The sequence below is a fragment of the Streptomyces sp. NPDC100445 genome (assembly GCF_044759735.1).
Classification (GTDB): domain Bacteria; phylum Actinomycetota; class Actinomycetes; order Streptomycetales; family Streptomycetaceae; genus Streptomyces.
The window spans coordinates 242,812-299,652 of record NZ_JBIVZV010000010.1; the positions used below are offsets into that span (position 1 = coordinate 242,812).

Annotated in this window: 47 protein-coding genes, 5 tRNA genes and 1 other RNA gene (2 of these 53 cut by a window edge); 24 read left to right on the top strand and 29 right to left on the bottom strand. The window is 74.1% G+C overall.

Going from position 1 to position 56,841, the window contains the following annotated elements; all coding sequences use genetic code 11:
• A protein-coding gene (locus tag ACIQVT_RS23950) for a bifunctional DNA primase/polymerase (RefSeq protein ID WP_403757454.1) crosses the window boundary here: on the bottom strand, positions 1-759 show its 5' portion. 114 nt of this gene lie to the left of the window's left edge; the window shows 759 of its 873 coding nt (coding positions 1-759); the start codon lies at positions 757-759; the stop codon falls past the left edge of the window.
• A gap of 231 nt (positions 760-990) precedes the next feature.
• Here ACIQVT_RS23950 and ACIQVT_RS23955 point away from each other — a divergent pair, with 231 nt between their 5' ends.
• Both ACIQVT_RS23955 and ACIQVT_RS23960 read left to right on the top strand, forming a co-directional pair.
• A complete protein-coding gene (locus ACIQVT_RS23955; protein ID WP_403757457.1) occupies positions 991-1,584 on the top strand; it encodes a SigE family RNA polymerase sigma factor in 594 nt (197 codons plus the stop codon).
• Between the two features lie 179 nt (positions 1,585-1,763).
• The gene (locus ACIQVT_RS23960) at positions 1,764-3,419 is read left to right on the top strand and encodes a long-chain fatty acid--CoA ligase (RefSeq protein ID WP_403757460.1); all 1,656 of its coding nucleotides are present in this window, start codon (positions 1,764-1,766) and stop codon (positions 3,417-3,419) included.
• A 217-nt stretch (positions 3,420-3,636) separates the two neighbouring features.
• Here the strand turns inward: ACIQVT_RS23960 and ACIQVT_RS23965 are convergent, their stop codons facing one another.
• The gene (locus ACIQVT_RS23965; protein WP_403757463.1) at positions 3,637-4,866 is read right to left on the bottom strand and encodes an MFS transporter; all 1,230 of its coding nucleotides are present in this window, start codon (positions 4,864-4,866) and stop codon (positions 3,637-3,639) included.
• Between the two features lie 163 nt (positions 4,867-5,029).
• Here ACIQVT_RS23965 and ACIQVT_RS23970 point away from each other — a divergent pair, with 163 nt between their 5' ends.
• Positions 5,030-5,614: a TetR family transcriptional regulator gene (locus tag ACIQVT_RS23970; protein ID WP_403757466.1), complete on the top strand. Its 585-nt coding sequence runs from the start codon at positions 5,030-5,032 to the stop codon at positions 5,612-5,614.
• A gap of 79 nt (positions 5,615-5,693) precedes the next feature.
• On the opposite strand, the gene ACIQVT_RS23975 is transcribed toward ACIQVT_RS23970, so the two are convergent.
• Positions 5,694-10,451, bottom strand: a complete 4,758-nt coding sequence (locus ACIQVT_RS23975; RefSeq protein ID WP_403757470.1) for a PAS domain-containing protein — start codon at positions 10,449-10,451, stop codon at positions 5,694-5,696.
• 245 nt (positions 10,452-10,696) lie between these two features.
• Positions 10,697-11,164: an SSI family serine proteinase inhibitor gene (locus ACIQVT_RS23980; RefSeq protein ID WP_403757473.1), complete on the bottom strand. Its 468-nt coding sequence runs from the start codon at positions 11,162-11,164 to the stop codon at positions 10,697-10,699.
• A gap of 200 nt (positions 11,165-11,364) precedes the next feature.
• Between ACIQVT_RS23980 and ACIQVT_RS23985 the strand changes: the two genes are divergently transcribed.
• The 8 genes from ACIQVT_RS23985 to ACIQVT_RS24020 all read left to right on the top strand — a co-directional run bounded on the left by ACIQVT_RS23985 (position 11,365) and on the right by ACIQVT_RS24020 (position 20,157).
• Positions 11,365-11,455 (top strand) — tRNA-Ser (locus tag ACIQVT_RS23985).
• A 204-nt stretch (positions 11,456-11,659) separates the two neighbouring features.
• Positions 11,660-11,732: transfer RNA gene (locus ACIQVT_RS23990), tRNA-Arg, on the top strand.
• Between the two features lie 148 nt (positions 11,733-11,880).
• Positions 11,881-12,783: a DUF2797 domain-containing protein gene (locus tag ACIQVT_RS23995; RefSeq protein WP_403757476.1), complete on the top strand. Its 903-nt coding sequence runs from the start codon at positions 11,881-11,883 to the stop codon at positions 12,781-12,783.
• 163 nt (positions 12,784-12,946) lie between these two features.
• Positions 12,947-13,687, top strand: a complete 741-nt coding sequence (locus ACIQVT_RS24000) for a response regulator transcription factor (RefSeq protein WP_403757478.1) — start codon at positions 12,947-12,949, stop codon at positions 13,685-13,687.
• Positions 13,684-15,306, top strand: a complete 1,623-nt coding sequence (locus ACIQVT_RS24005) for an ATP-binding protein (protein ID WP_403757481.1) — start codon at positions 13,684-13,686, stop codon at positions 15,304-15,306. Before ACIQVT_RS24000 ends, ACIQVT_RS24005 begins: the two co-directional genes overlap by 4 nt.
• A gap of 13 nt (positions 15,307-15,319) precedes the next feature.
• On the top strand, positions 15,320-16,849 hold the full coding sequence (locus ACIQVT_RS24010) for a glycosyltransferase (RefSeq protein WP_403757484.1): 1,530 nt from the start codon (positions 15,320-15,322) through the stop codon (positions 16,847-16,849).
• Entirely contained in the window at positions 16,846-19,047 is a 2,202-nt protein-coding gene (locus ACIQVT_RS24015) for an ArnT family glycosyltransferase (RefSeq protein ID WP_403757487.1), read from the top strand. The genes ACIQVT_RS24010 and ACIQVT_RS24015 overlap by 4 nt, the downstream gene beginning before the upstream one ends.
• A 324-nt stretch (positions 19,048-19,371) precedes the next feature.
• A complete protein-coding gene (locus ACIQVT_RS24020) occupies positions 19,372-20,157 on the top strand; it encodes a TetR/AcrR family transcriptional regulator (protein WP_403757490.1) in 786 nt (261 codons plus the stop codon).
• Here the strand turns inward: ACIQVT_RS24020 and ACIQVT_RS24025 are convergent, their stop codons facing one another.
• From ACIQVT_RS24025 to ACIQVT_RS24040, 4 genes are all read right to left on the bottom strand, one after another.
• The gene (locus ACIQVT_RS24025) at positions 20,158-20,628 is read right to left on the bottom strand and encodes a PPOX class F420-dependent oxidoreductase (protein ID WP_403757494.1); all 471 of its coding nucleotides are present in this window, start codon (positions 20,626-20,628) and stop codon (positions 20,158-20,160) included.
• A gap of 108 nt (positions 20,629-20,736) precedes the next feature.
• Complete coding sequence (locus ACIQVT_RS24030; RefSeq protein WP_403757498.1) at positions 20,737-21,558, bottom strand: YceI family protein; 822 nt, start codon at positions 21,556-21,558, stop codon at positions 20,737-20,739.
• 103 nt (positions 21,559-21,661) lie between these two features.
• A complete protein-coding gene (locus tag ACIQVT_RS24035) occupies positions 21,662-24,211 on the bottom strand; it encodes an MFS transporter (protein WP_403757500.1) in 2,550 nt (849 codons plus the stop codon).
• A gap of 13 nt (positions 24,212-24,224) precedes the next feature.
• Positions 24,225-24,716 (bottom strand): MarR family winged helix-turn-helix transcriptional regulator, encoded by a 492-nt coding sequence (locus tag ACIQVT_RS24040; RefSeq protein WP_403757503.1) that lies wholly within the window; start codon positions 24,714-24,716, stop codon positions 24,225-24,227.
• 225 nt (positions 24,717-24,941) lie between these two features.
• Here ACIQVT_RS24040 and ACIQVT_RS24045 point away from each other — a divergent pair, with 225 nt between their 5' ends.
• Positions 24,942-25,136 carry a hypothetical protein gene (locus ACIQVT_RS24045; RefSeq protein WP_403757507.1) on the top strand — a complete coding sequence of 65 codons (195 nt, stop codon included), beginning with the start codon at positions 24,942-24,944 and terminating at the stop codon, positions 25,134-25,136.
• A 160-nt stretch (positions 25,137-25,296) separates the two neighbouring features.
• On the opposite strand, the gene ACIQVT_RS24050 is transcribed toward ACIQVT_RS24045, so the two are convergent.
• From ACIQVT_RS24050 to ACIQVT_RS24085, 8 genes are all read right to left on the bottom strand, one after another.
• Positions 25,297-26,238 carry an RNA polymerase sigma factor SigF gene (locus ACIQVT_RS24050; protein ID WP_403757510.1) on the bottom strand — a complete coding sequence of 314 codons (942 nt, stop codon included), beginning with the start codon at positions 26,236-26,238 and terminating at the stop codon, positions 25,297-25,299.
• A gap of 359 nt (positions 26,239-26,597) precedes the next feature.
• Positions 26,598-27,458: an RNA polymerase sigma factor SigF gene (locus ACIQVT_RS24055; protein ID WP_403757514.1), complete on the bottom strand. Its 861-nt coding sequence runs from the start codon at positions 27,456-27,458 to the stop codon at positions 26,598-26,600.
• Positions 27,459-27,607: 149 nt separating this feature from the next.
• Positions 27,608-27,901, bottom strand: a complete 294-nt coding sequence (locus ACIQVT_RS24060; RefSeq protein WP_403757517.1) for a Dabb family protein — start codon at positions 27,899-27,901, stop codon at positions 27,608-27,610.
• Positions 27,902-27,911: 10 nt separating this feature from the next.
• Entirely contained in the window at positions 27,912-28,091 is a 180-nt protein-coding gene (locus tag ACIQVT_RS24065; protein ID WP_403757520.1) for a hypothetical protein, read from the bottom strand.
• Positions 28,092-28,247: 156 nt separating this feature from the next.
• Positions 28,248-28,332: transfer RNA gene (locus ACIQVT_RS24070), tRNA-Ser, on the bottom strand.
• Positions 28,333-28,376: 44 nt separating this feature from the next.
• Positions 28,377-28,808, bottom strand: coding sequence for a tRNA adenosine(34) deaminase TadA (gene tadA, locus ACIQVT_RS24075; RefSeq protein ID WP_403757523.1), 432 nt, complete (start codon positions 28,806-28,808; stop codon positions 28,377-28,379).
• A 59-nt stretch (positions 28,809-28,867) separates the two neighbouring features.
• Positions 28,868-29,404, bottom strand: coding sequence for a hypothetical protein (locus ACIQVT_RS24080; RefSeq protein ID WP_403757753.1), 537 nt, complete (start codon positions 29,402-29,404; stop codon positions 28,868-28,870).
• 336 nt (positions 29,405-29,740) lie between these two features.
• A complete protein-coding gene (locus tag ACIQVT_RS24085) occupies positions 29,741-29,986 on the bottom strand; it encodes a hypothetical protein (protein ID WP_403757526.1) in 246 nt (81 codons plus the stop codon).
• Between the two features lie 93 nt (positions 29,987-30,079).
• Between ACIQVT_RS24085 and upp the strand changes: the two genes are divergently transcribed.
• Complete coding sequence (upp, locus tag ACIQVT_RS24090) at positions 30,080-30,715, top strand: uracil phosphoribosyltransferase (protein WP_356819271.1); 636 nt, start codon at positions 30,080-30,082, stop codon at positions 30,713-30,715.
• Positions 30,716-30,785: 70 nt separating this feature from the next.
• Here upp and ACIQVT_RS24095 read toward each other — a convergent pair whose 3' ends face one another.
• Positions 30,786-31,466 carry a LytR C-terminal domain-containing protein gene (locus ACIQVT_RS24095; RefSeq protein WP_403757532.1) on the bottom strand — a complete coding sequence of 227 codons (681 nt, stop codon included), beginning with the start codon at positions 31,464-31,466 and terminating at the stop codon, positions 30,786-30,788.
• A 98-nt stretch (positions 31,467-31,564) separates the two neighbouring features.
• A complete protein-coding gene (locus ACIQVT_RS24100) occupies positions 31,565-31,861 on the bottom strand; it encodes a type II toxin-antitoxin system VapB family antitoxin (RefSeq protein ID WP_004943146.1) in 297 nt (98 codons plus the stop codon).
• Between the two features lie 113 nt (positions 31,862-31,974).
• Here ACIQVT_RS24100 and ACIQVT_RS24105 point away from each other — a divergent pair, with 113 nt between their 5' ends.
• On the top strand, positions 31,975-33,594 hold the full coding sequence (locus tag ACIQVT_RS24105; RefSeq protein WP_403757536.1) for a helicase HerA-like domain-containing protein: 1,620 nt from the start codon (positions 31,975-31,977) through the stop codon (positions 33,592-33,594).
• Between the two features lie 43 nt (positions 33,595-33,637).
• Here the strand turns inward: ACIQVT_RS24105 and ACIQVT_RS24110 are convergent, their stop codons facing one another.
• Together ACIQVT_RS24110 and ACIQVT_RS24115 are read right to left on the bottom strand one after the other, a co-directional pair.
• The gene (locus ACIQVT_RS24110) at positions 33,638-34,210 is read right to left on the bottom strand and encodes an HhH-GPD-type base excision DNA repair protein (RefSeq protein ID WP_403757539.1); all 573 of its coding nucleotides are present in this window, start codon (positions 34,208-34,210) and stop codon (positions 33,638-33,640) included.
• Positions 34,211-34,234: 24 nt separating this feature from the next.
• Positions 34,235-34,957: a siderophore-interacting protein gene (locus ACIQVT_RS24115; RefSeq protein ID WP_403757542.1), complete on the bottom strand. Its 723-nt coding sequence runs from the start codon at positions 34,955-34,957 to the stop codon at positions 34,235-34,237.
• A 69-nt stretch (positions 34,958-35,026) separates the two neighbouring features.
• Between ACIQVT_RS24115 and ACIQVT_RS24120 the strand changes: the two genes are divergently transcribed.
• The 3 genes from ACIQVT_RS24120 to ACIQVT_RS24130 all read left to right on the top strand — a co-directional run bounded on the left by ACIQVT_RS24120 (position 35,027) and on the right by ACIQVT_RS24130 (position 39,698).
• A complete protein-coding gene (locus ACIQVT_RS24120; protein ID WP_403757545.1) occupies positions 35,027-37,147 on the top strand; it encodes a penicillin acylase family protein in 2,121 nt (706 codons plus the stop codon).
• On the top strand, positions 37,140-37,727 hold the full coding sequence (locus ACIQVT_RS24125; protein ID WP_403757548.1) for a GNAT family N-acetyltransferase: 588 nt from the start codon (positions 37,140-37,142) through the stop codon (positions 37,725-37,727). The genes ACIQVT_RS24120 and ACIQVT_RS24125 overlap by 8 nt, the downstream gene beginning before the upstream one ends.
• A gap of 126 nt (positions 37,728-37,853) precedes the next feature.
• Positions 37,854-39,698: a copper resistance protein CopC gene (locus ACIQVT_RS24130; protein WP_403757551.1), complete on the top strand. Its 1,845-nt coding sequence runs from the start codon at positions 37,854-37,856 to the stop codon at positions 39,696-39,698.
• A gap of 797 nt (positions 39,699-40,495) precedes the next feature.
• Here the strand turns inward: ACIQVT_RS24130 and ACIQVT_RS24135 are convergent.
• The 3 genes from ACIQVT_RS24135 to ACIQVT_RS24145 all read right to left on the bottom strand — a co-directional run bounded on the left by ACIQVT_RS24135 (position 40,496) and on the right by ACIQVT_RS24145 (position 43,827).
• Complete coding sequence (locus ACIQVT_RS24135; RefSeq protein ID WP_403757555.1) at positions 40,496-40,717, bottom strand: hypothetical protein; 222 nt, start codon at positions 40,715-40,717, stop codon at positions 40,496-40,498.
• Positions 40,718-40,923: 206 nt separating this feature from the next.
• Positions 40,924-41,211, bottom strand: coding sequence for a hypothetical protein (locus ACIQVT_RS24140; RefSeq protein ID WP_403757557.1), 288 nt, complete (start codon positions 41,209-41,211; stop codon positions 40,924-40,926).
• Between the two features lie 27 nt (positions 41,212-41,238).
• A complete protein-coding gene (locus tag ACIQVT_RS24145; RefSeq protein WP_403757560.1) occupies positions 41,239-43,827 on the bottom strand; it encodes an ATP-binding protein in 2,589 nt (862 codons plus the stop codon).
• Positions 43,828-44,111: 284 nt separating this feature from the next.
• On the opposite strand from ACIQVT_RS24145, the gene ACIQVT_RS24150 reads away from it, so the two are divergent.
• Positions 44,112-44,744 (top strand): hypothetical protein, encoded by a 633-nt coding sequence (locus tag ACIQVT_RS24150; protein ID WP_403757564.1) that lies wholly within the window; start codon positions 44,112-44,114, stop codon positions 44,742-44,744.
• 72 nt (positions 44,745-44,816) lie between these two features.
• Here ACIQVT_RS24150 and ACIQVT_RS24155 read toward each other — a convergent pair whose 3' ends face one another.
• On the bottom strand, positions 44,817-45,257 hold the full coding sequence (locus ACIQVT_RS24155; protein ID WP_403757567.1) for a hypothetical protein: 441 nt from the start codon (positions 45,255-45,257) through the stop codon (positions 44,817-44,819).
• Between the two features lie 423 nt (positions 45,258-45,680).
• A tRNA-Ser gene (locus ACIQVT_RS24160) sits at positions 45,681-45,768 on the bottom strand.
• A 96-nt stretch (positions 45,769-45,864) separates the two neighbouring features.
• Between ACIQVT_RS24160 and ffs the strand changes: the two genes are divergently transcribed.
• From ffs to ACIQVT_RS24190, 6 genes are all read left to right on the top strand, one after another.
• Positions 45,865-45,963, top strand: an RNA gene (gene ffs / locus ACIQVT_RS24165) — signal recognition particle sRNA small type.
• A 53-nt stretch (positions 45,964-46,016) separates the two neighbouring features.
• A complete protein-coding gene (locus ACIQVT_RS24170) occupies positions 46,017-48,359 on the top strand; it encodes a DNA polymerase III subunit gamma and tau (protein WP_403757571.1) in 2,343 nt (780 codons plus the stop codon).
• Positions 48,360-48,471: 112 nt separating this feature from the next.
• Positions 48,472-49,752: a phosphoribosylamine--glycine ligase gene (purD, locus tag ACIQVT_RS24175; RefSeq protein ID WP_403757574.1), complete on the top strand. Its 1,281-nt coding sequence runs from the start codon at positions 48,472-48,474 to the stop codon at positions 49,750-49,752.
• A gap of 305 nt (positions 49,753-50,057) precedes the next feature.
• Positions 50,058-51,812, top strand: a complete 1,755-nt coding sequence (locus tag ACIQVT_RS24180; RefSeq protein ID WP_403757577.1) for a hypothetical protein — start codon at positions 50,058-50,060, stop codon at positions 51,810-51,812.
• Positions 51,813-52,050: 238 nt separating this feature from the next.
• Positions 52,051-53,550 (top strand): N,N-dimethylformamidase beta subunit family domain-containing protein, encoded by a 1,500-nt coding sequence (locus ACIQVT_RS24185; protein WP_403757582.1) that lies wholly within the window; start codon positions 52,051-52,053, stop codon positions 53,548-53,550.
• 70 nt (positions 53,551-53,620) lie between these two features.
• Positions 53,621-54,517 carry a phosphoribosylaminoimidazolesuccinocarboxamide synthase gene (locus ACIQVT_RS24190; RefSeq protein WP_403757585.1) on the top strand — a complete coding sequence of 299 codons (897 nt, stop codon included), beginning with the start codon at positions 53,621-53,623 and terminating at the stop codon, positions 54,515-54,517.
• A gap of 101 nt (positions 54,518-54,618) precedes the next feature.
• Here ACIQVT_RS24190 and ACIQVT_RS24195 read toward each other — a convergent pair.
• The 4 genes from ACIQVT_RS24195 to ACIQVT_RS24210 form a co-directional block, all read right to left on the bottom strand.
• Positions 54,619-54,691: transfer RNA gene (locus ACIQVT_RS24195), tRNA-Gly, on the bottom strand.
• A gap of 23 nt (positions 54,692-54,714) precedes the next feature.
• A complete protein-coding gene (locus tag ACIQVT_RS24200) occupies positions 54,715-55,329 on the bottom strand; it encodes a response regulator transcription factor (RefSeq protein WP_403757588.1) in 615 nt (204 codons plus the stop codon).
• Positions 55,326-56,579, bottom strand: coding sequence for a sensor histidine kinase (locus ACIQVT_RS24205; RefSeq protein ID WP_403757592.1), 1,254 nt, complete (start codon positions 56,577-56,579; stop codon positions 55,326-55,328). The genes ACIQVT_RS24200 and ACIQVT_RS24205 overlap by 4 nt, the downstream gene beginning before the upstream one ends.
• A 16-nt stretch (positions 56,580-56,595) precedes the next feature.
• Positions 56,596-56,841, bottom strand: the final stretch of a protein-coding gene (locus ACIQVT_RS24210; RefSeq protein ID WP_403757598.1) for an ABC transporter permease. The gene runs 579 nt beyond the window's last position; the window shows 246 of its 825 coding nt (coding positions 580-825); its start codon lies off the right edge, out of view; its stop codon occupies positions 56,596-56,598.

Sequence of the window (56,841 nt, forward strand, 5' to 3'; positions counted from 1 at the left end):
GATGCCGTTCTCGTAGGCGCGGCAGGCCGCCCAGAACAGGCGGGTGTTGCGCTGGCCCTCATGGGCGTCGAGGACGAACTGGACCAGGCCGCGCCCGTGGTCGCCGGGGGCGGGAGGCGCCGGGTGGCTGGGGCGCGGTGGCGGCAGGAGGAGGCGCAGGAGGGAGGGCGGGCACGGGGCGGGTGCCAGGCCGCCGGTGCCGGGGGCCGTGGCGTAGACACCGTGGTCGGTGCGGGAGCCGGGGCCCACGAGGTAGCCGCCGGCGCCGCGGATGTCGATGCCGGGGGCGAGGCGGCCGGCCGAGTTGGGGACGGTGACGTCCGGCGGGCCGGTCAGCCACAGGTGGCGGCCCCCGCTGGGGGTGAGGACGACGACCGTCTCCGGGATCGTGAACAGGTGGCGCAGGGCCAGTTCGCGCAGGGCGGCCGAGGAGTCCGTGGTGGACTTGGTGTCCAGGTCGACGCCGATCAGGTGGTACGGGGACAGCCCGCAGGCGATGCCGTAGCCGGTGGCCCACGGGGCGGCGGCGAAGAGGGCGCGGATACGGGCGGGGTCGGACGTGGCGTCGTACACGCCGTGGCCGGGCCGGCCGCACTGGCCGTGGCAGCGGGGGCCGGCCGGGGCCGGGTCGCCGTGGTGGGGGGAGCGCAGGGCCGGGAGTTTCGTGCGGGAGAGGGGGATGACGGCCAGGCCGCGCTCGGCGGCGGACAGGGCGTGTGCGAGGGCCAGCGTCGTGGCCTGCCGATCGGTGGTGGCCATGGGTCCATGCTCGTACCTATGTTCGAAAAAGGGAAGGCGGCGTCCGGGCCCGGCGGTGCCGGACCTCTCCCCGGGGCGAACGCGGTCGTCGGGGGCGTACCCCGAGGCGGGTCGCATCCGTACTCCACCTGGAGGAGGTGGGGGCAGCCCCACTCCTACAACCTGAGGGGGACTCCGCTTCGGGACCTGCGGGCGATCCGCCGGGCCGGTACCCGCTCCTAGCGTGGAGTCATGACCACGCCCGTCTGCACCAGCGCCTCGGCCGCCGCCGCACCAGCGCGGCAGACCCTCTGTGAGCCCCGGCTCCGCCCGGGCGGGGGGAACACCGCCTACCCGTCGTTCGCCTCGTACGTACGGGCCCGGCAGTCCGCCCTGCTGCGTGCCGCGCGCTCGCTGACCGCCGACCCGTGCGACGCCGAGGACCTGCTCCAGACCGCGCTGGCCAAGACGTACGTGGCCTGGGAGCGGATCGAGGACCAGCGGGCGCTCGACGGCTATGTGCGCCGGGCCCTGCTCAACACCCGCACCTCGCAGTGGCGCAAGCGCCGGGTGGACGAGTTCGCCTGCGACGAGTTGCCCGAGCCGCGCCACGCGCCCGGCGGCGAGGACCCGGCCGAACGGCAGGTGCTGCACGACGCCATGTGGCGCGCGGTGACGAAGCTGCCGGCGCGGCAGCGGGCGATGGTCGTCCTGCGCTACTACGAGGACCTCAGTGAGGCCCAGACCGCCGAGGTGCTCGGGGTGTCGGTGGGCACCGTGAAGTCGGCGGTGTCGCGCGCGCTCGGCAAGCTGCGCGAGGACCCGGAGCTGACGCTCGCCCGCTGACCCACGCCTGGTCCCGCCCCACGCGCCCGGCCCCGCCCCACGCGCCCCTCACTCCTCGCGCCGACCCCTCGCGCGCGGCCCCAATTTTCGTCCCGCTAGTGACATACCGCGCGGTATGTGCGCAGAATCAGCGCAACCTCTACCACCGCGTAGGCAATGTCGCCCAGGAGGACGCCGCCGTGCTGAGCACCATGCAGGACGTACCGCTGCTGATCTCGAGGATCCTGACCCACGGAGCGGCGGTCCACGGCTCGTCACGGGTGACCACCTGGACCGGGGAGCCCGAGCCGCACCGGCGCACCTTCGCCGAGATCGGCGCCCGCGCCGCCCAGCTGGCGCACGCCCTGCGCGACGAGCTGGGGGTGACCGGCGACGACCGGGTCGCCACGCTCATGTGGAACAACGCCGAACACGTCGAGGCGTACTTCGCGATCCCCTCCATGGGCGCCGTGTTGCACACCCTGAACCTGCGGCTGCCCGCCGAACAGCTGGTCTGGATCGTGCACCACGCCGCCGACAAGGTCGTCATCGTCAACGGCTCGCTCATCCCGCTGCTCGCGCCGCTGCTGCCCAAGCTGCCGACGCTGGAGCACATCGTCGTCTCCGGCCCCGGCGACCGTGCCCCGCTGGCCGGCACCGGCGCGCGGGTGCACGAGTACGAGGAGCTGATCGCCGGCCGGCCCGTCCACTACGACTGGCCGGAACTGGACGAACGCCGGGCCGCCGCCATGTGCTACACCTCCGGCACGACCGGCGACCCCAAGGGCGTCGTCTACAGCCACCGCTCGATCTACCTGCACTCCATGCAGGTGAACATGACCCAGTCGATGGGCCTGTCCGACCAGGACACCTCCCTGGTCGTGGTCCCCCAGTTCCACGTCAACGCCTGGGGTCTGCCGCACGCCACCTTCATGACCGGCGTCAACATGCTGATGCCCGACCGCTTCCTCCAGCCCGCCCCGCTCGCCGAGATGATCGAGACCGAGCAGCCGACGCACGCCGCGGCCGTACCCACCATCTGGCAGGGCCTGCTCGCCGAACTCACCGCCCGTCCCCGCGACGTCTCCTCCCTCACCCAGGTCACCATCGGCGGCTCCGCCTGTCCGCCGTCCCTCATGGAGTCCTTCGACAAGCTGGGCATGCGGGTCTGCCACGCCTGGGGCATGACGGAGACCTCCCCGCTCGGCACGGTGGCCCGCCCGCCGGCCCACGCGGTCGGCACCGAGGAGGAGCTGGCCTACCGCCTCACCCAGGGCCGCTTCCCGGCCGGCGTCGAGGCCCGCCTCACCGGCCCCGACGGCGGACGCCTGCCCTGGGACGGCGAGTCCGCGGGCGAGCTGGAGGTACGCGGCCCCTGGATCGCGGGCGCCTACTACAACGGCCCCGACGCCGAACCCCTGCGCCCCGCAGACAAGTTCAGCGAGGACGGCTGGCTGAAGACGGGCGACGTCGGCACGATCTCGCCCGACGGCTTCCTCACCCTCACCGACCGCGCCAAGGACGTCATCAAGTCCGGCGGCGAGTGGATCTCCTCCGTCGAGTTGGAGAACGCCCTGATGTCCCACCCGGACGTCGCCGAGGCCGCCGTGGTCGCCGTACCCGACGAGAAGTGGGGCGAGCGCCCGCTGGCCACGGTCGTCCTTCGCGAGGGCGCCACCGCCGACTTCGCCGCCCTGCGCGCCTTCCTCGCCGAGGAGGGCCACATCGCCAGGTGGCAGCTGCCGGAACGCTGGACGGTGATCGAGTCGGTGCCGAAGACGAGCGTGGGCAAGTTCGACAAGAAGGTGCTGCGCAGGCGGTACGCGGACGGCGGCCTGGACATCACCCGCTTCTGACCCGAGGGTCCCCGGCGCCGGTCCGGCCTCGTCCTCGGCGCCCGGTCCGGCCGTCCCCGGTGGCCGCACCGGGCGCTCGCCGGTAGTCGTACGTCGTACGTCGTAAGGTCCGACGGGACCCCGCGTTCCCGGGCCGGCCGTGCGGGTGACCTGCCGTCCGGGCGGGCGTCCGCGCCGCCGGGGCCTCCGCCGCCGGGGCGCCCGGCCCGGCCGTTGCCTACCGGCCCGACCGCTCCCGCCGTCCCGGCCGGCTCGCCGTGGCGGTCCAGCCCAGGACCAGCCACACCCCCGCCACCGCGCACACCCCGCCCCAGCCCCAGTGGCCGAAGGCGGGGCCCGCGGCGGCCGAGGCGAGGGCGCCGCCGGCGAAACCGGAGACGACGTAGGCGGTGTTGGCGGTGGCCGGGGTGGAGTTGGTGGTCAGGGCCAGGGTCTGGTTGGCGACGTGGGAGGCGACCAGGGCGGCGTGGACGGCGATCGCGGCGGCGCACAGCGCGGCCAGCAGGTGACCGCCCAGCCAGAACAGCGGCACGGCGACCGCGGCCAGCAGGTACGCGGTGCCCACGACCCGGGCCGCGCCGAACCGGTCCACCAGGCCACCCGCCAGCGGCGCCACCGCGCTGGAGGTCAGTCCGAAGAGGCCGAAGAGCCCGGCGGTCGCGGTGGACAGGCCGTAGGCGGGGCCGGTGAGCAGCAGCGCGAGGGTGGTCCACAGGGCGCTCCAGGCACCGAACATCCCGGCCTGGCGCAGGCACGCCCGCCACAGGTCGGGTGAGCGGCGCAGCAGCCCCGGCAGCTCGGCGATGCCGGAGAACAGGGCGCCCTGCCGGGTCCGCCGCTCCGCCGGCAGGGCGAGGGCGGTGGCCAGCCCCAGGGCGAGGGTCAGCACCGCGGACCCGGCGAACACCCACCGCCAGCCGAAGGCCTGCCCGGCGAGCCCGCCGAGGACGCGGGCCGCGACGATGCCGGTGAACAGCCCGGCGATGACGGCCGCGACGTGCCGGGCGCGCCGGTCGGCGGGCGCCCGTTCGGCGACCAGCGGGACCAGCAGCTGCGGGACGACGGTCGCGGCGGCGGCGGCGAACACGGCGGCGGCGAGCGCCGCGGTGCCCGGGGCGACGGCGGCGACGACGAGGGCCGCCGTGGTGGCGACGGAGAGACCGGCGACGAGCGGACGCCGGTTGACGCGGTCGCCGAGCGGGGCGAAGAAGAGCAGCCCGGCGGCGTAACCGAACTGGGCGACGGAGGCGATCCAGGTCACGGCGGAGGGCACCGTGCCGAAGTCGTGGGCGATGAGCGGGAGCAGCGGGGCCGCGAGATAGATGTTGGCGGCGGTGACGGCGGTGCAGACGGCTATGAGGAGCAGGAAGAGCGAGCCGGAGGCGGGCCGCGCGCCTGCGGGGACCTGGACCTCGTGTGCCTGCTGGGTGCTGGTGGCTGACGGCATGGGCGGAGCTACTCCTCGGGAACCGGCTCGCGCGACGGACTGGGCGCTCACACAACTAACTGGTTGGTTGGAAGTGTCCAACAGCGTGCCCGGCCCCCGCATTCCCCGTCAACCGGGTAACCGGATGGTTGGTTGCCTCTTCGCCGCGCTCTACCCTGTCCGCATGGGAGCAGTCAGGGACCCCGAGGCCACCAGGGCCCGCATCTTCGAGGCGGCGCTCGGCGAGTTCGCCCGGCACGGCATCGCGGGCGCCCGCATGGACCGCATCGCCGAGCGGGCCAAGGCCAACAAGCAGCTGATCTACGCCTACTTCGGCAACAAGGCGGAGCTGTTCACCCAGGTCCTGGCCCGATCGATGCTCGACCTGGCCGTCGCCGTCCCGGTGGACCCCGACGACATCGAGGGCTGGGTCGACCGGGTGATCGACTACCACGCCGCGCACCCCGAGGTGCTCCGCCTGCTCTTCTGGGAGGGCATGGAGTACGGCGCCGACACCGAACTGCCCGACGAGAACGGGCGCCAGGAGCACTACCGGGCCAAGATCGACGCACTCCGCGAGGGCCAGGAGCGCGGCGTCATCACCGACGCCATTCCGGCCCGCGACCTGCTCTTCCTCCTCATCGGCCTGGCCAACTGGGCCGCCGTCGTCCCCCAGATGCGCCGCATCGTGGTGGGCACCGAGGACGCCGACCGGGACCGCCTGCGCGCCTCGGTCAGGGAAGCGGCCCGACGACTGGTCGCCCGCTGACCCCCGCCGCACCGGGCACGCCCGTCCCCGCCCGGCGGTGGCACCCCGGGACGACCGCCGGCCACGGCGTCCCGCGCGGCTAGTTGGTCCCGATCCGCGCCAGCAGGTCGACGATCCCGCTCTGCACCTCGGTGCTGGTGGACCGCTCGGCGAGGAACAGCACGGTCTCGCCCGACGCCAGCCGGGGCAGGTCGGCCTGGTCGACGGCGGCGGTGTAGACGACCAGCGGGGTGCGGTTGAGCTGCCCGTTCACCCGCAGCCAGTCGATGATCCCGGTGTGTCCGGCGCGCCGCCGGTGCACCTGCATCAGATCCATCACCACGAGGTTCGGCCGGAACTGCCCCGCCAGCGTCACCGCGTCGTCGTCACTGGCGGCCCGCGCCACCTGCATCCCGCGCCGCTCCAGCGTCGAGGTCAGCGCCAGCGCGATCTCCGCGTGCTCCTCGATGAGCAGGACCCGCGGCGGATGCTGCTCACTGTCCCGGGGGGCCAGCGCCTTCAGCAGGACGGCCGGGTCGGCGCCGTACGCCGCCTCGCGCGTCGCCTGCCCGAGCCCCGCCGTCACCAGCACCGGCACCTCGGCGGCCACGGCGGCCTGCCGCAGCGACTGGAGCGCCGTACGGGTGATGGGACCGGTGAGGGGATCCACGAACAGCGCGGCGGGGAAGGCCGCGATCTGCGCGTCGACCTCCTCGCGCGAGTGCACGATGACCGGCCGGTACCCGCGGTCGCTGAGCGCCTGCTGGGTCGTCACGTCCGGCGCGGGCCACACCAGCAGCCGGCGCGGGTTGTCCAGCGGCTCCGGGGGCAGCTCGTCGTCCAGCGGCTGCGGACGCGGGGTGTCCGCCACCTCGACGGCGCCACCGGGCCCGTCCAGCGGCTCCGGTCCCTCGGCGGCGTCGGGCCCCGGCGCCCCTATGGCGTACGAGCGTCCGATCCCCTCGGTGCCCGGCGCCGGCCGGGACGGGGGCAGGGGTGCCTGTCCGGCCTGCGACGGCTGGGCGGGCGCCGGTGCGGTCGGCTGGTGCGGCCGGGCGCCCTGTTCCGGCTGCGGTTCCGGACGCGTGGCCGGGTCGGGGGGTGTCCCGAGCCGGCGCCGCCGGCCGGAGCCGCCCGGCGCGTGCGGGGGCGGCGTCGCCGTCGGCTGCTGCGCCTGCGCGGCCTGCCGCGCGAACGGCACGCCCTGGCCGAGGGTACGGACGCTGAACGCCCGCCCCTGCGTCGAGTCGGGGTCGATCGGCGCGCCACCCGCTGCCTCCGCGGGCAACGGCTGAGCGGCCCGCTGCGGCTGTCCGCCGGGCAGCGGCGTGCCGGGCGCGGGCGTGGGTGTCCCCGCGCCGCCGGTGCCGCCGGCACCCGGCCACTGCCGAGGGGCTCCGGGCGGCGCGGGCGCGGTCTGCTCCGCCGCTGCCCGCCCGGCCCCGGTCTCCGTGGGCAGCGGGAGGGCGCCCGGCGGCGGCCCGGCCGGGCCGCCGGCGGCCGGTGCGTGCGCCGCCGTGCCCCGCGCGGGTACGGACTGGCCGGGCGTGCCCTGGGCCGGTACGCCCGCGGCCTGGTGCCGGCCCTGGGCGGCGGGCGCGGGCGTGCCGTGGGCGGCCTGGGGCGGTGCCGCGTGCGGACCGGGTGCGGGCTGGCCGTGCGCCGTTCCCTGGGCGGGGACGACGGGCTGCGTCGCCGTGGCCGGGCGGCCCGGAGCGGCGGGGCCCGGCCTGCCGCCGGGGGCCGGCTGCGTGGCACCCGGGGCCGGGGCCTGCGGCTGGCCCGCGGGCGCGACGGGACCGGCCTGCGCCGGGATGCCCGCACCGGACGTGCCGTGTGCCGGGACACCGTGTCCCGGGGCCGCCTGACCGGCGGCCGGCGGTACGGGGGCGCCGTGCGGTGCCTGACCGGGGGCGACCGGCGCCGCCGCGTGCGCGGACTGCCCGGGCTGGACGGACTGCCCCGGCTGTACGGGGGGTGCGTGGCCGGGGACGGCCGCCGGTGCGGTGCCCGGCGCCACCGGCCCGGCGGTCCCGGCCGGCTGGGCCACGGCCCGGCGGCGTCGGCCGGTCGGGGCGGTGGTGGGGTGCGGCTGCGGCGGGGTGTGGTCCTCGGCCCGGTCGAGCGGTACGGCGTCGTGCCGGCTGTCGTCGTCCGGGTTGCCCGGGGCACCCGGGACCCCCCTGACCGACACCGGCTGCCGCGCGGGCATCCGCACCTGTCCGGGCAGTGCCCCGGCCCCGGCGGCCTGCGGCGCACCGGCGTCGGTACCCGGAACCACCGGGGCCGCGGGGGCCTGCGGGGCGTCCGTGACCGGCTCCCCGGGAGCAGCGGCGCCGGCGGCCACCGGCGCCTGCGCACCCGCACCCACCGGGTCCGCGGCACCCGTCACGTCCTCGGGGTCGGTCGTGTCGGCGGCGTCCGGGGCCCGGTCGGCCTCGGCCGGCGGCAGGGCGAAGACCGCGCGCGGGGCACCCGCCGCCGCCTCCTGGGCCGCCGCCCGCTCCGCCGCCGCGGCCAGCGCGCGCCGGCGCCGTCCGGTCGGCTGCCCCTCGTCGTCCTGGTCCGCCCGCGCGTCCGCGCCGTCCGCCGGAACGGCGTGCGGCGCGCCGCCCGGCGCGGGGAGGGCCGGTGGCAGCGCGGCCTGCGGGGCCCCGGGGTCGCGGCGGGCGCGGCGGCCCGTGGGCACGGGCACGCCCTGCGGCGGCACGGTGCCACCGAGTCCGGTACCGGAGGCGGCCGCCCCCGCGGCGTGCTCGGCCGCGGTCATCACGGCACCCTCGGCCACGCCGTCGCCGTCACCGGGACCCGTGTCTTCGCCGGTGGCGAGGTCGGCGGGCCGGCCACGGCGCCGTCCGGTGCCGCCGGACGCGGCCTCCGGCACCTCGGCCGGTGCCTCCGCCGGCAGCGCGGCGGGCAGCGCGAACGCCTCTCCGGCGGGGCCTGCGGCCCGCCGCCGGCGCCGTCCGGTCGGCACGGCGCCGTCCGCGTCACCGGCGTCGGCCGCCCCGGCCACGTCACTCTCCAGGAAGGCGTCCGTGGAGCCCCGGCGAGCCCGCCGCCGCCCCCCGCCGCCGTCCTGCTCACCCATTGCGGCATCGGCGGCCTCGTCGCCGGTGCCCGGCATCGGCCCCGGCAGGGCCGCCTGCCCCTCGAACGCCGCCTGTTGCGCGAGCCCGGCACCCGCGACCGCGCCCGCCCCGCCGCCGAGCGGCACCTCCAGCACGTACGCGCTACCGCTCATGCCCGGCACCTCGTGCGTCTGGAGGACACCGCCGTGGGCGCGCACGATCCCGCGCACGATCGGCTCGTGCACCGGGTCTCCGCCGGCGTACGGCCCGCGCACCTCGATGCGCGCGACCTCTCCGCGCTGCGCCGCCGCCACGACGACCGTGTTGTCCAGGTAGCCGCCCGCCGAGACGGGCGTGTTGCCGGTGGCGTCGACTCCGGCGACATCCGCCACGAGATGGGCGAGGGCGGTGGCGAGCCGCCGCGGGTCGACCTCCGCCTCGATGGGCGGCGCGTGTACGGCGAACTGCACCCGCCCCGGCCCGATCAGCTCGACGGCGCCGTCCACTCCGGCGGCGACCACGGCGTCCAGCAGCACCTTCGTGCGGGTGATGTCCTCGGCGCCCGTGTCCAGCCGCTGGTAGCCGAGGACGTTGTCGATCAGCGTCGTGATGCGTGAGTAGCCGGCCGAGAGGTGGTGGAGCACCTGGTTGGCCTCGGGCCACAGCTGTCCGGCGTCGTCGGCGGCCAGCGCGGCCAGCTCCCGGCGCAGCTCGTCGAGCGGCCCGCGCAGCGACTGCCCGAGCAGCGTCAGCAGCTGCTCGTGCCGGCCGGCCAGGGCCTCGTACCGGTCCTTCTCCCGCTCGGCGAGCGCGGCGTACCGTTCCTCGCCGGCCGCCATCTCCTCGGCGTGCTGCTCGCGCAGCTCCTCCACCTCGGCGACGTGCTGCTGGCGCAGGGCCGTCAGGTCGGAGGCGTGCTCCTCGGAGAGCCGCTCCACCTCCTGTGCGTGCGCCTTCTCCAGCGCGGCCTTCTCCTCCGACAGGGAGTCGAACGGCCGACGGTCGGTGAAGGTCATCACGGCGCCGACGAGCTGGTCCCCGTCCCGCACCGGGGCGGTGGTCAGATCGGCCGGCACCTTCCGGTCGCCCTTGGCCCACAGCACCTGCCCGCGCACCCGGTGCTTGCGCCCGGAGCGCAGGGTGTCGGCGAGCGGCGACTCCTCGTACGGGAACGGCGTGCCGTCGGCGCGCGAGTGCAGCACCAGGGCGTGCAGCTCCTCGCCGCCCAGCTCACCGGCCCGGTATCCCAGTATCTGGGCGGCGGCCGGGTTGACGAGCACGATCCGCCCGTCGGTGTCGGTGCCGACGACACCTTCCGACGCGGCCCGCAGGATCATCTCCGTCTGCCGCTGCGAGCGCGCCAGCTCGGCCTCGGTGTCCACGGTCCCGGACAGGTCCCGGACCACGAGCATGAGCAGCTCGTCACCGGTGTAGCCGTAACCGTCGTACGCCTGCTGCCCGTTCTCCAGGTTCGCGCTGGTGACCTCGACCGGGAACTCGGTCCCGTCGGTCCGCCGCGCGACCATCCGCGTCGGCTTCGTACGCCCGCGGGGGTCCATGTGGTCGGGCCGCCGCATGGAGCCGGGGATGAGCCGGGAGTCGAACTGCGGCAGCAGGTCGAGCAGGCCGCGCCCGACGAGCGCGGTCCCCGGCGCCTCGAAGGCCTCCAACGCGATGGTGTTGGCGTTGACGACGGTTCCGTTGGCGTTGACCAGGACCAACGCGTCCGGCAGCGCGTCGAGTATGGCTGCGAGGCGAGCAGCGCCTCGGGATGGCCTGCTGCTCACGAGACGCCTTCCTCCCTGTTACCGCACCTTGCCGACCGCCCGGGCCATCTTGCCAACCTGCCCGCGACGTGTCACGCGAGGGAGTCTAAGCGCACGGATCGCGCTCGCGGCGCCGGATGAGAGGGACGTCCCACGAGGAAGTGACACGAACGTGTGACCACGTGCCCCGGCTCCCCCGTCCCTCCCCCGGACCTTTACGGAACCATCGCGTCCGCCCCGGTCCGCCCCGGCCCCCGGGCCGGCGGCTACGCACGGGCACGTGGCAGCAGGGGCACCATCCGGTCCCAGCGCCCGATCTGGCACCCGTCACGGCGGCTGTACGAGGCGTCGACCGGGCGTCCGGCCCAGACACCGGTGACGTGGGCCGTGGCCGGACCGCCGTAGAGCGGGGTGCAGAGGGCGTCCGGGTCCACCGGCGCGAAGGGGTCGCGTCCCCACCGGGTGTTCGCGTCGAGCGTCCGGCAGGCCCCGGCCACGTCCGGGTGACGGCCGGCGTCCGGGTGACAGGACAGCTGGTACGTCCCGTCGCGCCCGGCCCCGGCGTGCCGGACCACGACGGTCAGGTGATCGCCCCGGTCCTCGGGCCGGACGGGCGGCGGCGCGGCACCGGCCGCGCAGGCGGGTACGGCGGCGAGGAGCGGGACGAGGGAGGCGGCGCCGGCGAGGGACGCCGACAGCAGGCGCCGCGCGGCGCCCGACAGAAGAGAGGTCATGCCCCGTCCAACGCCCGACCGCCCAGGACGTTGCGCAAGGGCACCCCTGACCTCTCCCTGATCCTCCGCCCGCCCCACCGGGGAAGCCCTTTGCCCTGCGGCCCGGCGGCCTAGTACCGTGGGGGGCGATTGGTGACAGGGCGCTCGCCTGTGTCATCATCTGCACGCACCGATCGCGCGCTCGCGTGAGCGGTTGTGCTGGAGGCGTCGCCTAGTCCGGTCTATGGCGCCGCACTGCTAATGCGGTTTGGGTCTTAAAGCCCATCGAGGGTTCAAATCCCTCCGCCTCCGCACTCACCCGAAGCCCCGGTCCCCAGGACCGGGGCTTCGGCGTTCCCCGGCCTTGATCGTCCCCCACGCTCGGGAGCAGCGTTTCCGCAGGTCGCAAGGGGTATGCGAATCGGATTTCACATGACGGCGGCAGTCATGTAATGTTCTTCCTGTCGCCGCGAGCGGGCCGAAAGGGCCGGGAGCGAAGACAAAACAAAAGAACAAGCACTCGTAGCTTAACGGATAGAGCATCTGACTACGGATCAGAAGGTTGCAGGTTCGAATCCTGCCGAGTGCACTTGTACGAAGGCCCCGGAGAGATCCGGGGCCTTCGGCGTTTCCGGGTGCCGGAGGGTCTCTGGGAGCAGAAGGGTCCCCGGGAGCCGGTGCGGCAGGGCGTGGGCGTTCGCCGGGGCCTGTCAGTGGCTGCCCCTACCCTGGCGGTGATGGCACGGGTGTGGGAATGCGCGGGGCTTCGGTGGGTGGCCGGTGGGCCGGTGCTGGAGTGGGGCGGCGGGCGGCGCAGTGCGTTGCCGTGGGGGAAGCGCGTCGCGTTCGCGGTGCCCGGGGACGGCGTGCGGACCTGTGTGGGGGCGCGGGGGCACGCCTGCCCGCGGGGGGTCGCCGTGCCGGGGCGGAGCACGGGGGCCCGGTGCGAGGAGTGCGCGCGGCTGGACCGGGCGCACTCCGTGGCCGCCGACACGCTCGCGGACGACCCCCGGCCGTACCGGGTGTACCTGGCCTGGTTCGGTCCGGGTCTGGTGAAGGTCGGCATCACCGCCTCCGAACGCGGGCCGGCCCGGCTGCTGGAACAGGGCGCCGTCTGCTTCAGCTGGCTCGGCACCGGTCCGCTGATGGCCGCCCGGCGCACCGAGGAGCTGTTGCGGGCCGCGCTGGGGGTGCCGGACCGGATCGCGTACGCCCAGAAGCGTGCCGTCCGGTCGGCGCTGCCGGGGACACGGGCGGCGCGTGCCGCCGAGGTCCGGGAACTGCACGCCCGTGCCGTCGCGCTCGCCGGGTGGCCGGAGACGCTGCGGCGGGAGCCCTGCGAAGTCGCCGACCATGTGCGGACGTTCGGGCTGGAGGGGGTACCGGAGGCGTGCGGCGAGGTCGGGGAGCTGGTGCCCGGCGGCGCCGTGGACGGTGAACTGGTCGCCGCCGCCGGGCCCGATCTGCATCTGGCGGTCGCCGGCCTCGGGGTGGTCGTACTGGACACCCGGCTGATGACCGGGTGGGCGCTGGGTCCGGTGGCCGTGCCGCCCGCGTCCGGCACCCGCACCGTGCCGGTACGGCCCTTCCGGCAGCCGCGGGACCTGGAGCGGGAGCAGGAGCAGGACGGGTTGTTCTGACGCGGGGGCCGTCCTGGTGGCGCCGGTTCGCGGGATCGCCCGGTGCGGCCACCGTCGGCCCATCCCGTGCCCAGGCGTCGCCTGAGAGGTTCCTGTGCGCTTCTCAGAGAAAACACAGACTCCGGAAAGCGTCTTCTCAGAGGGCCCCGACAGGGTGTCCGGCATGACCACGACCTCGCCCCAGGGGCGCACCGAACTGCTGAGGCCGGACGGGAGCCCCGTCCGCGTGCTGGTGGTGGACGACGAGCTGTCGATCACCGAACTGCTGAGCATGGCCCTGCGTTACGAGGGCTGGCAGATCAGGAGCGCGGGCGACGGGCAGGGCGCGGTGCAGACGGCCCGCGACTTCCGGCCCGACGCCGTCGTGCTGGACATGATGCTGCCGGACATGGACGGCCTGGCCGTGCTCGGCCGGCTGCGCCGTGAACTGCCGGACGTGCCCGTGCTGTTCCTCACCGCGAAGGACGCGGTGGAGGACCGTATCGCCGGACTGACCGCCGGCGGCGACGACTACGTGACCAAGCCGTTCAGCCTGGAGGAGGTCGTCGCGCGGCTGCGCGGGCTGATCCGCCGGGCCGGGGCGGCCGACCGGCGGTCCGACTCCGTGCTCGTGGTGGGGGACCTGACCCTGGACGAGGACAGCCACGAGGTGTCGCGGGGCGGGGACGACATCCACCTCACCGCCACCGAGTTCGAGTTGCTGCGGTTCCTCATGCGCAATCCCCGGCGGGTGCTCAGCAAGGCGCAGATCCTGGACCGCGTGTGGTCGTACGACTTCGGCGGCCAGGCCAACGTCGTCGAGCTGTACATCTCCTACCTGCGCCGCAAGATCGACGCCGGCCGGGAGCCGATGATCCACACCCGGCGCGGGGCCGGCTACCTGATCAAGCCCGCCGTGTCATGAGCGGGCGGCGGCGGCCGCGTCCGCGGAAACGGCGGCCGGGTCAGCCGCGCACCCTGCGGACGCGGCTCGTCGTCGCGTCCGTCGCGCTGATCGCCGTGGTGTGCGCGGTGATCGGCACCGTGACCACGCTGGCCCTGCGGTCGCACCTGTACACGCAGCTGGACGACCAGCTGCACGAGGTCGGGGCCCGGGCGTCCGCCGACTTCCCGCCGCCCGGCGCCGCCAAGGCCGTACCCCTCCCCGACGGCCGGCGGAGCGGACGGATCGGTCAGGCCACCGATCTCTCGCAGTTCGTGTCACGGGGCCCGCAGCCGCAGTACACGGTCGCGGCCGAGGTCAAGGACGGCAGGGCCACCACGGGCAAGGTGGGCGCCAAGTCCAGCGCCACCTACGCGATGAGCCCCAAGACGCTCGGCCGGGCCCAGCTCGATGCCCTCGGCACCGTCGCCCGGGACGAGCGGCCGCACACCGTGGACCTCCCCGGCCTGGGCTCCTACCGGGTGCGGTACGCCCACGGCCCCGCCGGTGACTACTACGTCGGCATCCCCACCGAGGAGGTCGACGGCACCATCGACGCCCTCGTCCTCATCGAGGTCAGCGTCACGGTGGCCGGCCTGGTCGCCGCCGCCATCGCCGGTCACGTGCTCGTCGGTGTCGCCACCCGCCCGCTGCGCCGGGTCGCCGCCACCGCCACCCGGGTCTCCGAACTCCCGCTGCACACCGGCGAGGTGAACCTCAGCGAGCGGGTCGCGGAGGCGGAGTGCGACCCGCACACCGAGGTCGGCCGGGTCGGTGCCGCCCTCAACCGGATGCTGGACCACGTCCACGGGGCGCTGCACGCCCGCCAGCGGAGCGAGACGCGGGTACGGCAGTTCGTGGCCGACGCCAGCCACGAGCTGCGCACCCCCCTCGCCTCCATCCGCGGGTACGCCGAACTGACCCGGCGCGGGCGCGAGCAGATCGGCCCCGACACCCGGCACGCCCTGGCCCGGATCGAGTCGGAGGCGGGCCGGATGACCCTCCTCGTCGAGGACCTGCTGCTGCTCGCCCGGCTCGACGCCGGCCGGCCGCTCCAGTTCGAGCGGACCGACCTGGTGCCGCTGGTCGTCGACACCGTCAGCGACTCCCGCGCCGCCGGCATGGACCACAACTGGCGGCTCGACCTGCCCGACGAGCCGGCGCTGGTGTCGGCGGACGCGGCGCGGGTGCAGCAGGTGCTGGTCAACCTGCTGGGCAACGCCCGCAAGCACACCCCGCCCGGTACGACCGTCACCGCGCGCGTGCGGCGGCGGGGGGCGTGGGTGTGCGTGGACGTGGAGGACGACGGGCCGGGCATCCCGCCGGAGCTCCAGCCGCACGTGTTCGAGCGGTTCGCGCGGGGCGACTCCGCGCGGTCCCGCGCCACCGGGTCCACGGGGCTGGGGCTCGCCATCGTGCAGGCCGTCGCGACCGCGCACGACGGTGCGGTGACCGTGTACAGCGAGCCGGGGCGCACGGTGTTCACGGTGCACCTGCCCGCGTCCGCCCCCGCCGGCCCGCAGCCCTGCGCGCAGAGTGGCCCGCGAGCGTTCTCACAGGCCCACCACAGTGCCACCACATGGGCGCGACAGGGCAGTTGAGAAGAGTCGGTGCATGCGAACCGACTCTTCTCCCGGCACCCTGCCGGCGCGGGAGCACCTCCCGGCCACGGCCGCCGGCACGCCTGTCCTGGACGTAGTGGTCCCCGTCTTCAACGAGGAGAGGGATCTCCGGCCGTGCGTCCGCAGACTGCACGAGCACCTCACGCGCACCTTCCCCTACGCGTTCCGCATCACCATCGCGGACAACGCGTCCACGGACCGCACCCCGCTGGTGGCGGCGGGGCTGGCGGCGGAGATCCCCGAGGTCGGCACCGTCCGCCTGGAGCAGAAGGGGCGGGGGCGGGCGCTGCGGACCGTGTGGTCCGCGTCCCCGGCGCCGGTCCTCGCCTACATGGACGTCGACCTGTCCACCGATCTCAACGCCCTGCTGCCGCTGGTGGCGCCGCTGATCTCGGGCCACTCCGACCTGGCGATCGGTTCGCGGCTCGCCCGTGACTCGCGGGTGGTGCGCGGTCCCAAGCGGGAGTTCATCAGCCGGGCCTACAACCTGATCCTGCGCGGCTCGCTCCAGGCCCGCTTCTCGGACGCGCAGTGCGGCTTCAAGGCCATCCGGGGTGACGTGGCGCGGGTGCTGCTGCCGCTGGTGGAGGACACCGGCTGGTTCTTCGACACCGAGCTGCTGGTGCTGGCCGAGCGGGCCGGTCTGCGGATCCACGAGGTGCCGGTGGACTGGGTCGACGACCCGGACTCCACCGTGCACCTGGTGCGGACGGCCACCGACGACCTCAGGGGGGTGTGGCGGGTCGGCCGGGCCCTGGCCACCGGTTCGCTGCCGCTGGACCGGCTGTCCCGGCCCTTCGGCGACGACCCGCGCGACCGCCGGCTGCCCGACGTGCCCAAGGGGCTGGCCCGTCAGCTCGTCGGGTTCTGCGTGGTCGGCGGCCTGTCGACGCTGTTCTACCTGGCGCTGTACGGCGTCTTCCGGCAGTTCTCCGGCCCGCAGGCCGCCAACGCGCTCGCCCTGCTGGTGTCCGCCGTGGCCAACACCGCCGCCAACCGCCGGCTCACCTTCGGGGTGCGCGGCCGGGGCGGCGCCGTACGCCACCAGGCGCAGGGCCTGGTCGTCTTCGGTATCGGTCTCGCCCTGACCAGCGGCTCCCTGGCCGCCTTGGGCGTGGCGACCGGCAGCCCGGCCCGTTCCACGGAGCTGGCGGTGCTCATCGCCGCCAACCTCGCGGCCACCGTGCTGCGGTTCCTGCTCTTCCGCGCCTGGGTCTTCCCGGACCGCGAGAGGCCCGGCGGCGCACCGGCGGTGCCGGCGGACCGCGCCCCGGCCTCCCCGCCGGTCCAGGGCGCGACGGCCCCGTACGCGCCGCTCCCGCAGCGTCCGGCCCCGGGCCGGGGCGAGCAGCCGGACCAGCCGCAGCCCTCCCACCCACAGCCCCAGCCCCACCCGCAGCACCAGCTGTACCGCACCGCCCAGGTCCGCGCCGGTGACGCCGCGGACGGCACCCGCGGGGACGGCGCCGTGCCGTCCCGGCCGGTGCGGCCTCACGACAACGACCCGAGGGACGCCCGATGACCACCCACTACGACCCGCCCACCGCGCCGCGGGGCGCCCCGGGCGCCGGCACACCGTCCCCGGCCGCCCCACCGTCGGCCCCGCGGGCCGGTGAACCGCGGCAGCCGTTCGTCCGCCGGCTGTGGCGCGGCCGGCCCGAGGACCCGCGCTGGGCCCGTCCGGCCCTCCTCGGCCTGCTGGCAGCCACCCTCCTGCTCTACCTGTACGACCTCAGCGCCTCCGGTTACGCCAACTCCTTCTACTCGGCGGCCGTCCAGGCGGGCAGCACGTCGTGGAAGGCGTTCTTCTTCGGCTCGCTGGACGCGGGCAACGCCATCACCGTCGACAAGCCGCCGGCGTCGCTGTGGCCGATGGAGCTGTCGGTGCGGCTGTTCGGCCTCGGCTCCTGGGCGATCCTGGCGCCCGAGGCGCTGATGGGCGTGGCGTCCGTCGCCGTCGTGTACGCCGCCGTGCGCCGCCGGTTCAGCCCCGCGGCCGGTCTGCTCGCGGGCGCGGTGCTCGCGCTGACCCCCGTCGCCGCGCTGATGTTCCGGTTCGACAACCCGGACGCGCTGCTGGCCCTGCTGATGTCGGTGGCCTGCGCCCTCGTCGTGCGGGCGCTGGAGGACGGGCGTACGAAGTGGCTGGTGTGGGCCGGTGTCGCGATCGGGTTCGCGTTCCTCACCAAGACCCTCCAGGCGTTCCTGATCCTGCCGGCGCTGGCGGCCGTGTACGCGGTGTGCGCGCCGGTGCGGCTCCGGCGGCGGTTCGCGCAGTTGGCCGCGGCGACGCTCGCACTGGTCGTGTCCGGCGGCTGGTGGGTGGCCGTGGTCGAGCTGTGGCCGGCCTCCTCCCGTCCGTACATCGGCGGTTCGCAGAACAACAGCTTCCTGGAGCTGACCTTCGGCTACAACGGGCTCGGCCGCCTCGACGGCGAGGAGACCGGCAGCGTGGGCGGCCGGGGCGGGGGCGGCGGCAGCGGCATGTGGGGCGAGACGGGCTGGGACCGGATGTTCGGCTCCGAGGTCGGCGGCCAGATCTCCTGGCTGCTGCCCGCCGCGCTGATCCTGCTCGTCGCCGGGCTGGTGGCCACCCGCAGGCTCGGACGGACGTCCGTCACCCGCGCCTCGTTCCTGGTCTGGGGTGGTTCGCTGCTGATGACCGCCGTGGTGTTCAGCTACATGGCGGGCATCTTCCACCAGTACTACACGGTGGCCCTCGCCCCCTACCTCGCCGCGGTCGTCGGCATGGGTGCCGGGTTGCTGTGGGAGCGGCGGCGGGAGCTGTGGGCGTCGATCACGCTCGCCGCGTCCGTGGTCGCGGCGGCGGCCTGGGGGTACGTCCTGCTGAACCGGACCTCCGGCTACCTGCCCTGGCTGAAGTGGCTGGTCCTGGTCGGCGGGCTCACCGCGGCGCTCGGCCTGGTCTTCGCGGGCCGCGTCCCGCGGCGGCTCGCGCTCGGGGCGGCGGCGACGGGGCTGGTGGCCGCGCTGGCCGGGCCGACCGCGTACACGCTGAGCACGGTCGGGCAGGGTCACACCGGTTCGATCGTCACGGCGGGCCCGGCGGGCGCGAGCGTGATGGGCGGCCGGGGCGGCGGCCCCGGCGGTGACGGCATGCGCGGCGGCTTCGGCGGTGGGGCACCCGGCGCGCGGGGGCAGCGCGCCCCAGGGGCCAACGGGTTTCCGGGCGGCGGTGGCTTCGGCGGAGGCATGCCGGGCCCGAACCGGGGCAACGGCACCGCCCCGACGGGGCCGGGGCAGCAGGGTCGGACCGGCGGGGCGAACGGCAACGGCTTCCCCGGGGCCGGCCTGCCGGGCGAGGGCGGACCGGGTGGCGGCGCCGGCGGCCTGCTGAACGGCACGAACGTGTCGTCCGCGGCCAGGAAGCTGCTGGAGTCGGACGCCTCGGCGTACACCTGGGTCGCCGCCTCCGTCGGTTCCCAGAACGCGGCCGGCTACCAGCTCGCCACGGGCGACCCGGTGATGGCGATCGGCGGTTTCAACGGCACCGACCCGTCCCCGACACTGGCGCAGTTCAAGACGTACGTGGAGCAGGGGAGGATCCACTACTTCATCGCCGGTGGCGGCATGGGCGGCGGTGCCGACGGGGGCAGTGGCAGCGCCTCCCGGATCAGCTCGTGGGTGCAGAGCACGTTCAAGAAGGTCACGGTCGGTTCGGCGACCTTCTACGACCTCACGCGGAAGGCCGGCGGCTGACGGCTGACGGCCCACCCGTCGCCGTACACCGCACAGCGCGACTGTGCGGTGTACGGCGTTTCCGTTCGCCCGGGTCACCCGCAGCGCCGGGCCGTCCTCGGCGCCGTCCGCCCTGCCGCGGTGGGCGGAACGGGTGTCCGCCCGACGACACCGGGGCACGGGGGACAGGGGGCGCCGGGGCCGGTCCCGGGCGCCCCCGGGAGCGGCGTCCTCCGTTCGGATCGGCCCGGATCGGGGGCGGTGCCGGGACTCGTGAGCCCGGCATGTTCCGGACGGGAGGGCCTAGCATCTGGAGCGGCATCCGAGGCGGAGGAAGGTGCGCCGGTGGCGAAGGCAGCAGGTAGGTCGGCGCGGCACAGCGTGTGGCTGGCGGACAGGGCCCGCCGCGGCGGGCGCGGCGGGCAGCCCTCGGGGCTGGACCGGGAGCGGATCACCGAGGCTTCGGTGCGGCTGCTGGACGCGGAGGGCCTCGCGGGGTTCTCGATGCGGCGGCTGGCCGCCGAGCTGAACGTCACCGCGATGTCCCTGTACTGGTACGTCGACACCAAGGACGACCTGCTCGAACTCGCCCTGGACGCCACCTACGCCGAGCTGCGGCTGCCCGAGTCGGAGAAACCTGAGAACACCGAGAACCCTGAGAACCCGGCCGAGGACTGGCGGGAACAGCTGCGGGAGCTGGCCACCGCCTACCGGACCCTGCTGGTCCGACACCCCTGGGTGTCCCCGCTGGCCGGGCGTTTCCTCGACATCGGGCCCCACTCGGTGGCCTTCTCCCGGGCGATCCAGCGGGTCGTCCGGGGGACGGGGCTGCCCGATCACGGGGTGACCGGCGCGATCTCGGCCGTCTTCCGGTTCGTCTACGGCTTCGGCACCGTCGAGGGCCACTTCCTCGCCCGCAGCGCGGACACCGGGCTGACCCCTGACGAGTACGTCGAGCAGGCCATGACCGTGGTGGCCGAGGCGCCGGGGACCGCCGAGGTGGTGCGGGAGTCCAGGGCGCTCATGGCGGCCCGGGGCGGGGACACGGTGGGCGAGATGATGGAGCGCGACTTCGCCTTCGCCCTGGACCTGCTCGTCGCCGGCATCGAGGCGATGGTCGCCCGGGGCTGACTACTCCGAGGGGGCCAGCCGGGCCGGGAAGCCGCCGGTCGCCACGGGACCCCAGCGTTCGGGCGTCACCCGGATGACGGACTTGCCCTGCCGGACCATCGCCTGCCGGTACTCGTCCCAGTCGGGGTGTTCACCGGCGATGTTGCGGTAGTACTCGACCAGGGGCTCCACGGAGTCCGGGCAGTCGACGACCTCGGCCGTGCCGTCGATCTGCACCCACGGGCCGTTCCACTCGTCGCTGAGGACGACCAGGCTGACGCGGTCGTCCCGCCGGGCGTTGCGGGTCTTGGCGCGCTCGGGGTACGTCGACATCACGATCCGGCCGGAGTCGTCGACGCCGCAGGTCAGCGGGGACGCCTGTGGGCTGCCGTCGGCGCGGCGGGTGATGAGGAGGGCGCGGTGGCGCGGGCGGACGAAGTCCAGCAGCTCGGCTGCCGATACCCGGGTGTTGGACGCGATGTTCGGTGCCATGCGGGCAAGCCTAGGTCGCCGGAGCCCCGCCGGCCTGTCCCTGCCGGTGGCAGGGACAGGCCGACGGGGCCTCGGGGGGCGGCGGACACAGCGGTCCGCCCCGGGGGGTCACGCGGTGGGCAGGGAGTCTCCCTGGACGGCCTGGATGTCCAGTTCCACCCTGAGGGTGGTGCCGATGGCGGCGATGCCGGCCTGGAGGACCTGGTTGTAGTTCATCGCGAAGTCCTCGCGGCGCAGCTCGGCGGTGGCCCGGAACGCGGCCCGGGTGCCGCCCCACGGGTCGGCGCCGGTGCCCAGGTAGGCCAGGTCCAGGTCGACGGGGCGTACGACACCGTGCAGGGACAGTTCGCCGTGCACGGTCCAGCGGTCGGTGGCGGCCAGTGTCAGGCCCGTCGAGTGGTAGGTGATCTCCGGGTGCCGTTCGACGTCGAGGAAGTCGCCGGAGCGCAGGTGGGTGTCCCGCATGCCGTTGCCGGTGTCGACGGAGGCCGCCCGGATGACCGCCTCCACGCGGGACTTGCCGATGTCGTCGGGCGCGATCTCGATCGTGCCGCCGAACTCCGTGAACCGGCCGTGCACGCTGGAGATGCCCAGGTGCTGGGCGACCGCGGCGACGGAGGAGTGCACCGGGTCGATGGTCCAGGGGCCGGGCGGCGGCAGTTCGGTGCCGCCCTGCCGGGTCAGCGTGACCGTGCCGACCTCGGCCCGGCCGCTCGCGGTGACGATCGCGCTGGAAGCGGCGGGCGCGTACCCGACGGCGGTCACGATCACCGTGTACGCGCCCGGCGCCAGCTCGGTGGTGTCCCGTACGGCTCCCTCGGCGTCCGCCTCGGCCCGCAGCACCTGCGTGCCGGTCATGTCGGTCACCGTGACGACCGCGTGCGACACGGCCCAGCCGTCCCGCGTACGGATCTTCGCGGTCAGTCCCATCCCGTCATCTCCCTGGAAAAGCTCAAAAATCGGTCGTATGAGACCGGCCCGCGGCGGGCGCGCCCTCCGTTCAGGGCGCGCGCCGCCACGGGCCGGGTGCCGGCTACTCGCCGGGGTGGGCGAGCTCGATGTCGTGGCCGTCCACTCCCGGGCCGGCCACGGTCAGCGCGGTGGCCACCGGCGGGTAGCCCGTCGCGATGACGGTGTACTCACCGCTGTCCAGGTCGGTGAAGGCGTACGCGCCGTCGCTGCCGGTGGTGGCGGTGCCGACCACGTTGCCCGCCTGGTCGACCAGGGTGACCCGGGCGTCGGCCAGCGGACCGTGCGGGGCCCGGACGACACCCTGGAGCCGGGCGCCGGCGTCCAGGTCGACCTCGATCCGGGTGACGCCGGTGGCGCCGACCTCGACCGGCAGGGCGCGCGGCCGGAAGCCGCTCGCGTTGACCGCGACGGTCACGGTGCCGGGCACCAGGTCGGTGAGGGCGAAGTCGCCCTGCTCACCGCTGGAGGCGGTGGCCAGCAGGTCGCCGCGCACGTCGGTGACGATCACCATGGCGCCCTTGACCGGCAGCGCGCTCCCGGCGGCCCGGACGACACCGGTCAGCCCGCTGGTGCCGCTGAGCAGGATGTCGTACGACAGCGCGTCCTCGCCCACCACGACGGTGGAGGCCTGCGGCTGGTAGCCGTCGGCGGAGGCGATCAGGACGTACGAGCCGGCGCCCGGGGCGGCCAGCGTGTAGGAACCGTCGGCCCGCGCGACCGAGCGGCCCAGCTGGCGGCCGGTCAGCGAGATGAGGGTGACGGCGGCCTGCGCGACCGGGGCGCTCTCGGCGCCGCGGACGAAGCCGTGGACCGGGGTGCCGCCGGCGGTGCCGGGCTCGGCGGCCGAGGCGACGGCCGTCAGCTGCCGGGTCGCGGTCGCCGTGGCGGTGCCGTCGTGGCCCGCCGGGTCGGAGACCGTGCCGGCGGAGAACGCGGCCGGGACCTCCTCGGCGGCCGGGGCCTGGGCCTCGGCGACGGCGGGGGCGGCGGCCGGGTCGGTCACCGGGGCCTGGGCCTCGGCGCCCTGGGCGAGCGCGCCCTTGGTCCGCAGCGGGACCTCCTTGATGAACAGCGTGATCAGGAAGGCGACGGCGGCGAGGAAGCCGGCGATCATGAAGACGTCGGCGATGCCGTGGCCGTAGGCGCTCTCCATCAGGGTCCGGATGGGGGCCGGCAGCTTGTCCATGTCGGGGATGGAGTCCGTGGACCCGGAGCCCCCGGCCAGGGCGGCCTGGTACTTGGGGCTGAGGGCGGAGACGCCGTCCTTGACGTAGTCGGTGATCTTGTGGGACATCACGGCGCCCAGCGCGGAGACGCCGACCGCACCACCGAGGGAACGGAAGAAGGTCACCGTGGAGCTGGCCGAGCCGAGGTCGGACGGGGCCACCTGGTTCTGCGTGGCGAGCACCAGGTTCTGCATCATCATGCCGATGCCGAGACCCAGCAGGGCCATGTAGATGGCCATCTTCCAGTAGTCGGTGTCGTACCGGATGCCGCCGAGCAGCAGCAGGCCGGCCGTCACCAGGACGCCACCGCTGACCAGCCACGCCTTCCAGCGGCCGGTGCGGGTGATGAACTGGCCGGAGACGGTCGAGGAGACGAACAGACCACCGATCATGGGGATGGTCATGACGCCCGACATGGTCGGGGACTTGTCCCGGGCCAACTGGAAGTACTGGCTGAAGAAGACGGTGCCGGAGAACATCGCGATACCGACGAACAGGGAGGCGAGCGACGCCAGGGTGATCGTGCGGTTCTTGAACAGGCGCAGCGGGATGATCGGCTCGCTCGCCCTGGACTCGACGAGCACGAAGAGCGCGCCGAGGACGATCGAACCGCCGATCATCGCGTAGGTCTGCCAGGAGATCCAGTCGTACTTGTCGCCGGCGAAGGTCACCCAGATCAGGAGCAGGGAGACGGCCGCGGCGATGAGGGTCGCGCCGCCCCAGTCGACCTTGACGTCCCGCTTGACCACGGGGAGGTGCAGGGTCTTCTGGAGCACGATCAGCGCGATGATCGCGAAGGGCACGCCGACGTAGAAGCACCAGCGCCAGCCCAGCCATGAGGTGTCGGTGATGACACCGCCGAGCAGCGGGCCGCCGACGGTGGCGACGGCGAAGGTGGCGCCGAGGTAGCCGGAGTAGCGGCCACGCTCGCGCGGGGAGATCATCGCGGCCATGACGATCTGCGCCAGGGCGGACAGACCGCCGACGCCGATGCCCTGGAACACGCGGAAGGTGATCAGCATGCCCGGGTTCTGCGACAGGCCGGCCGCCATCGAGGCGACCACGTAGATGATCAGCGCTATCTGGACGAGCGCCTTCTTGCTGTACAGGTCGGCGAGCTTGCCCCACAGGGGAGTGGCCGCGGTCATCGACAGCAGGGCGGCGGTGACCACCCAGGTGTAGGCGGACTGGCCGCCGCCGAGGTCCCCGATGATGTGCGGCAGGGCGTTGGAGACGATCGTGGACGACAGGATCGCCACGAACATGCCGAGCAGCAGCCCGGAGAGGGCCTCCATGATCTGCCGGTGCGTCATGGGGGCGTCGCCGTGGGAGCCTCCCCCGTGCTTGGCGTGAGCCCGCACACCGGCTGGTGTGGTCGTTGCCATGGGCTTCCTTTTCTTACGTGCTTGCGGGTGTACGGGTGGTCTCTTCGAATACGGGTGCGGGTAGCCGCGGAACGGACCGGCAGTCACCGAAGGACGCGCGGAGCCGGGTCATCAGCCCGATCAGCTGGCCGACCTCCTCGTCGGTCCAGTCGGCCAGCCGCTCGGCGAGCAGGTGCGTGGTCCGCCGGGACAGCTCGTCCAGCTGCTCCAGGCCCTCGGGCGTCAGGCGCAGGATGCGCGAGCGCTTGTCCGCCGGGTCCGGGTGCCGTTCGATCCAGCCGCGTGCGGCCACGTGCGCGACATGCCGGCTGGTCACCGACATGTCCACGGCGAGCAGCTCCGCGAGCTTGCTCATGCGCATGTCGCCGTGGCGGCCGAGCAGGGTCAGCACGGCGGCCGAGCCGGCCGGGCAGTCGGGGGGCAGGATGCGCCCCATGTCCCGTTTCACGGCTCCGACGGCACTGAGCTGACGCGCCAGCTCCTCGAACTGCGCCTGCCCGGCCATCACACCTCCCGTATTCGTTGCTTGAAGCAACCATAAAGGTGCTTGGTTGCTGAAGGCAAACAAGTTGGCCGGTGGTGGCGCAAAGCTTCGGCAAAGAGAGGTATGGATGACGTAAAGACGCAGGTGGCCCGGGGAAGTGCGCTGCGGCGGTCGTCGGTCCGCCGGACATCTTCCCCCCGGCCCCCGCTTGGGCCGGAGGGCGTGACTTCGCTAAGGTCTCGGGCCATGGCTAACACCCAGGGCCCCCAGGGCAATTACGACCCCGCCGGCAACACCCAGATGTTCCGCGCGTTCGTCGACGAGGCACCGCAGGGCCGGCAGCAGCAGGCGGCTCCCGCGGGCCCCCGCGTCGGCCTGATCGTCGGCATCGTCGTGGCGCTCCTCGTGGTGGCGGGAGTCGCCTGGCTGGCGCTCAAGTAACCCCGGCGGACCCCGCCCGCTCGTGGGAGCGCCCCGCCCGGACCGGGTGAGGGCGCTCGTCGGCGTGCGTTTCGCACCCGGGACGCACGAAGGCCGCCGACGCGGCCGTGACGGCGCATCGGCGGCCACGCGTATCCGTCGTACGCGTCGCACCGGAGGGTCAGTCCGAGATCAGGCCCTCCCGCAGCTGGGCCAGCGTCCGGGTGAGCAGCCGGGAGACGTGCATCTGGGAGATGCCGACCTCCTCGCCGATCTGCGACTGGGTCATGTTGGCGAAGAAGCGCAGCATGATGATCCGCCGCTCCCGGGGCGGCAGCTTGGCCAGCAGGGGCTTGAGGGACTCGCGGTACTCGACGCCCTCCAGCGCGCTGTCCTCGTAGCCGAGCCGGTCGGCCAGCGAGCCCTCGCCGCCGTCGTCCTCGGGGGCCGGCGAGTCGAGGGAGGAGGCGGTGTAGGCGTTGCCGACCGCGAGGCCGTCGACGACGTCCTCCTCGGAGACACCGAGCACCGCGGCCAGCTCCGTCACCGTCGGCGAGCGGTCCAGCTTCTGCGACAGCTCGTCGCTGGCCTTGGTCAGCGCCAGGCGCAGCTCCTGGAGGCGGCGCGGGACGCGCACCGACCACGAGGTGTCCCGGAAGAAGCGCTTGATCTCCCCGACGACGGTCGGCATCGCGAACGTCGGGAACTCCACGCCCCGTTCGCAGTCGAACCGGTCGATCGCCTTGATCAGGCCGATCGTGCCGACCTGGACGATGTCCTCCATCGGCTCGTTGCGCGAGCGGAAACGCGCTGCCGCGTAACGCACCAGCGGCAGGTTCAGCTCGATGAGGGTGTCCCGCACATAGGCCCGCTCGGGGCTGTGCTCGTCCAGCGCGGCCAGGCGCAGGAACAGCGAGCGGGACAGGGTGCGGGTGTCGAGGTTCGCCGTGGCCGGCGCGGCCGGGACAGCTTCGGCGGCCGGGGCGGCGGCCGGGGACGGCACGGCCTCGAGGGCCGTGACACCCTCGAACCCGTCGAGGACGTCGAGAGCGTCGAGCTCCTTGGGCGCTGCCTCGCTCAGCGTGGGCGTCAGCACCTTCGAGCTGCCCTGGTCTGCGGACATGCCACCCCCTTTGGGTCGCGGGACGGTCGCGGCGGCGTCCTTCCCGAGCGACGCAGCCTTCACCTGAATACCGGAGCCGAAGCCTCGGCAAACGCGCTTCCCGCAGAATGTCACATGTCGGCAACGCGCTGTAGTGACATGTCGACATGTGAGAGCCGAATACCCCCTGGAGGGGAGGGGTCTGACGGTGTCTCGGGTCCCGACTGTCGGCAACTGCCCTGGTGAGAGATTCGCTCGCGCCGGTTACCGCTCGCTCGGATTTGCGATGCAGCGCCATTCGGGGTGTGCTTCCGTGCGCCTGCTGTGCCACCACCGCCGGGTGTGGTGCGACGGTCCGCCGGCCGGGCGGTTCCGCGGTGTTACGCGTCGATCCGGTTCGCGGAGCGCAGCCGCTGGAAACTGCGCGCGAGCAGCCGCGACACGTGCATCTGGGAGACGCCGAGTTCGGCGCTGATCTGGGACTGGGTGAGGTTGCTGTAGTAGCGCAGCAGCAGGATGCGCTGTTCGCGTTCGGGGAGCTGGACGAGGAGGTGGCGGACGAGGTCGCGGTGTTCCACGCCGTCCAGCGCCGGGTCCTCGTACCCGATCCGGTCGAGCAGCCCGGGCAGTCCGTCGCCCTCCTGCGCGGCCTCCAGCGAGGTGGCGTGGTACGAGCGGCCCGCCTCGATGCAGCTGAGCACCTCCTCCTCGCTGATCCGCAGCCGTTCGGCGATCTCGGCGGTGGTCGGCGAGCGGCCGTGGAGCGTGGTCAGGTCCTCGGTCGCGCTGTTGACCTGCACCCACAGCTCGTGCAGCCGGCGGGGTACGTGGACGGTGCGGACGTTGTCCCGGAAGTACCGCTTGATCTCGCCGACCACGGTGGGCATGGCGAAGGTCGGGAACTGCACGCCCCGGTCGGGGTCGAACCGGTCGATGGCGTTGATCAGGCCGATGGTGCCGACCTGGATGACGTCCTCCATCGGCTCGTTGCGGGACCGGAAGCGGGCGGCGGCGTAGCGCACGAGCGGGAGGTTCGCCTCGATCAGCGCCCCCCGCACGCGGTTGTGCTCCGGCGTGCCCGGGGCGAGCGTCTTCAGCTCGGCGAACAGCACCTGGGTGAGGGCCCGGGTGTCCGCGCCCCGGCGCCTCTCGGGGGCCGGCGGCGGCGGAGCGGGTGCCTCTTCCTGGGGCGGCGCAGTACTGGCCGACACGGTCAACGCCACCTCTTCACGGTCAATCATCCGTCAAAAGCGGTCATAGCATCACAAGACATGTGCACTGTGTGCAAGCACCGCATAACACCGTGTTGTCCTCAAACACAGACAAGTTGGGGCTCAAGACGCGGGAAAGCCCCCCGCCGTTCCGGCGGGGGGCTGCTGCGGGGAAGGGGTCAGAACTCGTAGTCGGCGATCACCCACGTGGCGAACTCGCGCCACAGCGCGACGCCCGCCTGGTGGGCCGGGTGCTCCAGGTACCGCCGGAGGGCGTCGGCGTCCTCGACGGCCGAGTTGATCGCGAAGTCGTAGGCGATCGGCCGGTCGCTGATGTTCCAGGCGCACTCCCAGAACCGCAGCTCCTCGATCTGTCCGCCGAGCGCCCGGAAGGCCTCGGCGCCCGCGACCACGCGCGGATCGTCGCGTCCGACGCCGTCGTTGAGCCTGAACAGGACCAGATGGCGGATCATGGGAGGTACCTCAGCCCTTTCCTCCGTCGGCGAGCCAGGTCATGAAGTCACCGACGGCTCGGGCGGCGTCCGATATGCCCTCGAAGCCTATCTGCACGTAGTCGGCCGCCTTGGCCGGGTCCGTGATGATCACGTAGAGCGCGAAGACCACGAGCACGTACACGGCGATCTTCTTGGCGTTCACCGCCATCGCGGCCTCCCCTGTGCCAGTGCCCCGAGGGCCCCCTGCTGCCGGCCGCGAGTGTAACGTCCGCCCCTCCCGCCACTGCCAACAGCCCACCGGCGCGGCGCGGTTGTGCCCGGAGCGCAAGGAAGGCCCCGCCGTCGGGCGGGGCCTTCCTGTGAGCGGTAGCGGAGGGATTTGAACCCTCGGTGACTTGCGCCACACTCGCTTTCGAGGCGAGCTCCTTCGGCCGCTCGGACACGCTACCGAGGGAGACCCTACAGCACAGTGCGGCCCGGTTCGAAATCGGATTCAGCGGTCCCGGAAGAAGGCGGTGAGGAGCCGGGCGCACTCCGCCGCGAGGACGCCCTCGATGACCTCCGGACGGTGGTTGAGCCGCCGGTCGCGCACCACGTCCCACAGGGAACCGGCGGCACCCGCCTTGTCGTCCCGGGCACCGTAGACCACCCGGTCCACCCGGGACTGGACCAGCGCGCCCGCGCACATGGTGCACGGCTCCAGGGTGACGACCAGCGTGCAGCCGGTCAGCCGCCACTCCCCGAGCCGGGCCGCGGCCCGCCGGATCGCGAGGACCTCCGCGTGGGCCGTGGGATCGCCGGTGGCCTCGCGCTCGTTGTGCCCGGCCGCCAGGACGGTCGTGCCGTCCGGGGACAGCACGACCGCGCCGACGGGCACGTCCCCGTCCCGGGCGGCCAGTGCGGCCTCGTCCAGGGCGAGCCGCATCGCCGGCCGCCAGGGGTCGCGTACCGGGTCCGGGGTGACCCGCGGGTCGGCGGGCGCGGTCAGCGGACGGTCTCCAGGACCTCCGAGGCACCGAGGGCCTCGGCGATCGTGCTCAGCGCGTCGTCGGCGTCCAGGGCGCGCAGCTGCTTCTCGTCGATGCCCAGGTCGTCCAGGATCTCGCTGTCGCCCACCGGGCTGTGCGGCACCGAGTCGGCGGCCGGGGCCGCGTCCTCCTCCTCGGCGTCGTCGGACTCGCCGTCCTCCGTGCCGTCGAGGTCGAGGGCGTCCAGGTCCGGGCCGTCGTCCGCGCCGGGCTCCCGGCCGAGCAGCTCGTCGGTGAGCAGCAGCTCGCCGTAGGCGCTGCGCCGGGCGGCGGCGGCGTCCGAGACGTAGATGCGAGGGTCCTCCTCGCCGTCCACGCGGACCACCCCGAACCAGGCGTCCTCCTGCTCGAGCAGGACGAGCACCGTGTCCTCGTCGGGAGAGGCTTCCCGGGCCAGGTCGGCCAGATCCGACAGGGTCTCCACATCGTCGAGCTCCGTGTCGCTCGCTTCCCACCCGTCTTCGGTGCGCGCGAGCAGTGCGGCGAAGTACACCGTGACTCTCCCACTGGTCATAGGCGTGCCGGTTGGGGGTCCCCCCGGCGGAGGTGCGTGGGAGGGGAGAGCCTGGGCCCCGAGCCCCACCCACTCGGAATCGTGGCAGAAACAAGGCGTCCAGGGGACGTCTTCGGCTCCCTGTGTCTGGCTGTTTCGATCGCGATCAGGGATCGGTCCGCCAGCGCGCTCATTGCCGCCACCTGCGGATCGTACGCGGCTTTCCCCCGGCGTCCACGCACGCCCACCGTGGCAACACCGGCGCGGGCGCGGCTGTTCCGGGCCCCGGACGGCCGCACCGGGCCCGGTCCGCGCGGCCCGGTCAGGTCCACGGGCCTACCGGCGGAACGTCCGCATCCGCATCGCGTGGCGCAATCGGGCGGCCTTGGCGCGCCGCGGCTGGACGCGGGCGCGCAGCTCCCGGGCCTCGGCGAGGTCGCGCAGGAACTGGGCGCGGCGGCGCCGACGGTCGGCCGCGCTCTCGGGCGCGTCGCGGGCGCCCTCGGCGAACTCGCCCGCGGGCCCGGCCGCACCACCGGTGGCCCCGAGGACGCTCACATGCTTGTCAGGCAGGTCAGACACGTCACACCACCCTTGTCCGTCCTTACCGCCTTCCCCCGGACGGCCGGATTGACGCCAGCGTGAGGGCGCGCGCGGCGCAGGTACGGTTAGGGCATGCGCCTCCACGTCGTCGACCACCCCCTGGTCGCCCACAAGCTCACCACGCTGCGCGACCAGCGCACCGATTCCGCGACCTTCCGGCGACTCGCCGACGAGCTGGTCACCCTGCTCGCCTACGAGGCCACGCGGGACGTCCGCACCGAGACGGTCGGCATCCGGACGCCGGTCGCGCAGACCACCGGCGTCAAGCTCGCCCGCCCCCGCCCGCTGGTGGTGCCGATCCTGCGCGCCGGGCTGGGCATGCTGGACGGCATGGTCCGGCTGCTGCCGACCGCCGAGGTGGGCTTCCTGGGCATGATCCGCAACGAGGAGACGCTCGAGGCCTCCACGTACGCCTCGCGCATGCCCGAGGACCTGTCGGGCCGCCAGGTGTACGTCCTGGACCCGATGCTGGCCACCGGCGGCACCCTGGTCGCGGCGATCCGGGAGCTGATCAGGCGCGGCGCCGACGACGTCACGGCGGTCGTCCTGCTGGCCGCGCCGGAGGGCGTGGAGGTCATGGAACGCGAACTGGCCGACACCCCGGTCACCGTCGTCACGGCGGCCGTGGACGACCACCTGAACGAGCACGGCTACATCATCCCGGGCCTGGGCGACGCCGGGGACCGGCTGTACGGCGCGGCGGAGTAGGCGGCACCGGGGCGCGGCCGGGGCGGCCGCGCGGCAGGAGCACGGCGACGAGGGCTGTGCGGGGCGGGCACTACCGCGCCGCGCAGCCCTTCTTCGTGGCCGCCGAGGCCGCGGCCGGTGCCGTGGCGGAGGGTGACGCGGAGGGGACGGGTGCGGTCAGCGCGGTCACGGCCCGGTCGGCGTCCGCCTGCCGGGTGAGCCCCTTGAAGGCGTCCCCGATGACCAGGTCCAGGTCGGCGCCCTTGCGTCCCGTCTCGGTGCGCAGGTCGGCACCGGCGAGCTGGGTGCCGAGCACCCGCAGCGAGGTGTCCCGCGCGGCGGCGGGGCCGAGCAGCAGCCCGGTGCCCTTGACCTTCTTGTCCAGCTTCTGGGGCGCGTTGCCCACGGCGCCGATCCGGAAGCCGCGCCGGCGCAGCTGGTCGGCGGTGTCCTTGGCGAGCCCGGTGCGCCGGGTGGCGTTGTAGACGTTCACCGTGATCCGGCCGGGCGCGGGCAGTGCCCGGACCCGGGCCGCCGGGGCCGCCGCGGCCTTCAGGCGACAGTCGGCGGCGGAGCCGGCGGCGGGGTTCCGGTCGCCGGAGAAGACGTCGATGAGCTGCGAGGTGCCCCAGCCGGCGGCGCCGAGCACGGCGGCCGACGCCACCACGACGGCCACGAGCCTGACGCGTCGCCGGGGCGGACGCATCCGCGGGTATGTGTCCCCCGTGATGCGGTACCGGCCGCCCATGCCGGGCGGAGTCAGCATGCTCATGAACGCAGCGTAGTGCGCCGGGGCGACGATGCCTATCAGATGATCAGCTGATGCCGCCCAGCCGAACCCGAAAGGGCCAATGGCCGTGTCGCCGGGGGTCAGTCCAGTTCGAGCACGCGGGCGTGCAGCACCTGGCGCTGCTGGAGGGCGGCACGGACCGCGCGGTGCAGTCCGTCCTCCAGGTACAGGTCGCCCTGCCACTTCACGACGTGCGCGAAGAGGTCGCCGTAGAACGTCGAGTCCTCGGCCAGCAGAGTCTCCAGATCGAGCTGCTGCTTGGTGGTGACGAGCTGATCGAGGCGGACCGGGCGCGGCGCGACGTCCGCCCACTGCCGGGTGCTTTCCCGGCCGTGGTCGGGGTACGGCCGGCCGTTTCCGATGCGCTTGAAGATCACACGGAAAGCCTACCGGTCAAGACGTTCCGGGCGCAGCCATGGAGGCCGAGTGCCACGCTTGAAAAGAAGGAACAAGTCAGGCATACGGGTTACTACGGGAACAGGGGCCCGGAATGAGCGACAGCGACACCGCGCCACCCGACGGCCCGCGGGGGCCCGCCGGACCGCCCGCGCCGGCCCGTGCGATCGCCGCCGGGTACGACTTCACCGGCCCCGCCCTCGACCTCGGCGCCCTGCTGTGGGACGGACGGTGCCACGCGGACGCGCCGGTCCGCGTCCCCCTGTCCGTGCTCAACCGGCACGGGCTGGTCGCGGGCGCCACCGGCACCGGCAAGACCAAGACGCTCCAGCTGATCGCCGAGCAGCTGTCGGCGCGGGGTGTGCCGGTGTTCCTCGCCGACGTCAAGGGCGACCTGTCCGGCATCGCCCGGCCGGGCCGCGACGACGACCGGGTGCGCGGGCGGGCCGCGGAGGTGGGCCAGGACTGGGCCGCGGCCGGTTTCCCGGCGGAGTTCCTCGCGCTCGGCGGCCTCGGCCAGGGCATCCCCGTACGGGCGACGGTCACCAGTTTCGGACCCGTGCTGCTGGCCAAGGCGCTCCGGCTGAACCCGACCCAGGAGGAGTCCCTCGGTCTGGTCTTCCACTACGCCGACACCAAGGGCCTGGAACTGATCGACCTGAAGGACCTGCGCGCGGTCGTCGCCTTCCTCACCTCCGACGAGGGCAAGGCCGAACTGCGGGGCATCGGCGGGCTGTCCGCCGCCACCGCCGGGGTCGTCCTGCGTGCCCTGACCGTCTTCGAGGCGCAGGGCGGGGCGGACTTCTTCGGCGAGCCGGAGTTCGACACGGCCGGCCTCCTGCGCACGGCGCAGGACGGGCGCGGCATCGTCTCCGTGCTGGAGCTCACCGCCGTCCAGGACAGGCCGCGGCTGTTCTCGACGTTCCTGATGTGGCTGCTCGCCGACCTCTTCCACGACCTGCCCGAGATCGGCGACACCGACCGGCCGAGGCTCGTCTTCTTCTTCGACGAGGCCCACCTGCTGTTCCACGACGCGTCCGAGGCGTTCCTGGAGGCGATCACCCGGACGGTGCGGCTGATCCGCTCCAAGGGCGTCGGCGTCTTCTTCGTCACCCAGACCCCGAAGGACGTGCCCGGCGACGTCCTCGCCCAGCTCGGCAACCGGGTCCAGCACGCCCTGCGCGCCTACACGCCCGACGACGACAAGGCGCTGACCGCCACCGTGCGGACCTTCCCCCGGTCGGCGTACGACCTGGCCGGGCTCCTCACCGGCCTCGGCACCGGCGAGGCGGTGGTGACCGTGCTCGGTGAGAGCGGTGCCCCGACCCCGGTCGCCGCCGTCCGGCTGCGCGCGCCGGAGTCCCTCATGGGCCCGCTGGACCCCGCCGCGCTGGACCGCGCGGTCCGCGACTCCCCGCTCCACGAACGTTATGCACAGGCTGTGGACCGCGAGTCGGCGTACGAGCGGCTGACCGCCGCCCGGACGGAAGCGGAAGCGGAAGCGGACGCGGACGCCGGGGCGCAGGCCCGGCCGGCGGACGGGCCGGGGCGCGAGGCGCCCGAGCCACGGAAGGCGGCGCCGCGCGAGGAGCCGTCGCTGGTCGAACAGGTCGTGGGCAGCGGCGTGTTCAAGTCGCTGGCCCGGTCGGTCGGCACCCAGCTGGGGCGGGAGATCACCCGCTCCCTGTTCGGGACGGCGCGGCGACGGCGGTAGTGCGGTGGCGGCGGTCGCCGGGCGGTGGGCGTGCCGCCGGTCGCTACTCCTTCGCCGCCTTCATCTCCTGCTTGTACGCGCGGACCCGGGCCAGGGAGTCCGGGCCGGTGATGTCGGCGACCGAGCGGAAGGAGTCCGGTTCGCCGTAGGGGCCGGCGGCCTCCCGCCAGCCATCGGGCGTGACCCCGAGCCGCTTGCCGAGCAGGGCCAGGAAGATCCGGGCCTTCTGCTTGCCGAACCCCGGCAGCTCCTCCAGCCGCCGCAACAGCTCGGCCCCGCTGCCGGCGTCCCGCCAGACCGCCTCGGCGTCCCCGTCGTAGTGCTCGACCAGGTACCGGCACAGCTGCTGCACCCGCTTGGCCATCGACCCCGGATAGCGGTGCACCGCGGGCTTCTCGGCGAGCACCGCGGCGAACGCCTCCGGATCCGCCGCCGCGATCTCGTGCGCGTCCAGGTCCTCGGTGCCGAGCCGGTCCGCGATGGTCCGGGGCCCCTTGAACGCCCACTCCATCGGGATCTGCTGGTCCAGCAGCATGCCGGTGAGCGCGGCGAGCGGGGAGCGCCCGAGCAGCGCGTCGGCCGCGGGGTCCTGGGCGAGGTGCAGGGTGACGTCCATGGGTCGATGATCCCGCGCGGTCCCTCAGTCCGCGCGCCAGTACCCGAGCGCGTGCACCCGCTGCCGCGGCACGCCCAGTTCCCTGCGGACGTGACCCGCGAGCGTCCGGGTCGTCGCCGTGTCGCAGGCGATCCAGACGTACGGGGCGGGGGTGCCGGCGAGGACGGCGGGCAGTTCGGCGCGGACCCGCCGCACCAGGTGGGCGCCCGCGTCCCGGCGCGGCACCGGCCGTATCTCGTAGGGGCCGCGTCCGGCCGGGCCGGGCAGTCCGGCCGGGTCGCCCTCGAACCAGACGGTCGCCGGGACCGTGTCGAGCGCGCCGAGCAGGGAGTTGACGGCGGGCAGGGAGGCCGGGTCGCCGATCACGGCCAGGTGCGACGGCACGGGGTCGGGGTGCCGGAACCCGGTGCCCTGCACGGTGGCGTCGACGGTGTCGCCGGGCCGTGCGGCCCGCGCCCAGTCGGAGGCCCGGCCCTCGTGCAGGGCGAACTCCAGGCCGAAGGTGCCGGCGGCCGGGTCGGGGCCGACCAGGGTGTAGGCCCGCTGGTGCGGCCGGCCGGCGTCGGTGAACCACAGCCGTACCCACATCGTGGGGTGGACACCGGCCGAGGCGAGGAGCCCGCCGTCGCTCAGCCGGAGCCGCCGGTAGTGCGGGGTGACGTCCTCGACGTCCAGGACCGTGCAGCGGAAGTCCCTGCCGCCCAGCAGCCTGAGGACCCTGCCTTCCCAACCCCGCCCCTGCCCCATGAAGCCTCCGCCGCTCGCGTACGATGCGTAAAACTTAGGTCAGGCTAACCTAAAAAGGAGGATCGTCGGGTGACCACCGAGACCTACCGCGACGCCTGGGGCATCCCCCATCTGCGCGCGTCCGGCGTCCGCGAACTCGCCCACGCCCAGGGCCGGGTCACCGCGCACGACCGGGCCTGGCAGCTTGAGGTCGAACGGCACCGCGCGCAGGGCACCTCGGCCGCCTTCCTCGGCGCCCCGGCCGTCTCCTGGGACGTCCTCGCCCGCCGCGCCCGGTTGGACGACACCGCCCGCCGCTGCTTCACCGCCCTGGAACATCAGGACCCCGAGACCGCCGACTGGGTCCGGGCGTACGCCGACGGCGTCAACGCGGGCCTGTCCGCGGGCGCCCGCCGCGCCCCCGAGTTCGCCCGCACCGGCCTCACCCCCGGCCGCTGGCGGCCCTGGACACCCCTCGGCGTCTGGCTGGCCACCCACATCCTCTTCGCCGGCTTCCCCGCCAAGCTCTGGCGCGAGCACGTGACCCGGCACCTCGGCCCCGACGCCGTCCGCCTGTTCGCCACCGACGGCCCCGGCACCGCCGGCAGCAACGGCTGGCTCGTCACCGGGGAACGCACCGCCACCGGCCACGCCCTCATCGCCGGCGACCCGCACCGCTTCATCGAGGACCCCGGCGTCTACCAGCAGATCCGCCTGTCCTGCCCGGAGTTCGACGTCGTCGGCCTCGCCGTCCCGGGCGTCCCCGGCATCGCCCACTTCGGCCACACCGGCACCGTCGCCTGGGCCATCACCAACGCCATGGCCGACTACCAGGACCTCTACCGCGAACGCCTGCGCCGCACCGGCACGGGCGTCGAGGCCCTCTCCCCGGACGGCACCTGGCAGCGCGCCGCGTGCCACCCCGAGACGGTGGAGATCGCCGGGGAACCCCCGCTCACCCTGGAGGTCGTCGAGACCGAGCGCGGCCCGATCGTCGCCGGCGGCCCGGACCCCGGCGCGGACGGGGCACCCGCGGCCGGTCACGGCCCCGGCGCCGAGGGGGAGGCCGGAGCGCTCGCCCTCCGCTACCCGCCCCGGGTCACCGGGGACCTCGGCTTCGGCGCCCTCCTCCCCCTGCTGCGCGCCCGCACCGTCTCCGACGTCGACCGGGCCCTGGACGCCTGGGCGGAACCGGTCAACGTCGTCCACGCCGCCGACACCGCGGGGGGCACCCTCCACCGCGTCGCCGGCCGCGTCCCCGTGCGCGCCGAGGCCAACCGGCTCCGTCCGGTCCCCGCCTGGTTGCCCGGCCACGCCTGGCGGGGCACGCACGGGACGCCGTACGCCGTCCCGTCCGACGGCATCGCGGTGATGGCCAACGAACGCGGGCTCGCCGCCCCCCTCGGCGTCGAGTTCGCCCCGCCCCACCGCGCCGCCCGCATCCGCGCCCTCCTCGAGGAGCGCCGCGCCTGGACCGCCGGTGACATGGCCGCGATCCACACGGACACCCATCTCGCCTCCGCCGGCCCGCTCCTGGACCACATCGCCGCCCTCACCGGCCTCACCCCCGCCGCGGCCGCCCTCCGCGGCCGCCTGCTCGCCTGGGACCGCCGCATGGAGGCGGACAGCACCGACGCGGCCGGGTACGCGGCGGTGCGCGGCGCGGTCGTGCGCCACCTCGCCGCACACCCCGCCCTCGCCCCGCTCGCCCGGCCCCCGGCCCTCCCCGACGTGCTGCTCCCGTGGCTGGCCCTGGTGCCCCGCGTCGGCCACGCCCTCGAACACCTGCTGCGCGCCGAGCACCTGTACGGCATCGACCGCGCCGAATCCGTCCGCGCGGCCCTGGAGGAGGTCGCCGCCGACCCACCCGCCGGACCCTGGTCCGCCACCCACCGGCTGGCCCCCTGGTCGGCGCTGCCGGCGGACCCGGCCACCGGCCCCGCCACCCCCGGCCTCGCCGGCGACCACGACTGCGTGCTCTGCACCTCCGCCGTCCCCGGCCTCACCGACCACGCCGCGCGCGGCCCGGCCGCCCGCTACGTCTGGGACCTCGCCGACCGCGACAACAGCCGCTGGGTGGTCCCCTTCGGCGCCGACGGCGTCCCCGGCACCGCCCACCACCGCGACCAGCTCCCCCTGTGGCTGGAGGGGGAGCTCGCCCCGGTCGTCACCGACTGGACCCGGCTCACCCTGGAGGAGACCCATGAGTGATCTGCACGTCCAGCACATCGACGGCTACGGCACCGTCCGCGTCCGTCCCCTCGACCCGGAGGGCGACGCGGGAGTGGTGCACGCCTGGGTCAGCGAGGAACGCGCCGCGTTCTGGGGCATGAACGGACTGTCCGAGGCCCGGGTCGCCGAGATCTACGCCCACCTCGCCGGCCTCGACACCCATCATGCCTACCTCGTCACCAAGGACCACCGGCCGGCGGCGCTGCTCCAGACGTACGAGCCCGCCGCCGACCGCGTGGGCGAGTGCTACGACGTCCGGCCCGGCGACATCGGCGTCCACCTGCTCCTCGCCCCCGCCCAGCCCGGCGGCGCCCACCCCGGCTGGACATCGGCCCTGCTGGCGGCGCTGACGACGTTCACGCTGCGGGGCCTGGACCGGCAGCGGATCGTCGTCGACCCGGATGTCCGCAACACCAAGGCGCTCGCCCGCTTCGAACGCCAGGGGTTCCGCCGCGGACCGGAGGTCGTCCTGCCCGAGATCGACCTCCCCGACGTGTACCTGCCCGAGAAGCGCGCCCGGCTCGCCTTCCTGGACCGGACGGCCGCCTTCCCCGGCTGACGACCGGCCCCGGCCCCGCCCCCCCGCACCAGTGTCCGGCGGATGAGCAGACGGGCGGTCCTTCCCGTACCTCTGTCGAGGCACCGGCACGGGTGCCCGGGGCCGTGGGGACGGAGGCTGACGACGGTGCTGCGCGACGGACACCGACGACCGGGACGGGGACCCGACCGCGGCGTCCCGGGGCGCCGCCCCCCGGCGCTCCTGCTGCTCCCGGTCCTCCTGCTCGGCCTGCTGCCCGGCCTGGTGCTGGGCACCGCCGCGCCCGCCGCCGCGCACGCCGTGCTGCGCACCACGGACCCCGGCGACGGAACGGTCCTGCGCACGGCCCCCGACCACGTGACCCTCACCTTCACCGAGTCGGTCGGCCTGCTGACGGACTCCTTCCGGGTGTACGACCCCCGCAACCACCGCCTGCGCACCGGACCCGCCGGCCACACCCCCGCCAGCCCGGACACGGCCCGCGTGTCGCTGCCCGCCCACCTGGCCACCGGCACGTACACCGTCGCCTGGCGGGTGGTGTCGGCCGACAGCCACCCGGTGTCCGGCGCCCTCACCTTCTCGGTCGGCGAGCGCACGGCGGCCCCGGCGGCCCCGCCCCCGGACCGGGCGGAGAACCAGGCGACCACGGCCCTCGACACCATCGCCCGCTACCTCGCCTACCTCTCCCTGGCCCTGCTGCTGGGCACGGCCGCGTTCGTGGCGTACTGCCGCCCGCCGGTCACGGCCCACCTGCGCGCCCCCGCCCTGGCCGCCGCGGCGACGCTCGCCCTCACCACCGTCGCCCTGTACGTCCTGCGCGCCCCCTACGAGGAGGCCGCCTCCCCGGCGACCGCCTTCCGGCTGTCCGCCCTCACCCACACGGCGACGACCCGGCCGGGCCGGATGCTCCTGTTCCGGCTGGCGCTGCTGCTGGTGCCGGCCGCCCTCGCCGCGGCCGTGCCGGCACCGCGCCGGGCCCGGCTCCCGCGCCGTGCCGGCCTCGTGGCGGCCGGGGTCCTCGCCGTCGCCCTGTGCCTGACCTGGCCGGCGTCCGACCACGCCTCGGCGGGCATCCAGGTGCCCGCGGCGCTCGTCTCCGCGACCCTGCACCTGCTGGCGACGGGGGCCTGGCTCGGCGGCCTGGCCGCGCTGCTGTGGACGTTCCGGCACACCCCGGCGCCGGCCGGGCTGCCCGCCTCGGTCCCGGCCCGCTTCTCCCGGCTGGCCGCCGGCTCGGTGACGGTCCTGGTGCTGACCGGCGTCTACCAGTCCTGGCGGGGTCTCGGCTCGTGGCAGGCCCTGACCGGCACCACGTACGGACACACCCTCCTGGCCAAACTGGCCGTGGTCGCGGCGCTCCTGCTCGCGGCGGCCTGCTCTCGGGCCTGGACCGCCCGGCTGACCCGGGCCGCCGTCCCCGCCCCGTCGCCCGTCCCTCAACCGGCGACGGGCCCCCCGCTCCCGCCGCCCCCGCCCGGACCGGAGCCCGATGGGGCCGTACCGCTCCACCTGCTGCGGCGTTCGGTACTGGTGGAGGCGACGGCCGCCCTGCTGGTCCTGGCCCTGACCACGCTGCTGACCAGCACCGTGCCCGGCCGCGCGGAGACCGGGTCCGCGTCGTCCGACGCCCCGGTGACGGCGGGCATCCCGGCGGCGTCCGTCCTCACGATCCCCTTCGACACCGGCGGCCCCGGGGGCCGCGGCAAGGTGCAGATCACCCTGGACCCCGGCCGCGTCGGTACCAACTCCGTCCAGGCGGTGGTCTACGGCGCCGACGGCGGCCTCTCCGCCGTGCCGGGACTCCGGATCACCCTGACGTTCCCGTCCCGGCACCTGGGTCCCCTGGACACGCGGGTCGCCGACCGCGGCGGCTACTGGTCCGCCCCCTCCTTCACCCTGCCCCTGCCCGGCACTTGGACCCTGAAGGCGACGGTCCGCGTCTCGGACCTCGACCAGGTGACGGTCTCGGCACCCCTACGGGTGACGCGATGAGAGGAGCCGGGCGGGCCCGGTGGTGCAGGGGCCGGTGAGCGGTGACCGTGACCGGTGACCGGTTCGAACCGTGCGGGGGTGCGGGCGCCATCGCGCGGTGGTGCGTGGTCTGCGCGCCCGGCCGACGGCGCCCCCGGACGCGTGCGTGTGCGGGACGCCCCGGGGTTGCGGCACATTTCCGAGGGCTTCCGCGTGACCCGGGTCGCCCTTACCGGTAAGCGGCTGGACCGCGCCGACCACCGGTACGCCGGTGGTGCCGGCCGGCACCGGAAGGGGGCAGCGCTCGGTGGACCGGGCCCGTCGCCGGGGTGTTCAAGGCGTCGGGCATGGCCGAGCGGGGAACCGTCCCTGTCGGGGACAGGGAGCGGGGGCCGTCGCCGACCGCGGCACGCTGTCCGTCGTCGCGGAGGGCGGTGCCGTCGCGCGGTGGCGAGGAGAAGGCCGACGGCCGTCGTGGTGACGGCCGGTGGCTGGGGTGGACGTGCGTCCGCGTGCGCGGCCCGGGGGGCGGCGGTCACGCGGAGCGCTCCGCGTGACTAGGCCGCCGCGCGTCGCGCCGGACGCGATTCCGGGGCGTGGTCAGGGACCGGGCCCTCGGCGTCCTCGGTCCAGAGCGTCTCGTCCTCCCCGAAGTCCGGGGCCTGGAAGGGGTTCGTCGTCGGACGCGGCGAGCCCGCGGTGGAGTTGCGGGGTTGGCCTTCCGGCGCGGAGAACAGCGACGTCGGTTCGATGAGAGGTCTCTCTTTCGTTACGGGCCCCTGTCGGGGCCCGGCGTGCCGTGACCGGGCACAGCGGTTCTACAGCTTGGTCATCTTCGCGTACGGGCTGAGGATCCGCATCTGCGCCGAGCCGAAATCGACGAGCACCGCGATTCCTTCCTCGACGCCGATCACGCGGCCGAGGCCGTACATGTCGTGTGTGACCTGGTCGCCCACGGCGAAATGCTTGGGAGCCGGTGCGACCGGAGCCTTGAAGGGGCTGGTCGGCAAGTGACGCTTGGGTGCGGCTGGCTTAGTCATTGCCCCCAGTATGCGCCCAAGTGCCTCCCATCCGCTGCGGCCGTTCACATCCGTTGTGTAACGCGGCTCCGGGCGGCACCGGCCCTGCGGCGGCACATCCCGGGCGGCCTCCCCCTTGACCTGCGTCTTCCGCGGGCCGGGCCGCGGCCGCCGGTTCCGGTGGCGACCGAGGTCACATCGCCTGCCGGGCGGGGGTGGTCGCGCGGTCACCCGGTGCCGGTCGGGCGGATGTCGTCCAGGCTGCCGACGGTCGTCACACGCGGCGGAGGCGACGGCGTGGGCACCTGGACGAGGCGCGGGACGTAGACGATGTCGCCGTGCCTGAACTCGGCCTTCCAGGACGTCCGGTAACACACGACGCCGGTCGGGTCGCGCTGTGTCGCGTAACACTGGGCTGCCGACGTCGCGGATGTGGGCGCGCCCCATGCGCCGAGGGTCAGGCAGCAGCAGGCCGCGGCCAGGAGGCCGGTGATCCGTGAGGTTGCTCTCTGCATGCTCATCACCCCTGGGACTGCTGGAACTCAGCGCTCGGAATGGTGGAGTTTGCGGGCGGCTTCCTGCCGGGTGTGGACGCCGAGTTTGGCCAGTACCGCGCCCACGTGGTGCCCGGCGGTCTTGGGCGTGATGTAGAGGCGGGCCGCGATCTCGGCATCCGACAGGCCCTCGTGCAGCAGCTTGAGGACGTCCATCTCCCGGAGGGTCAGCCCGTACGGATTGGCGCGGGTGGCGGCCCGTGGGCCACGCCGGACCGGGCGGACGCCGCGGGCACGCATCACGGCGCGGGTGCGTGCCACGGCCGGCCGGGCGCCGAGGGCCTCGAAGGCGGCCAGAGCCTCGTGCAGCGCGGGCGCGTCACCGGACAGGCGGACCAGCGCGGCCTGGTACGGGCAGCCGAGCCTGTCCCACTGGACCGCGGCGCCCGCCCAGTCGCCGGCCAGCTCCAGCGCGCAGGGTCCGGCCGCGGGCACCCGCGGGGGTGTTCCTCCGACGCGGCGGATCCAGCAGGCCAGGGGCCCGGACAGCCAGGGATGGGCACGTCCCGCCAACGCGTCCAGACCGCGTTGTGCCTCCGTCCGCACCCGCTCATGGTCACCGGCCAGCCAGGCCGCCTCCACCCGGGCCTCCCACCCCAGGCCCGTGTCCAGCAGGCAGTCGGAGTCGACCAGGGTCGCGGCCTGCTCCAGCAGCGGCCACACCGGGCCCTTGCCCTGGCGGGCCCGCACCAGGGCGAGGACGGTCAGGGTCAGGGCCCGTACGACCGGTGGTGAGCTGGGATGGGACAAGACACTCTGCGCGGCGTCGGCGGCCTTGCTCCACAGGCCCCGGGCCAGCAGCCCCCAGCTGCCCCAGGCCCGCGTGCACAGCAGGTACGACAACAGGTCGCGGTCGAGGCAATAGGCCTCCGCCCGGTTCACGGCCGCGGTGGTCTCGGCGGTGTCACGCTTGAGCGCGGTGAACCAGCACATGTTGAGCGCCAGGAGGCCCGCGTCCTCCGGCAGGTCCTGCGCCATCGCGCTGGTCACCGCCTGTTCGCAGTCGCTCGAGTCGGCGTCCTCGCTCAGCATGCGTGCCGCCGCGGCATGGAAGCGGGCCTGCGCGACCACCCCGGCATCGCCGAAGCGCTCACCCAGCGCGGTCGCCCTCGCGGCGTAGGCGTCGATCACCGTGACCGCCTCATGCCCGTAGCAGGCCAGCTGGCAGAGGTTCAGGTACGCCCGGGCCAGCTCCGGGCTCGGTCCCAGTCCTTCCAGCACCCGCACCGCGTCCAGGCCGGTCCGCCTGGCCTCGACGGCGCGTCCGTCCGGCCACAGCCAGCACGACAGCCAGCGCAGATCCTCCCCCTCGCGCAGCCGGTCGCCCAGGACACGGCGCAGCTTCACCGCCCGGTGGCGCGAGGCGACCCCCTCGTCCAGCCGGCCGGACAGGAGGCAGGCCTGCGAATGCCCTTCCAGCAGGGAGCTCTGTGGGCCGGTGGGCAGGCGGTCGGCGTACCGCAGGGCGCGGGCGTACTGGGCGGCCGCCTCCCGGTGGGCGCCCAGCGCGGCGGCGTGGGCGGCCGCCGCGGGCGCGAACTCCAGTACGGCGGCCGCGTCGCCCGCGCCCTCGGCGTGATCGGCCAGCAGCGTCAGATCGTCCACGGCGACCGGGCCGGACCGCATCGCCGCCAGGGCCTGCCGGTGCACCCGAAGACGGTAGGCGGCGGGGACGGACACCAGCACCGCCAGCCTGGTCAGCTCGTGGCGGAACTCGGTCATCTGCCCGTCGGTCCGTACGATCCCGCCGGCCACGGCCTCGTCGAGCGCCTCCTCGGGGGCCGGCAGCATGCGGGCCAGCAGCGGGAGCGAAGCGCGGCGCCCCAGGACGGAGAGCACGTCGACGACCTCGCGCGCCGCGGCGGACAGACCGGCCAGGCGGCCGGCGACGGCTTCGAGCACCGTGGCCGGGATGGACTCGGCGGGGGCGGCCAGGATCTCGGTGACGATGAACGGGTTGCCGGCGGAGACCTGGGACAGCTGCTCGGCGTCGACGGCGTGCCCGGCGGCCAGCCGGGCCACGGCCCGGCGGCTCAGCGGGTCCAGGTCGTGGCGGTACACCCAGGGATAGCCGGCCAGGGTGCCCAGGAGGGCGGTCACGTCGTGGGTGCGGCCGATCTCGTCGTCGCGGTAGGTCACCACCAGCAGCGCCGGGACGCTCGGCAGGCGCCGGGCCAGATACCGCAGCAGGTCCATCGTGGCCTCGTCGGCCCAGTGCACGTCCTCGACGACCAGCAGGCTGGGGTAGGAACTCAGGTCGGCGAGCAGACAGTCGAAGACCTCGTCGGTACGGCAGGTGCCGGCCAGCGCGCCGGTCAGAGCGGTACGCACCGCTTGGCCCAGGCGCGGAGCCAGGTCCACCAGCGGACCGAGGGGGCGGGGTGTGGCCAATGGGTCACAGGCGCCGACCAGGACCCGGATCTGGGGACCGGCCAGCTGGGTCAGACGGTTGACGACGGCGGTCTTGCCGATGCCGGCCTCACCACGCACAAGGACCACGCGCCCAGGGCCGCTCACGGCGTCCTGAAGGTGGCCGGTCAGGTCCTGAAGCACGGCTTCTCGCTCCAGCAGGTCCATCACCCGCCAGTTTCTCTCGGTGGCCGGAGCCGCGCAAAAGATCCAGACCGATCAAGGAGGGTCGGATGGTGGGGTGTTGTCGCGGGGTTCCGAACCGGGACGTGGGGTGCGCGCGGATGGAACTTGGGGCGTTCGCCCGATGTGTCCCCGGTGGCCTCAGAGCATGCTGGCGAAAAGAGCCTGACGCGCGGAGTGGCGGAGCCTACTTGTCATCGCGCCGAATGGACGGCCGTACCGAAAAGGCCCTGAATCGGCACAGTTGTACTCCTCGAAAAGGAATTCTCATGGTCCACAAGATCGCAAAGCGCACAGCGGTACTGGCCGCATCGGCCGCTCTCGCCGCAGGTGGGGCCCTGGTCCCGTCGGCCGCGTTCGCCGCCCCGACGCCCACAGTCGCTCACGTGACGGCGCCGAGTGACAACGGTGGAGGCAACAACAACAACAATAACAACAATGGCGGAGGCGGAAACAACAACAACAACAATAATAATAACAACCAGCACAAGAAGAACGGGAATCGCCAGAACAACAACAACAATAACAACAACAACAGAGGACGGGCCAACAACAACAATAACAACAACAACGGCGGAGGACGAGCCAACAACAACAACAATAACAACAACAACGGCGGAGGACGAGCCAACAACAACAACAACAACAACAATAACAACAACGGCGGAGGACGAGCCAACAACAACAACAACAATAACAACAACGGTGGCGGAGGCGCCAACAACAACAACAATAACAACAACGGCGGAGGGGCGAACAACAACAATAACAACAACAATAACGGGGGTGGAGCGAACAACAACAATAACAACAACAACGGTGGTGGAGGCGCGAACAACAACAACAATAACAACAACAATGGGGGCGGGGCGAACAACAACAACAATAACAACAACGGCTGAACTTCACAGTCCGGCGGCCGATGGTGCACACGCACCCGGCCGCCGGGCTGTTTCACGGACGCGCCCGGTGCCTCAACTCTGGTGGCAGTTGATGTTCTGGTTGCCGGTGAACGTCGTGTTGGCACCTCCGGTCTGCCCCTTCGGGTAACAGACCTGAAAGTTGATGAGAGACCCGCCCAGTAGAGGAATGATTCCCCCGGCGCCTTGGGCCTGAGTGTCGCCGTTGTTGTTGTTATTGTTATTGTTGGTCCCGCCTCCATTGTTGTTATTGTTGTTGTTCGGCCCGCTGCCGGTCAGGTTGTTGTTGTTATTGTTGTTCGTCTGGGTCTCGGCAAGCGTGCCGCTGTCGCTCAGTCCACCCGATTTCATCGGGTTGGCGACCCGAAGAAGTGGCAGGTTGCCCAGAAGCGACATGAGTCCCCCGTCGCTCTGAGCCTGGGCGCCGCCGGCGCTCAAGAGAATCACTGCCGTTGCGGCGGCGCTGATCGTGGCGAATCGCTTGACGAGCTTCACTCGGTCGGCCTTCCGTTGTCGCTGGTGCCAAAAGCTGGCTTTGGAGCACAGGATGGCGACGAGGGGCCGGAAATGATAAGTAGGCACGCTGCGGCGTCCGGCTTTTCCCCCGTACAGCCCCCGCACAGCCCTCGCAAGAAGGACTCCGGCTGCCTTACCGGCACCCTTTCGCGTGAGGTGGTGCGGTGCGGGACGACGTCCCGACCGACGCGACGGAGAGCACCAAGCCTTCCGGCCGAGGAGGAGGGTGGTCCCACGTCGGACGGCGCGCCAGCGGTACGTGCGTGTGACGGGGGTCACGCTTCGCAAGGTCGCCCAGCAGGCCGGTGGCGGGCACCGGACGCCTTCCGAGCTGAGACGGGCAACGTCGAAGGGCCCCACCGCGAGCGGTGGGGCCCTTCGACATCGTGCCCGGTGAGGCACTGGCGGAGGATACGAGATTCGAACTCGTGAGGGGTTGCCCCCAACACGCTTTCCAAGCGTGCGCCCTAGGCCTCTAGGCGAATCCTCCGCCGCAAACATTACATGACCGTGGGGGGTGCTCACGAACCCGTTCCCGCTGGCCCGCATCGGGTACTGCCCGCGGCCCGGCATCGGGTACTGTGGGCGCAGCCCCTCACGCGGCGCTATCTGACTGAACTCCCCCAGGGCCGGAAGGCAGCAAGGGTAGGTCGGCTCTGGCGGGTGCGTGGGGGGCGCTCGCGTTCCCGGGTCCGTCGGCGGGACCCGTTGTCGGTGGGCGCCATTAACCTCGTATGCGTGTCGTCTCTCGCGCTGTACCGCCGCTACCGACCGGAGACCTTTGCCGAGGTCATCGGGCAGGAGCATGTCACCGACCCGTTGCAGCAGGCCCTGCGGAACAACCGGGTCAATCACGCGTACCTGTTCAGCGGCCCGCGCGGATGCGGCAAGACGACCAGCGCGCGCATCCTCGCCCGCTGCCTGAACTGTGAGCAGGGTCCCACCCCCACCCCGTGCGGGGTGTGCCAGTCGTGCCAGGACCTGGCGCGCAACGGACCGGGGTCCATCGACGTCATCGAGATCGACGCCGCTTCCCACGGAGGCGTGGACGACGCCCGTGAGCTGCGCGAGAAGGCCTTCTTCGGCCCCGCCGGCAGCCGGTACAAGATCTACATCATCGACGAGGCCCACATGGTCACGTCGGCCGGCTTCAACGCGCTGCTGAAGGTCGTCGAGGAGCCGCCCGAGCACCTGAAGTTCATCTTCGCCACGACCGAGCCCGAGAAGGTCATCGGCACGATCCGGTCGCGCACGCACCACTACCCGTTCCGGCTCGTCCCGCCCGGCACCCTGCGCGAGTACCTCGGCGAGGTGTGCCGGAAGGAGGACATCCCGGTCGCGGACGGCGTGCTGCCGCTCGTCGTGCGCGCCGGCGCCGGGTCCGTGCGTGACTCCATGTCGGTCATGGACCAGCTGCTCGCCGGGGCCGGGACGGAGGGTGTGACGTACGCCATGGCCACGTCCCTCCTCGGGTACACCGACGGCTCCCTGCTCGACTCCGTGGTCGAGGCCTTCGCCACCGGCGACGGGGCCGCCGCCTTCGAGGTCGTCGACCGCGTCATCGAGGGGGGCAACGATCCGCGGCGGTTCGTCGCCGACCTGCTGGAGCGCCTGCGGGACCTGGTCATCCTCGCCGCGGTGCCGGACGCCCTGGAGAAGGGGCTCATCGACGCCCCGATCGACGTCCTGGAGCGTATGCAGGCTCAGGCCGGCACGTTCGGCGCCGCCGAGCTGAGCCGTGCCGCCGACCTCGTCAACGAGGGCCTCACCGAGATGCGCGGCGCCACCTCGCCCCGCCTCCAGCTCGAACTGATCTGCGCCCGCGTGCTCCTCCCCGCCGCCTACGGTGACCAGCGCTCACTGATGGCCCGCCTGGACCGCATCGAGCGCGGCGTCCAGTTCTCCGGTGGTGCCGGCGCGCCCGCCATGGGCTACGTCCCGGGCCCGGAAGGCCACGGCGCCGCCCTAGCGGACGCCGGGGCCGGCGCGGTGCCGGTGCCGCCCGGTGGCGGCCCCGCCGCCGTCCGGGCCGCCGTACGAGGGGGCGGCCCCGGTGCCCCCGGTGGTCCGGCGGGTCCCTCCGCGGCGGACGGGGCGTCGGCGCCATCGGCGCACTCGGCGCCCACTGCCCCCGCGCCGGCTCCGGCCCCCACCCCCGCACCCACGCCCACTCCCGCGCCTGCCCCGGCTCCGGCCGCCGTGTCCGCACCCGCACCCGCACCCGCAGCCCAGGACCCGGCGCCGGCCGCACCGGCCGCTCCCGCCCCCGGTGCCTGGCCCACCGCCGCCACGGCCGGCGGCGGCCGGCGTCCCGGTGGCTGGCCGACGGCCGCCGCCCCGGCGGAGAGCCCGTCCGGCCAGGGCCCTGGCCCGGCGGCCCCCGCCCAGCCGCAGTCGCAGCCGCAGTCCCCGCCGAGCCATGCCGCCCCCGCGCCGGCGGCCCCGGCACCCGCCCCCGCCGGCGGCCCCGACCCGCGCTCGCTCTGGCCGAACATCCTGGAGGCCGTGAAGAACCGCCGGCGCTTCACCTGGATCCTGCTCAGCCAGAACGCCCAGGTGACCGGCTTCGACGGGACCACGCTCCAGCTCGGCTTCGTCAACGCCGGTGCCCGCGACAACTTCGCCGGCAGCGGCAGCGAGGACGTGCTGCGGCAGGCGCTGACCGAGCAGTTCAACGTGCACTGGAAGATCGAGGCGGTCGTCGATCCTTCCGGGGGTGGCGCCGCCCCCGCGGCTCCGGGCGGCCCGTCCGGCTTCGGCGGTGGCTTCGGCGGCGCCCCCACGACCGGCCAGGGCGGCGCCCCGGGCGGTGGCTACGGCGCCCCGGCCGCCCCGCGCCCCGCCGCGGCGCCCCAGCCGGCCCCGCAGGCGCCCGCCGCTCCGCGGAGCGCCCCGGGCGGGTCCGCCGCCCCGGCCCCGGCGCTCCGGCCGGCGGCCGCTCCCGCGCCGCATCCGGTCGCGCCCGAGGACGACACCCCCGAGGACGACGACCCGGACCTGGACGAGTCGGCGCTCTCCGGCCACGAACTGATCGTGCGGGAACTGGGAGCCACGGTGGTGGAGGAGATCGCCAACGAGTGACCGGGGCGGCGGGGAGGCACGCCGGCGGGACCCGCCGTTCGCGGGCACCTTGGAGGAACGTACGACAAACCCGGCCCCCTGGCTTCGGCGACCTTGCCATTAGGCTGGGCCCGTGAAGGTCCTCGTCATCGGAACCGGCGCCCGCGAACACGCCCTGTGCCACTCCCTGTCCCTCGATCCCGACGTCACCGCGCTGCACTGCGCCCCCGGCAACGCCGGCATCGCCGAGGTCGCCGAGCTGCACCGGGTCGACGCGCTCGACGGTGCCGCGGTGGCCGGACTGGCCACCCGTCTCGGTGCCGACCTGGTCGTCGTCGGCCCGGAGGCCCCACTGGTCGCCGGGGTGGCCGACGCCGTCCGCGCGGCGGGCGTGCCCGTGTTCGGCCCCTCCGGGGAGGCCGCGCGGCTCGAGGGCTCCAAGGCCTTCGCCAAGGACGTGATGGCGGCGGCCGGCGTGCCGACCGCCCGCTCCTACGTCTGCACCACCGCCGAGGAGGTCGCCGAGGCGCTCGACGCGTTCGGCGCGCCCTACGTGGTCAAGGACGACGGCCTCGCCGCCGGCAAGGGTGTCGTCGTCACCCCCGACCCGGACGTCGCCCGGGCGCACGCCGCCGCGTGCCTGGGGGCGCCTCCGGCCAAGCGGGGCAGCGTGGTGATCGAGGAGTTCCTCGACGGCCCCGAGGTCTCCCTGTTCGCCGTCACCGACGGGCGGACGGTCGTACCGCTCCAGCCCGCCCAGGACTTCAAGCGCGCCCTGGACGGCGACGAGGGTCCGAACACCGGCGGTATGGGCGCGTACTCCCCGCTGCCGTGGGCCGACCCGAAGCTGGTCGACGAGGTGCTGGAGACGGTGCTCCAGCCGACGGTGGACGAGATGCGCCGCCGGGGCACCCCCTTCTCGGGGCTGCTCTACGCCGGTCTCGCGATCACCTCGCGCGGAGTCCGGGTCATCGAGTTCAACGCCCGCTTCGGCGACCCCGAGACGCAGGTCGTGCTGGCCCGGCTGAAGACGCCGCTGGCCGGTGTCCTGCTGGCCGCCGCCACCGGCACCCTCGCCGACCTGCCGCCGCTGCGCTGGAGCGAGGAGGCGGCCGTCACCGTCGTCGTCGCCTCGCACAACTACCCCGGCACCCCGCGCACCGGTGACCCGATCACCGGGCTCGACGAGGTGGCCGCCGAGGACGGCCCGCGGGCGTACGTGCTGCACGCGGGGACGCGGCGGGACGGCGACGAGGTCGTCAGCGCGGGCGGCCGGGTGCTGTCCGTGACGGCCACCGGCACCGACCTGGCCGAGGCGCGCGAGCGGGCGTACCGGGCGGTGGGCCGGATCCGCCTCGACGGCTCGCAGCACCGCACGGACATCGCGGCGAAGGTGGCGCGGCCGGCGGACTGACCCGGGGTCGCCGGCCCCCTACCGCCCTGGCACACCCGTCTGACCTGCTCGTTCCTCCTCAGGCCTCGGATCGCGATCCGGGGCCTGATCTTTGCTGTCTGTCACCCAGCTCTGACCAAAGCCATTCCATCGAGTGAGCGATCCCCCATACGGCTGACTGCGGCGCGGGCCCCAACTAGGGTGCCGCGCAAGCGTTCCGGCACTTGGCCCCACCGGCATTGCGATGTCCGTGGCGGGTGCCACAGTGGGGGAGTGAGCAAGACCAGAACGGCACACGTCGGACAGCGAGGGGGCGAGGTCGGCACGTGACCGGAATCGGTGTGGAGGCGGGCGCGCAGGCCGCGCGGTCCCGGGCGCTCGCGGTGCTGCGGGTGCGGGGCCGGGCGCTGGCCGTGGCCCTGCTGCCCGCGGCCGCCGCGGTGATCCTGCTGACCGGCGCCTCCACCGGCCGTCTCGTCGGCCCGGCCTGGGACGCCGCCCGCTGGACGGTGGGTGTGCTCGCCGTGCTGGTGCTGCTGGCCGCCGCCGGCGTCGGCCTGGTCGTCGCCCGGGCCCGCCCCGCCGTCAGTCCCACGGTGCCGATAGCGGAGCGGACCGCCCCGGACCTGTACCGGATGGTGCGCGACCTCGCCGACCGCCTGGACGTGCCGGTCCCCTCCGCCATAGCGCTCACGCCGGACTGCGACAGCTGGCTGGAGGACCGCACCCGCACGGCTCCCGCCCCGCCCACGCACGCGGTGCCCGGTGGCCCGGTGGGCCCGGGCCGCCGCCGCGCGCCGGTCGCGCCGGTCCTCGTCATCGGCTCCCCGTTCCTGTGGTGGATGCGCGTCGGCGAGCTGCGCGCGGTCCTCGCCCCGGTCATCGCCGGCACGGGGCCCTCGGCGCACCCGGACATAGCCGCCGCCCGCCGCTTCGTGCGCGGACTGGACGCGGCCGTGGCCGTCGCCTCGACACCGGGGCGCTGTCCGCCGCTGCGCGGGCTCTGCGCGGTCCTCGGCTGGGTGGCCCGGCTGCTGCTGCGCGGCTGCCGGGACCACGCCACGCTGATGGAGCGCGGGGTCGCGGCGGCGGCGGCCGAGCGCGCCCAGACGGTCGACTACGGCCTGCGGATCGTCGCCCAGGAGCAGGTGGGACTCGCCTACGCGGGCTGGGACCGGCTGCTGACCCGAGTGGCGCTGCCCGCGTGGCGCATGGGCCGCTGGCCCGCCCGGTTGGACGCGGGCGTGGTGGCGGCGCTCACCGAACTGTCCCGGCGCGACCGGCTGGCCGAGGGCTTCGCCTCCCGGCTCGGCGAGCGTCCCGCCTGTGACCTGCTGGAGGAGCCCGGCGTGGTGGACGAGGCCGCCTCGCTGCTCGCCGCCCGCCTGTTCCACGGCGGTCCCGCCGAGACCGGTCCGGACTGGGCGCCGGTGGACTGGCAGGCCTACCCGGAGGAGGTCGTGGACCGGGCCTGGCGGGCCCACGCGGCCCGCCTCCACCGCGTCCTGGACTCCCTCGGCGTCCGCCCCGCCCCGGATCCGGCGGCCCCCGTTCCCGGCGGCGCCACGCTGGCCCGCGTCCTGGAGCACCTCACGGAACCGGCCGTCCGGGCCACCGCCGCCACCTCCGGCCGTCCCGCGGGCACCGGCGTCCCCGTCGGCGACGACGAGGACCTCGACCCCACCACCGAGCGCAGCGCGGTGCTCGCCGCCGGGCTGAGCGCCGAGGTGGCCCGGGAGGAGGGCGCCGTGGCGGGCGGCGCCGGCACCGCCCGGCGCGGCGAGAGCGACCTGTGGGACGACGGTGGTCTGCCGCTCTTCCCGCTCCAGCCGCCGCGCACCGCCCGTGAGCTGCTCACCGACCACGTCACGGCGATGGTGTGCTGCGCGGCCGTCGACACCGCCGGCGCGGCCCCCGCCCTGGACTGGCTGGACGGGCCCTCCCTGCTGCTGGGCGGTGAGCGGGCCGCCGACCTGACGCCCCGGGTGCTCAGCCTGATCGAGGAAGGGGATCCGGGCCCGCTGCGCGACTGGCTGGCCGCCTCCGGGATACGCCCGGAGAAGCCCGTACGGCTCGTCTGACCCCGCCGCACCGCCCGCCCCGGCCGCCGTAGTGGAGAGGTGACTTCCACTTCAGGTCAATTCGCGACGAGCAGTGACCGGACCCGTGCGTCATGTGATGTGCTGGGACCGACCACGCCGTTGGCAAGGGCTCGCGACATACGACACGGCGGACGCACGACACCGCATCGGGCAGCACGGCCGGGGCAGTCCCGGCGTGCACGACAGGGACACGGGGGCACCAGGGAGGGGAGCGACCATGGCCTCGGACCACATTCGCCGCTGGGAGTCCGGAGCACTCGCGCACGCCGTCACGGACCCCTTCGGGCAGGGCCCGGTGCCCTGGCTGCGCGGCAGCGAGACGTACTTCGACGACACCGGTCACGTCGTCCCCTGGTACGTCGACCCCGCTCCGCAGCCGCACCCCGGCAGGTCCGGGACGCGTGTTCCCGCGCCGCGGTCCGCCGGGTCCGGGCCCCGCTCGGCCGACGACGTGCACCGCCAGATCAAGGGCTTCACCGCCACCGGCGCGGTGGCGCCCGGCGAGGCGATCGACTTCCACGTCACGGTCGACCCGCCGCAGGAGTTCAGCGTCGACATCTACCGCATCGGCCACTACGGCGGTGACGGCGCGTCCAAGATCACCACGAGCCCCCGGCTCTCCGGCATCGTCCAGCCCCCGCCGCTCACCGCCGACCGCACGGTCTCCTGCCACCACTGGTGGCTGTCCTGGCGCCTCCAGGTCCCCTCGTACTGGACCATCGGCGCCTACGTGGCCGTCCTCACCACCGCCGACGGCTACCGCTCCCACGTGCCGTTCACGGTCCGCGACGACCACCCCGCCGACCTGCTCCTGCTGCTGCCGGACATCACCTGGCAGGCGTACAACCTCTACCCGGAGGACGGCCACACCGGCGCCAGCCTGTACCACGCCTGGGACGAGCACGGCCGTCTCCTCGGCGAGGCAGACGCGGCGACCACCGTCTCCTTCGACCGGCCGTACGCGGGCGCGGGCCTGCCCCTGCACGTCGGCCACGCCTACGACTTCATCCGCTGGGCCGAGCGCTACGGCTACGACCTCGCCTACGCCGACGCCCGCGACCTGCACGCCGGCCGGGTCGACCCGACCCGCTACCGGGGCCTGGTCTTCCCCGGCCACGACGAGTACTGGTCGGTGCCGATGCGCCGCGCCGCCGAGGACGCCCGCGACCGCGGCACCTCCCTGGTGTTCCTCTCCGCCAACACCATGTACTGGCAGGTGGAGCTGGGACCGTCGCCGTCCGGCGTCCCGGACCGGCTCCTGACCTGCCGCAAACGCAAGGGTCCCGGGCGGCCGGTGCTGTGGCGGGAGGTTGACCGGCCCGAGCAGCAGCTCGTCGGCATCCAGTACGCGGGCCGCGTCCCCGAACCGCACCCGCTGATCGTCCGCAACGCCGGCCACTGGCTGTGGGAGGCGACCGGCGCCCACGAGGGCGACCCGATCGAGGGCCTGGTCGCGGGTGAGGCGGACCGTTACTTCCCGCGCACCGCGTTGCCGGAGCACGACGAGCGGATCCTGCTCGCGCACTCCCCCTACACCGACGGCGACGACGTCCTGCGCCACCAGGAGACGTCCCTGTACCGCGCCCCCTCCGGCGCCTGGGTCTTCGCCTCCGGCACCTTCGCCTGGTCCCCCGCCCTGGACCGCCCCGGCCACCTTGACCCCCGTGTGCAGCGCGCCACGGCGAACCTGCTGGACCGTATCTGCAAGCGCGACTGACCCCCGGGCGCGCCCGATCGTCCCCGTACGGGAGAATCGAGGCACTTGGTCAGACCCACGGGGAGGAACCGTGTCCGGATTCGTAGAAAAGCCCGAGCCGATCGAGGTTCCGGGCCTGGTGCACCTGCACACCGGGAAGGTGCGCGAGCTGTACCGCGACGAGGCGGGCGACCTCGTGATGGTCGCCAGTGACCGCATCTCCGCCTTCGACTGGGTGCTGCCCACCCAGATCCCCGACAAGGGCCGCGTCCTCACCCGGCTCTCCCTGTGGTGGTTCGACCAGCTGCGCGACCTGGCCGACCACCACGTCATCAGCACCGACGTCCCCGAGGGCGCCCCCGCCGACTGGGAGGGCCGCACCCTGGTGTGCAGGTCGCTGCGGATGCTTCCGGTGGAGTGCGTGGCCCGCGGCTACCTCACCGGCTCGGGCCTGAAGGAGTACCAGGAGTCCCGTACGGTCTGCGGGCTCGCCCTGCCGGAGGGGCTGGTCGACGGCTCCGAGCTGCCCGCCGCGATCTTCACCCCGGCGGCCAAGGCCGAGGTCGGCGAGCACGACGAGAACGTCTCCTACGAGGAGGTGGCCCGCCAGGTCGGCGCGGACACCGCCGCCCGGCTGCGCCAGGCCACCCTCGCCGTGTACGCGCGCGCCCGGGACATCGCCCGGGACCGGGGCATCATCCTGGCGGACACCAAGTTCGAGTTCGGCTTCGACGGCGACTCGCTGGTCCTCGCCGACGAGATCCTCACCCCGGACTCCTCCCGCTTCTGGCCGGCCGACCGGTGGCAGCCGGGCCGGGCGCAGCCCTCGTACGACAAGCAGTTCGTGCGCGACTGGCTGACCTCGCCGGAGTCCGGCTGGGACCGCGGGAGCGAGCAGCCCCCGCCGCCGCTGCCGGAGGAGGTCGTGGCGGCGACCCGGCAGAAGTACATCGAGGCGTACGAGCGGCTGACGGGCACCAGCTGGTAGCAGGCCGTGCAGTCGGGCTCCCGCCCCGGGCGGCGGGGGTCCGGCGACAGGTCCCGGGCGCACGAAGAAGCCCCCCGGTGGGAACCGGGGGGCTCATCCCGAGCGGACGACGAGGCTCGAACTCGCGACCTCAACCTTGGCAAGGTTGCGCTCTACCAACTGAGCTACGTCCGCGTGGCGCCGTGGCGCGAGAGCAACTATACCCAACCGCGCAGGCGGGCGAGACGCACCGCGGTGTGCCGGTTCTCGGCGCCGAGCTTGGTGACGGCCGAGGAGAGGTAGTTGCGCACGGTCCCCGGTGACAGTGCCGCCCGCTCGGCGATCTCCGCGACGGGGGCGCCGTCGGCGGCCAGTTCCAGCACCTCGGCCTCCCGCGCGGTCAGCGGCGAGTCGCCGGCGCTGATCGCGTCGGCGGCCAACTCCGGATCGACGTAGCGGTTTCCCGCGTGCACGGTCCGGATGATCTCGGCGAGGCGTCCGGCGCTGACGGTCTTCGGCACGAACCCGCGCACCCCGGCCGCGAGCGCCCGTTTCAGATGCCCGGGCCGCCCGTGCCCGGTGACGATCAGCACCCGGCAGCCGGGCAGTTCCGTGCGCAGGGATGTGGCGACCTTCACACCGTCGGCGCCCGGCATCTGGAGGTCGAGGACGGCGACGTCGGGGTGGTGGGCCCGGGCCATGGCCAGCGCCTCGGGTCCGGTCGCCGCCTCGGTGACGACCCGCAGGTCGTCCTCCAGGGAGAGCAGCGCGGCCAGCGCCCCCCGGATCAGGTGCTCGTCGTCGGCGAGCAGCAGCCGTATCGGCGCGGTCACGGGGCGACTCCTTCCACCCGGGCCAGGGGCACGCGCGCCACCAGCCGGAACCGGTCCCGTGCCGTCCCGACCACGCCCGCCTCCAGGGTCCCCTCGACGGCGGCCAGCCGCTCCCGCAGCCCGGCGAGCCCCGTGCCGCCGCCACCGCCGTCGTGCGGTCCGTCCGGCACCCCGTCGTTCTCCACCGTCAGCACCACGCGCCCCTCCCGGACGGACAGTCCCACGTCGCACCGGCCCGCGTCCCCGTGCCGGAGCACGTTGGTGGTCGCCTCGCGCACCACCCAGCCGAGCGCCGACTGCACCTCGGCGGGCAGTCCGGGAGCCTCCGCGCGGACCGCGCAGTCGATCCCGGCCGCCGCCAGCACCCCTTGCGCACCGGCGAGTTCGGTACCGAGGTCGGCCGCGCGGTAGCCGCGCACGACGGCCCGCACCTCCCGCTGGGACTCCTGCGCGACGCGCTGCACCTCGATCATCTGTTCCACGGCCTCCGGCCTTCCCCGGCGGGCCAGTTGGACGGCCAGCTCGCTCTTGAGGGAGATGACGGACAGGTTCCGGCCCAGTACGTCGTGCAGGTCCCGTCCGAACCGCAGCCGTTCCTCGGCGACCGCGAGCCGGGCCTCGGCCTCCCGGGCCCGTTCCGCCTCCCAGAGCACGGACAGCGTCCAGGCGCCGGTGCGGCAGGCGAACAGCGCGAACACCGCCTGGAAGAGGGCCATCACACCGGTCGCGAGGAGCCCGGCGCCGTCGCGGTCGGTGAGCCAGACGGCGCCGGTGACCAGGGCCGCGAGCAGCGCCGACCGGCGCAGGAACACCGTTACGGGGACGGTGAGTCCGTAGAGCAGGCCGAACGGCAGCAGGCCGGCGGAGACCGCCCAGCGGACGGTCATCGCGTCGGCCGCGTGCAGCGCGGACAGGGCCAGGTCCAGCGCCAGCGCCAGCGCGAGCAGGACGGCCGGGAGGCGGTGCGCCCCGGCCGGCAGCCGGGCCCGCCCCAGGTAGTGGTCGAGGGCGGGCCGGGTGAGCCGGGTGGAGGCCGCGCACTGGAGGGCCGACACCCCGACCAGCAGGGCGCCGAGGACGACCGCGACGGGCCGGTGGCCGAGCCCGGTGCCCAGGGGGAGCAGCAGCCAGCCGAGGGAGAAGATCCAGACCGACACGTACCAGGAGACGACCGTGTACAGCTCGACGCGTTCGGCCTTGCCGCGCTCCCGCCAGTGCCGCCGCTGCCAGTTCCGTATCCGCCCGGTCATGCGCGCCCCCCGGTCCTCAGCGCCGCGGTTCCCAGCGGAACCACCGCCGTACAGCAAACACCGCCACGGCCGTCCAGGCCAGCGTGGCCGCGAGGGCGCCCAGGACCTCGTACGCGTCCCACCGCCCGGTCCAGCCCGCCCGGACCAGCCCGATCGCGGGGGAGAGCGGGAGCAGTCCGCCGACGGAGGCGAGCCGGTCCGGCATGATCTCGGTGGGGAACATGACCCCCGAGCCGATCATCGTGACGAACACCAGGGGCAG

Bases quoted from the DNA above. Each gene is read 5' to 3' on its own strand.
- ACIQVT_RS24140 (WP_403757557.1), bottom strand. From the start codon at position 41,211: ATGCAGAGAGCAACCTCACGGATCACCGGCCTCCTGGCCGCGGCCTGC.
- ACIQVT_RS24110 (WP_403757539.1), bottom strand. From the start codon at position 34,210: ATGGACGTCACCCTGCACCTCGCCCAGGACCCCGCGGCCGACGCGCTG.
- ACIQVT_RS24135 (WP_403757555.1), bottom strand. From the start codon at position 40,717: ATGACTAAGCCAGCCGCACCCAAGCGTCACTTGCCGACCAGCCCCTTC.
- ACIQVT_RS23995 (WP_403757476.1), top strand. From the start codon at position 11,881: ATGGCACGGGTGTGGGAATGCGCGGGGCTTCGGTGGGTGGCCGGTGGG.
- ACIQVT_RS24050 (WP_403757510.1), bottom strand. From the start codon at position 26,238: ATGTCCGCAGACCAGGGCAGCTCGAAGGTGCTGACGCCCACGCTGAGC.
- ACIQVT_RS24205 (WP_403757592.1), bottom strand. From the start codon at position 56,579: ATGACCGGGCGGATACGGAACTGGCAGCGGCGGCACTGGCGGGAGCGC.
- ACIQVT_RS23970 (WP_403757466.1), top strand. From the start codon at position 5,030: ATGGGAGCAGTCAGGGACCCCGAGGCCACCAGGGCCCGCATCTTCGAG.
- ACIQVT_RS24025 (WP_403757494.1), bottom strand. From the start codon at position 20,628: ATGGCACCGAACATCGCGTCCAACACCCGGGTATCGGCAGCCGAGCTG.
- ACIQVT_RS24150 (WP_403757564.1), top strand. From the start codon at position 44,112: ATGGTCCACAAGATCGCAAAGCGCACAGCGGTACTGGCCGCATCGGCC.
- ACIQVT_RS24000 (WP_403757478.1), top strand. From the start codon at position 12,947: ATGACCACGACCTCGCCCCAGGGGCGCACCGAACTGCTGAGGCCGGAC.
- ACIQVT_RS24030 (WP_403757498.1), bottom strand. From the start codon at position 21,558: ATGGGACTGACCGCGAAGATCCGTACGCGGGACGGCTGGGCCGTGTCG.
- ACIQVT_RS24040 (WP_403757503.1), bottom strand. From the start codon at position 24,716: ATGGCCGGGCAGGCGCAGTTCGAGGAGCTGGCGCGTCAGCTCAGTGCC.
- ACIQVT_RS24010 (WP_403757484.1), top strand. From the start codon at position 15,320: ATGCGAACCGACTCTTCTCCCGGCACCCTGCCGGCGCGGGAGCACCTC.
- ACIQVT_RS24055 (WP_403757514.1), bottom strand. From the start codon at position 27,458: ATGATTGACCGTGAAGAGGTGGCGTTGACCGTGTCGGCCAGTACTGCG.
- ACIQVT_RS24035 (WP_403757500.1), bottom strand. From the start codon at position 24,211: ATGGCAACGACCACACCAGCCGGTGTGCGGGCTCACGCCAAGCACGGG.
- ACIQVT_RS24125 (WP_403757548.1), top strand. From the start codon at position 37,140: ATGAGTGATCTGCACGTCCAGCACATCGACGGCTACGGCACCGTCCGC.
- ACIQVT_RS23980 (WP_403757473.1), bottom strand. From the start codon at position 11,164: ATGACCTCTCTTCTGTCGGGCGCCGCGCGGCGCCTGCTGTCGGCGTCC.
- ACIQVT_RS24185 (WP_403757582.1), top strand. From the start codon at position 52,051: ATGGCCTCGGACCACATTCGCCGCTGGGAGTCCGGAGCACTCGCGCAC.
- ACIQVT_RS24015 (WP_403757487.1), top strand. From the start codon at position 16,846: ATGACCACCCACTACGACCCGCCCACCGCGCCGCGGGGCGCCCCGGGC.
- ACIQVT_RS23955 (WP_403757457.1), top strand. From the start codon at position 991: ATGACCACGCCCGTCTGCACCAGCGCCTCGGCCGCCGCCGCACCAGCG.
- ACIQVT_RS24105 (WP_403757536.1), top strand. From the start codon at position 31,975: ATGAGCGACAGCGACACCGCGCCACCCGACGGCCCGCGGGGGCCCGCC.
- ACIQVT_RS24045 (WP_403757507.1), top strand. From the start codon at position 24,942: ATGGCTAACACCCAGGGCCCCCAGGGCAATTACGACCCCGCCGGCAAC.
- ACIQVT_RS24095 (WP_403757532.1), bottom strand. From the start codon at position 31,466: ATGAGCATGCTGACTCCGCCCGGCATGGGCGGCCGGTACCGCATCACG.
- tadA (WP_403757523.1), bottom strand. From the start codon at position 28,808: ATGCGGCTCGCCCTGGACGAGGCCGCACTGGCCGCCCGGGACGGGGAC.
- ACIQVT_RS23965 (WP_403757463.1), bottom strand. From the start codon at position 4,866: ATGCCGTCAGCCACCAGCACCCAGCAGGCACACGAGGTCCAGGTCCCC.
- ACIQVT_RS24145 (WP_403757560.1), bottom strand. From the start codon at position 43,827: ATGGACCTGCTGGAGCGAGAAGCCGTGCTTCAGGACCTGACCGGCCAC.
- ACIQVT_RS24115 (WP_403757542.1), bottom strand. From the start codon at position 34,957: ATGGGGCAGGGGCGGGGTTGGGAAGGCAGGGTCCTCAGGCTGCTGGGC.
- ACIQVT_RS24065 (WP_403757520.1), bottom strand. From the start codon at position 28,091: ATGGCGGTGAACGCCAAGAAGATCGCCGTGTACGTGCTCGTGGTCTTC.
- ACIQVT_RS24005 (WP_403757481.1), top strand. From the start codon at position 13,684: ATGAGCGGGCGGCGGCGGCCGCGTCCGCGGAAACGGCGGCCGGGTCAG.
- ACIQVT_RS24060 (WP_403757517.1), bottom strand. From the start codon at position 27,901: ATGATCCGCCATCTGGTCCTGTTCAGGCTCAACGACGGCGTCGGACGC.
- upp (WP_356819271.1), top strand. From the start codon at position 30,080: ATGCGCCTCCACGTCGTCGACCACCCCCTGGTCGCCCACAAGCTCACC.